The organism is Streptomyces sp. NPDC003016 (genome assembly GCF_053591455.1).
Genome location: NZ_JBSFTV010000029.1, coordinates 57,672 through 112,686, shown reverse-complemented (window position 1 = coordinate 112,686; position 55,015 = coordinate 57,672). Strand labels below are relative to the sequence as shown.

Below are 55,015 nucleotides of genomic sequence, written 5' to 3'. Positions count from 1 at the left end.
GTGAACGGGTTCTCGTACGAGCGCAGTACGGCCGCCTGGAACCTCATCGTCACGCCTCCTGCGGGCGGTGGACGACGAACGGCCGCACGGATCCACCCCGCCTGCCGAAACGTTTCGGCCTGCCCGGCGGTCGAGGACCGGGGTCCGGGCGGGGCCCCGTCACGCCCAGAGGTGGCCCCGGAGGGTTTCGATCGCCGCCTCGGTCGTCGGGGCCGTGTAGACGCCCGTGGACAGGTACTTCCAGCCGCCGTCCGCGACGACGAAGACGATGTCCGCCTGCTCGTCCGCCTTGACCGCCTTCTTGCCCATGCCGATCGCCGCGTGCAGCGCCGCCCCCGTGGAGACGCCCGCGAAGATTCCTTCCTGCTGGAGGAGTTCGCGGGTGCGCGTCACCGCGTCGGCCGAGCCGACGGAGAAGCGAGTGGTGAGGACGGAGGCGTCGTACAGCTCGGGGACGAAGCCCTCGTCGAGGTTGCGCAGGCCGTAGACCAGGTCGTCGTAGCGCGGCTCGGCAGCGACGATCTTGATGTCCGGCTTGTGTTCACGCAGGTAGCGGCCCACGCCCATGAGCGTGCCCGTGGTGCCCAGGCCCGCCACGAAGTGGGTGATGGACGGGAGGTCGGTGAGGATCTCCGGGCCGGTGGTGGCGTAGTGCGCGCCGGCGTTGTCCGGGTTGCCGTACTGGTAGAGCATCACCCAGGAGGGGTTCTCCGCGGAGAGCTCCTTGGCGACCCGTACGGCTGTGTTGGAGCCGCCCGCCGCCGGGGAAGAGATGATCTTCGCGCCCCACATGGCGAGCAGGTCGCGCCGCTCCTGGGAGGTGTTCTCCGGCATGACGCACACGATGTCGTAGCCCTTGAGGCGGGCCGCCATCGCGAGGGAGATGCCGGTGTTGCCGCTGGTGGGCTCCAGGATGGTGCAGCCGGGCGTCAACCGGCCGTCCTTCTCGGCCTGTTCGACCATGTGGAGCGCGGGGCGGTCCTTGACCGAGCCGGTGGGGTTGCGGTCCTCCAGCTTGGCCCAGATGCGGACGTCGTCGGAGGGGGACAGCCGCGGGAGGCGGACGAGCGGCGTGTTGCCGACCGCCGCCAGCGGGGAGTCGTACCGCATCAGACCATGCCGCCGGCGACGGCCGGGAGGATGGTGATGCTGTCGCCGTCCGCGAGCTTGGTGTCGATGCCGTCGAGGAAGCGGACGTCCTCGTCGTTGAGGTAGACGTTCACGAAGCGGCGCAGCTGGCCGTCCTCGACGACGCGCTCCTGGATGCCGGTGTGGCGGGACTCCAGGTCCGCGAAGAGGCCGGCGAGGGTGTCGCCGCTGCCTTCGACGGCCTTGGCGCCGTCGGTGTAGGTGCGGAGGATGGTCGGGATGCGGACCTCGATGGCCATGGCTTTCGACTCCTGTCAGGAGGGTGGCGTGAAAGGCGCGCGGCAGTCAGTCCCCCGCGCAGGGGCGTGCGTGTGCTCGATGGGGCCCGCGGCTCAGGCGGCGGCCGTACAGATCGCGCTGGCGAGCCGGCACAGGTCGACGTGCAGGCGCGCCACGAGCAGCACGGTGCTCGGCGTCGTCTCACTCACGTCGTGGGGAACCATGCGGTCATCGTATAGATTCCCGGCCCCTTTCCCGGCATGTGATCTCACATGGTGGTCGGAAAGTGTTCGACAGGTGGACGAAGCCTGGGCGGCGGGAGGTAGACGACGGTCGGGACGCCGGTCGTCGGATGGGTGCTGACCTCGGCCGATACGCCGTAGACGGTACGCAGGAGGCCGGCCGTGAGGACCTCTTCCGGGGGGCCGGAGGCGACGACGCGGCCGCCGTCCAGGACGTAGATGCGGTCGCAGTAGTGCGCGGCGAGGTTCAGGTCGTGCAGGGCGAGGAGGTTGGTGGTGCCCAAGTCGCGGACGAGGCTGAGGATTTCCAGCTGGTAGCGGATGTCCAGGTGGTTGGTCGGTTCGTCGAGGACGACGAGGGCGGGCTGCTGGACCAGGGCGCGGGCCATCAGGGTCCGCTGGCGTTCGCCGCCGGAGAGGGACGGGAAGCCGCGCTCGGCGAGGTCCGCGATGCCGACCCGGGCGAGGGCCGTGCGTACGAGGTCCGCGTCGGTCTCCGTGTCCTGTTCCCAGAAGCGTTTGTGCGGGGAGCGGCCCATGGCGACGACTTCGCGGACGGTCAGTTCGAAGTCGGCCCGGCCGTCCTGCGGGACGGTCGCGATGCGCCGGGCGCGGGCTCTGGCGCTCATGGTGTGCAGGTCGTCGCCGTCGAGGAGGACCCGGCCGTGGGTGGGGCGCAGCGTTCCGTACACGCAGCGCAGGAGGGTCGTCTTGCCGCTGCCGTTGGGGCCGACCAGGCCGACGGTCTCGCCGTCGGCGGCGGTGAGGGTGACGCCGTCGACGAGGTGGCGGCCTCCGGTGCCGTACGAGAGGTCTTCCGCGGTGAGGGTCGTCATGCGGGGGCTCCTTCGGGGCGGCGGCGCAGCATCCACAGGAAGAACGGGCCGCCGGTGAGCGCGGTGAGTACGCCGACGGGGACGTCCTGGGGCGCGGCGACGGTACGGGCGGCCAGGTCGGCCACGACCAGGAAGAGCGCCCCGCCGAGCGCGGCGACGGGCAGCAGCCTGCGGTGTCCGGCGCCGACGGCCAGCCGGGCGGCGTGCGGGACCATCAGGCCGATGAAGCCGATCGCGCCGCTGAAGGCGACGAGTACGCCGGTGAGCAGCGAGGCCAGGACGAAGACGACGGCGCGGAAGCGGCCGGTGTCGAGGCCGAGGGCGGTGGCCCCCTCCTCCCCCGCCAGGAGGAGGTCGAGGGGGCGGGCGAGGGTGAGGAGGACGGCCGTGCCGGCGGCCAGGACGCCGGCGGGGAGCGCGAGCATGTCCCAGCGGGCGCTGCCGAGGCCGCCGAGGGTCCAGTAGAGGATCTCCTTGAGGTGGTCGGCGCGGGCGGAGGTGACCAGGATCAGGCTGGTCAGGGCGGACAGGATGTAGGAGACGGCGACTCCGGCGAGGACGAGGCGTCCGGTGGTCAGGGCGCCGCCGCCGCGCGCGAGCCCGTACACGAGGACCAGCGAGCCGAGCGCGCCCGCGAAGGCGGCGAGCGGGACGGTGACGGTGGTGGCGAGGCCCGCGCCGATGCCGAGCACGATGACGCCGACCGCGCCGACCGAGGCGCCGGAGGAGACGCCGAGGAGGAAGGGGTCGGCGAGCGGGTTGCGCACGAGGGCCTGGAGGACGGTGCCGATGACGGCGAGGCCGGCGCCGACGACGGCGCCGAGCAGGACGCGCGGCAGCCGTACGTCGAGGACGATCGTGCGGTACGGGCCGGGCCCGGCGTTGCCGGTGACGATCTCCAGCACGTGCGGGGCGGGGATGCGTACCGACCCGAGGGCCAGGCCCGCGACGGCCGCCCCGGCGAGCAGGGCGGCGAGCGTGGCGAGGACCAGGGCGTGGCGCAGCCGCCCGCGGGCGGCGGGGGTCTGGCAGCTCACGGCGCGCTACTTCTTCGGTCCGGCGGGGTGCAGGGCGCGCGCGAGGGTGTCGACGGCGGCCGGCGCGCGTACGCCGAGGACCATGTCGGAGAGCGGCAGGACGGCGAAGCGCTTGTTCTTGATGGCGGGGACGTCGGCGAGGGCCGGGTCTTCGAGCAGGCGCTTCTTCTTCTGGGCCACGGTGGTGGCGCCGTAGTCGACGATGAGGATCGCCTCGGGCCGGCGGTCGACGACGTTCTCCCAGGAGGCGTCGCCGAATGCCTTGGGGAGGTCGGCGAAGACGTTCCTGCCGCCCGCGCGGGTGATCATCTCGTTGCCGATGCCGGCGCCGCCGACGGTGAACGCGGTCTTGTCGCCGCTGTCGTAGACGAAGACGGAGACGGGGCGGGTGTCCTTCAGCTTCTTCCCGGTGGCGGTGTTCTTCGCCTTCGCTTCGCTGATCCACCGCTCGGCGCGCGCTCCGACGCCGAAGGTGCGGCCGACTTCGCGGACCTCCCGGTAGAGGTCGTCCATGGTCGTCCGGCCGGCGCCGGGGCAGGACTCCACGTTCAGGCGGGAGTCGATGCCGGACTTCTTCAGCGCCTCGCGGCTGCGGCCGTCACCGGTGGCGAAGGCGGACGCGTAACCGCCGTACACGAAGTCGGGGTTGGTGGCGAGGAGCTTCTCGTACGAGGGGTACTCCTCGGCCAGGACGGGGGTGGCCTTGTAGTCCTTCTCGTACGCGGGGAGCACCTTGTCGTCGAGGTAGGCGGTCCCGGCGAGGGACTTGGCGAGGCCGAGTTCCAGCATCACCTCGGTGACGTGCTGGTTCATGGTGACGGCGCGGGTGGGGGGCGCCTTGTACGTCGTCTTCACACCGCAGTTGGTGACGGTGTAGGGGAAGCCGGGGGCCGCCTTGGGGGTGGGCCCGGTCTGGTCCGCGGCCGCGGTGCAGGCGGTGAGGGAGAGCAGGGCGGCGGCTGTGGTGACGAGCGCGCAGCGGGAACGCCGGGTACGGCTGGACACGGTGATGCCTCCTCCGGGGGATTTCCTCGTCCCCTGGTCGGTGGTGAAGAAGGCGGCAGGTCAGTTCCTGGCTTCCAGGCATGGTGATGGCCATGGCCTGGTCACAGTGGCGGGACCGTGCCGGATTCGCACCGGCTTCCTGGGCCCTGCCGCCCGGGTCGCGCACAGTCTCCCATCAGCGCCTTCGCCGGCCCTACTCGGGACCGGTCGGGGCTACTCGGGCCAGGCGGAGTTCTGGATCGTCTCGACGAAGTCGCCGCGCTCGTATCCGGGCACGAAGTGCTCCAGCACGTCGGCCTTGACGTTGCCGAAGGCGGTGTCCGGCTTGGGGGCGATGCCTTCGGTGAAGGCCGCGAGGATGCGCTTCTTGAAGTCGGGGCGCGGGTGCAGGACGGTGATCGCGGCGCGGTCGTCGGCGCTGATGTCGTCGTAGCCGATGCCGAGTACGTCGTACTCCACTCCGGCGGTGACGAGGGCGACTTCCGGCTCCATGTACTGCGGGATGCCGGGGGTGGTGTGCAGGGCGATGGCGGTCCAGACGCGCCGGACGCTGTCCTCGGGGACGCCGTGGCTCTGGAGGAAGCGGCGGGCCTCGTCGGCGCTGTCGACCTCGAAGCGGCGGCCGCTGGTGCGGTGCTGTTCGCCGAGGCCGAGGTCGTGGAACATCGCGCCGATGTAGAGGAGTTCGGGGTCGAAGCTCAGGCCGCGTCCGCGCCCCTGGAGGCTGCCGAACCAGAACACCCGGCGGGAGTGGTCGTAGATCAGCTCGGTCGCCGTGTCGCGGACGAGTTCGGTGGCGGCGGTGGCGAGCTTGGTGTCGGGGACGGTGATTCCGGCTGCTGTGTTCATGGGGTTCATGGGTTTCATGGGGTTCATGGAGTTCAGCTTGCGTCCGGGGTGTGGGCCCGTGCCATGTCCGTGGGGACACGCTTCCCACAGATCGGGACACCGGCGTGTTCCGGCCACCGCTGCGCGGGGCCTGTTCCCCTGCCCGCCCCTCCCCCGTGACTGGGGCTCCGTCCCCGTCCCCGGTCCTCAATTCGCCGGACAGGCCGAAAGGTGCCGCGCGGCACACCCGGCGCAGCACCTCAAGCCCGTCCGGGGGTCTGGGGCAGGCCCCGGTTCGGGAAGGGGCGGGGCGGGGAACAGCTCCGCAGGACACGCACCGCTTAACCTCGCGGGATGACTCACTCGGTGGTGGTGTTCGCGTTCGACGGTGTGCGGCTCATGGACGTCTCCGCGCCGCTGGAGGTCTTCACCACCGCCGGGAACAGCTACAGCGTGCGCGTCTGCACCCCCGACGGGCGTGACGTCACCACCTCCACCGGGCTGCGCATCGGTGCGGACCTCGCCGCCCATGAGGTGGAACGGGCGGGCACCCTCGTCGTGCCGGGGGCCGCCGATGTGGATGCCTTCCTGCGGGCGGCGCCGGGGCCGGTCGGGCACGTCGCCGCGCTGGCAGAGCGGTCGGGGCGGGTGGCCGCCGTGTGTACGGGGGCGTTCGCGCTTGCCGCCGCCGGGCTGCTCGCCGGGCGGCGGGCTACGACGCACTGGGAGCACGCGGCGGAACTGGCCCGGCGTTTCCCGGAGGTGACGGTGACCCCGGACGCCATCTACGTGCAGGACGGCCGGGTCCTGACCTCTGCCGGGGTGACCGCCGGCATCGACGTGTGTCTGGCCCTGGTCGAGCAGGACCGAGGGCCCGAGGAGGCCCGGCGCGTCGCGCGCGACCTGGTGGTGTTCCTCCAGCGGCCCGGCGGCCAGTCGCAGTTCTCCGCCGCGTCCCGCACGCCGCCGACCCGCGATCCGGTGGTGCGCCCGCTGCTCGACGCCGTCGTCGCCGATCCGGCGGCCGACCACAGCCCGCGGGCGATGGCCCGCAGGGCCGGCGTCAGCACGCGCCATCTGACGCGGCTGTTCCGGGACCGGACGGGCACCTCGCCCGCCGGGTTCGTGGAGGGCGTACGGCTGGAGGCGGCACGCATCCTGCTGGAGGGCGGGGCCGGGGTCACCGGGGCGGCCGCGCGCAGTGGCATCGGCAGCGACGAGAGCCTGCGCCGGGCCTTCGCCCGGCACTTCGGGGTGACCCCGTCCGCGTACGCCGCACGCTTTCGCAGTACGGCCGTGGCCGACGGCGGTTACGCCTCGACCTTGACGTCTTCCTCCGTGATCACGCCGTCCACGATGCGGAACGAGCGGAACTGGAAGGGGCCCGCGTCGTCCGTGTCGGCGGTGGAGACCAGGACGTAGTGGGCGCCGGGCTCGTTCGCGTAGCTGATGTCGGTGCGCGACGGGTACGCCTCGGTGGCGGTGTGCGAGTGGTAGATGATCACGGGCTCCTCGTCCCGGTCGTCCATCTCGCGGTAGAGCTTGAGCAGGTCCGAGGAGTCGAACTCGTAGAACGTGGGCGAGCGGGCGGCGTTCAGCATCGGGATGAAGCGCTCGGGGCGCCCGGAACCGGCCGGGCCCGCGACCACGCCGCAGGCCTCGTCGGGGTGGTCGGCACGGGCGTGCGCGACGATCTGGTCGTACAGGGCCTGGGAAAGGGTCAGCATGGGCCCCAGGATAAGCAAAGGGTCCCGCCCGTACCGAGGGATGGTACGGGCGGGACCGCATGCTGGACGGGAAGGGCTGGGATCAGGTCTTCGGCGAGGCGCTCTGCGCGGTGTCGCGCTTCTTGAGGACCAGCCACGAGACGCCGAGCAGCAGCGCCCACAGCGGCGCGCAGTACAGCGAGATCCGCGCGTTCTCGTCGATGCCCATCATGACGATGACCATGCCGATGAAGAGCAGCGCGAACCAGCTGGTGTACGGCGCTCCCGGGGCCCGGAAGGAGGACTTCGGCAGCTCGCCGCGGTCGGACTTGGCCCGGTAGCGGATCTGGCTGACCAGGATCATGATCCAGGCCCACATGCCGGAGATGGTCGCGAAGGAGACGACGTAGTTGAACGCCTCGCCCGGCCACTGGTAGTTGATCCACACGCCCACCAGCATCAGGACGGCGGAGAAGGACGTGCCCACGAGGGGCAGGCCGTTCTTGGTCAGCCTGGTGAAGAACTTCGGTCCCTGGCCGTTGAGCGCGAGGTCGCGCAGCATGCGGCCGGTGGAGTACATGCCCGAGTTGCAGGAGGACAGGGCGGCGGTGAGGACCACGAAGTTGACGATGGCCGCTCCGACGCCGAGGCCCATCTTCTCGAAGGCCGCCACGAACGGCGAGACGCCCGGCTGGAAGTGGGTCCACGGGACGACCGACAGGATCATGATCAGCGCGCCGACGTAGAAGACGGCGATGCGCCACGGAACGGTGTTGATGGCCTTGGGAAGGACCGTCTGCGGGTCCTTGGCCTCGCCCGCGGTGACGCCGACCAGCTCGACGGCGAGGAAGGCGAACATGACCAGCTGGAGGGTCATCAGGGTCTGGCCGATGCCGTGGGGGAAGAAGCCGCCCTGGTCCCAGAGCATGGTCACCGAGGCGGTGTCGCCGGCGTCGGAGAAGCCGAGGGTGAGGATGCCCGCGCAGATCAGGATCATGCCGACGATCGCGGTCACCTTGATCATCGAGAACCAGAACTCCAGCTCGCCGAAGAGCTTCACGGAGATCAGGTTCACGCAGAAGAGGAGGACCGTGAAGACCAGGGCGAAGACCCACTGCGGCTGGTCCATCCAGCCGTCCGTGCCCTTGGTCCAGTACTGCATGTACTCCGAGGCCGCGGTGACCTCGGTGATGCCGGTGACGACCCAGAAGAGCCAGTACGTCCAGCCGGTCACGAAGCCCGCGAAGGGGCCGACGAACTCGCGGGCGTACTCCGAGAAGGAACCGGAGACCGGGCGGTACATGAGGAGCTCGCCGAGCGCCCGCATGATGAAGAAGATGACCAGGCCCGCCATGGCGTAGGCCAGGATCAGGCTGGGGCCCGCGATCGAGATGCCCTTGCCGGCGCCGAGGAAGAGGCCGGTGCCGATGGCGCCGCCGATCGCGATCATCTGGATCTGGCGGGCGCCGAGTCCGCGCTGGTAGCCCTCGCCGGACGTCGCGCCTTCGGCCTCATTGCCGTCGTGCTGTGGGTCGACCTGCACTGAGGTCATGGTGTGTCGCGCCTTTCTCCACGCTGGTCCGCGCCTGCTGTGAGGCCGCGGATCAGGTCCTGATCCCCCCGGATATGGATGGAGTGCTACCGGCGGTCGGCCGGCCCGAGCGCCGCCGGGGACATGGGTGGCGTCCCTGGCGATCGAGAAGATTTATCACGATCGTCCACATGATCCAGTGGGCCCTGTGTGGCACACACCACGGAGAGAGGCGGTCAAATGGTTCTTAACCTGCCAGAACAGGCCACTTCGGTGACAGGATCGTTATCCGGATTTGAGTGTCCGCTGAGAGAACAGCCGGAGAAAAGCGGAACGGGCCCGTGCGCACCGGAAGCCGGTGCGCACGGGCCCGTGAGCCGCTGGGAGAACGTCAGCCGGCGCTCACCGGCGTCTTGTCCTCGTCCCCGTCGGCGTCCTGCGCGATGTCACCGCCGGCGTCCCTGGTCTTCACGTACGCCAGGAAGGAGGCGAGCTCCCGCTTGACGACCGGGGCGAGCAGGTAGAGGCCGATGATGTTGATGACGGCGAGCATGAAGAGCACGGCGTCGGCCATGGCGATCAGGGTCTCCAGCGCGAGCAGCGAACCGGCGATCGCGAACAGGGTGTAGACGACCTTGTACGTCAGCTCGCTCGTCCTGCTGCGGCCGAAGAGGTACGTCCACGCCTTCAAGCCGTAGTAGCCCCAGGTCAGCACCGTGGAGATGGCGAACAGCATCACCGCGACGGTGAGGATGTACGGGAACCAGGGCATCACCGTGGCGAAGGCGTCGGAGGTGATCGTGACGCCGCCGATGGACTCGCCCCCGCGGGCCTCGGCCCAGCTGGCGGGGTTGGCGATGACGATGGTCAGCGCGGTCATGGTGCAGATGACGACGGTGTCGATGAACGGCTCCAGCAGGGCGACCAGGCCCTCGCTGGCGGGGTGCTTGGTCTTGACCGCGGAGTGGGCGATCGGCGCGGAGCCGAGGCCGGCCTCGTTGGAGAACGCGGCTCGCTGGAAGCCGATGATCAGCGCGCCGATCACACCGCCCACGACGCCCTGGGGGTTGAACGCGCCCTCGATGATCGTGACGACCGCGGCCGGGACGGCGGTGACGTGGACCAGGATGACGGTCAAGCAGGCCAGGATGTAGATGCCGGCCATGGCGGGGACGAGCCTGCTCGTGACGTTGGCGATGGAGCGGATGCCGCCGAGCAGCACGATGCCGACGAGCGCGGCGACGAGGATGCCGAAGAACAGGGCGCCGGCCGACGAGCCCACCAGGCCGTCCTCGCCACCGGTGACGGACACCAGCTGGGCGTAGGACTGGTTGACCTGGAAGAGGTTGCCGCCGAAGAGGCCGAAGAACAGGACCATGAAGGAGGCGAGGACCGCGAGGACCTTCCCGAGGGTCTTGCCGCGGGCGCCGAAGCGGTCGGCGAGTCCCTTGGGCAGGTAGTGCATCGGGCCGCCGGAGACCGTGCCGTCGGCGTGCACCTCGCGGTACTTCACACCGAGCGTGACCTCGACGAACTTGGTGGCCATGCCGAGCAGGCCGCACAGGATCATCCAGAAGGTGGCACCGGGGCCACCGACAGAGACGGCGACGGCGACACCGGCGATGTTGCCGAGACCGACGGTGCCGGAGACGGCGGCGGTCAGGGCCTGGAAGTGGTTGACCTCACCGTCCGACCCCTCCTCGTCGTACTTCCCGCGCACCACGTCGAGGGCGAGGCGGAACTTGCGGACCTGCACGAGCCCGAACCAGCCGGTGAAGACCAGACCGGCGACGACGAGCCAGGCGACGATGAGGGGCAGGTTCGCACCGCCGACGGGCACGGAATAGAAGACGACTTCGCTGAGCCAGGTGGCTATGGGCTCGAAGAATCCGCTGACGGCTTCGTTGACGGATGTGGTGATGGAGTCGAGTGACACGGTGACTACCTCGATGGCGCATGGCTGCGACGCGTGGGAGGGCGCGGCGAGCGGCGAGCGGAAGTGCGGTTCTTTGAACGAACGCCGTTGTCCGGTGGGCGACTTGCGGCCCGCGGGTCTTCGGACGGGAACCTTTGGCGCCTTGGTGCCTTGGTCGTGCATGCGCCGGGGTGACCGGCTCTCCAGGGTCGGCGAGGGGTGGTGCCTTGGTGGAGTCGTGAAGTCTTACCACACCCACCGGGACTTGGCCGGTGACGCAGGTCACACGCAAAAAGGAAAAACCGCCACTGTGGGGCATAACCGCAGCGGCGGTGACAGGATCGTTATTCGGACACGCGCGGCCGGAAAGCGAACGCCTTGATCCATGTGTCCGGACGAATCAGGGCATCAGGGTATCGACGAGGCTTTCCTGGAGCGCGCCGAGCCACAGGTAGGCCATCACCATCGGCTTGCGCGGGTCGGAGTCCGGCAGCCGGTAGAGCCGGCCGTCCTCGTCCTCGTCGGTGACCTCCAGGCGGGTGCCGATGGTCAGCCGCAGGTCGTTGAGCGTCCCGAGCCAGCGCCGGCATTCGCCCTCGGTCAGCTTCAGCACGGCGCCGTCCTCACCGGTGGCGGCCGGCGCGTCGAGGCTGCGTACGACCGCGAGGGCGTCCTCGCGCTTGCGCGTCCGCAGGTCGTTCTCCGTGAAGCGCCTGAATTCGGCTGAGTTGGCCCGTACTTGCCGCTCGTCCTCTTCACCGGGTGCGGCCTGCGGATCGCCGTACGCGTCGGGGAAGAGCCGCGCCAGCGCGGGGTCGGCCGGCGCCTCGCTCGGCCCCTCGGCGAACAGCGCGGCCAGCGGGTCCTCGCCCGCCGCGGGCTGCTCGCCGGGTCCGACCAGCTCCAGCAGTTGTACGGCCAGGCTGCGCAGGATCGAGATCTCGACCTCGTCGAGCGCGACGGCCGCGCCGCCGCCCGGAATCCCCTCGAAGAGCCCGGCCATCAGCCGCGGTCCTGCGTGAGCGTCGCCCAGAGCCCGTAGCCGTGCATCGCCTGCACGTCGCGCTCCATCTCCTCGCGGCTGCCGCTGGAGACGACCGCGCGGCCCTTGTGGTGGACGTCGAGCATCAGCTTGTGCGCCTTGTCCTTGGAATAGCCGAAATAGGTCTGGAAGACATACGCGACATAGCTCATGAGATTGACGGGGTCGTTGTGGACCAGCGTCACCCAGGGGACGTCGGGGTCGGGGACGGCGGAGGTTTCCTCGGCCGACTCTGGGCGTTCGATCTCTGCGGGAGCCGTACTCACTCGTCCCATGGTGCCACCCGCCGACGGGCCCCGCACAAACGGCCACCCAGAAATCGTCACTCTGACGAGATGAGGAGGTAGCATCCCCCTCATGAACACTGCGGACCTTGGGCTGCCGGTGGATGTGCCATCGACAGCGCTCTTCACCGACCAGTACGAGTTCACCATGGTGCAGGCCGCCCTCAGGGCCGGTACCGCCGACCGCCGTTCCGTCTTCGAGGTCTTCACCCGCAGACTGCCCGAGGGGCGGCGCTACGGCGTCGTGGCGGGCACCGGGCGCGTCCTGGACGCCGTGGAGAACTTCCGCTTCGACGCGGGCGTGCTGGGCTTCCTGCGGGAGCGCGCGATCGTCGACGAACCGACGCTGGAGTGGCTCGCCTCGTACCGCTTCACGGGCGACATCTGGGGCTACCCGGAGGGTGAGGTCTACTTCCCGGGCTCCCCGGTCCTGCGGGTCGAGGGCGGCTTCGCCGAGTGCGTACTGCTGGAAACCGTGATCCTCTCGATCCTCAACCACGACTCGGCCATCGCGGCCGCCGCCTCCCGGATGGCCGCCGCCGCGGGGAGCCGCCCGCTGATCGAGATGGGCGCCCGGCGTACGCACGAGCTGTCCGCCGTCGCGTCGGCGCGCGCCGCGTACGTCGGCGGTTTCTCCTCCACCTCGGACCTGGCGGCCGGCTTCCGGTACAACATCCCCACCGTCGGGACCAGCGCGCACGCCTTCACCCTGCTGCACGACAGCGAGCGCGACGCCTTCCGGGCACAGGTCGCCTCGCTCGGCAGCGGGACGACGCTGCTGGTCGACACGTACGACGTCGCCGAGGCGGTCCGCAGCGCCGTCGAGGTGGCGGGAACGGGGCTCGGCGCGGTCCGCATCGACTCGGGCGACCTGCTGCTGGTCGCGCACCGGGTGCGCCAGCAGCTGGACGAGCTGGGCGCCACCGGGACGAGGATCGTGGTGACGAGCGACCTCGACGAGTACGCCATCGCCTCGCTGGCGGCGGCTCCGGTGGATGCGTACGGCGTGGGCACGCAGCTGGTCACCGGCAGCGGGCACCCCACCGCCTCCATGGTCTACAAGCTGGTCGCCCGCGCCGACTCGGCGGACCCGAAGGCCCCGCTGCGGCCGGTGGCGAAGAAGTCGCTGGGCGGGAAGAGCTCGGTCGGCGGCCGCAAGTGGGCCGCGCGCCGGCCGGACGCGTACGGCGTCGCGGAGGCGGAGGTCGTCGGCACCGGACCCCTGCCCGCCGAGCTGGCCGGCCGGGAGCTCCAGGTCGAGCTGGTCAAGGGCGGCCGGGTCGTGGCGCGCGAGCCGCTCGACGACGTACGGGAGCGGCACATCGCCGCGCGCGGGGGCCTGCCGATGTCGGCGGTGCAGCTGTCGAGGGGCGAGCCGGTGATCCCCACCGAGTACGCATGAACACCGGGTGAGCGGGAAGCGGAAGGCCGGAGGGCGGGCCGCCGACGGCGTCACCGGCTCTCCGGCAGCGAAAGGCCCTCTGCCACAAGACCGTTGAAATCCCTACTCTCGAACCATCGCTTCACAGCGGACACCCGCCGCCGACCCCCACCGAAGGGCCCCGCCATGCACCGCGCCTTGATCGTCGTGGACGTTCAGAACGACTTCTGCGAGGGCGGCAGCCTCCCGGTGGCGGGCGGTGCCGAGGTCGCCGCCGCCATCACCGACCTGATCGGCCAGGCCCCGGCCGGCTACCGCCACGTCGTGGCCACCCGCGATCACCATGTCGACCCCGGGGACCACTTCTCCTCCAGCCCGGACTACGTCCACTCCTGGCCGGTGCACTGCGTCGCCGGTACGGAGGGTGTGGGCTTCCACCCGAACTTCGCGCCGGCCGTCGCTTCGGGCGCCATCGCCGCCGTGTTCGACAAGGGCGCCCACGCGGCGGCGTACAGCGGCTTCGAAGGCGTCGACGAGAACGGGGTCGCGCCGGCCGACTGGCTCCGGGAGCGCGGTGTCACCGAGGTCGACGTCGTCGGCATCGCCACGGACCACTGCGTGCGGGCCACGGCCCTGGACGCGGTCCGCGAGGGCTTCACCACGCATGTCCTGCTCGACCTGACGGCGGGTGTCTCGGAGGCGACGACGGAGCGGGCGCTGGAGGAGATGCGCGAGGCGGGCGTGGAGCTGTCGGGCAAGCCGGTGGTCTAGGCGGCCGCCTTCCGCGCTTTCCCCGCTCCCCGCTCCCTCGCTTCCCCGCGGCGTCGGCCGCGCGGGCTCAGGAGGCCGGGCTCAGGCCGGGCGTACGGGTCTGAGCAGGGCCCGTATGGGGTGCCAGAGCTCCACGGTCTCCTGCGGCGCCGTGCGCCACAGCAGGCCGTCGGGGTGGTGCAGGACCGCCGTGATCTCGTCCGGCGTCGGCGGGTGGGCGTTGCCCCGCAGGTAGACCGCCCGCAGGCCGAGGTTGCGCAGCCGCGTCAGGGCGCGGGCCCGGTTCACGGAATGGACCAGGACGCGGACCTTGTGGCCGTCGGTCACCGGGCTGGGCAGGGTGAGAGCGACCACCACGCTGCCGCCGGGCAGCCGTACGAAACCTCCACCGGACATGCCGATCAATCCCCCATAAGACGTCGTGTCAATAAGAGCTGGTCAAGAGGCATCTAAACGTGAACGGCCGCCGCCCGCTAGAGGGCGACGGCCGATCATGCTCTGACCTGCGGTTATACGAATTACTTGGTCGAGGGGCCGACCTTCACGGTGATCATCGAGCCGTTCTTGGGCTCGCCGGCGATCGAGATCCTGGTGTTGGTGTCAGTGACCTTCACACCACCGGTCGGGTTCTCCTCGTACCAGTACGTCCCCTTGCGGTCGTCGAAGACCGGGACGCCCTTCTGCGACGCCAGCTTCAGCGGCACGTCCGCGCTGTGCAGCGTGAAGCCGTCCGTGCGGTAGCGGCTGAAGGTGGAGTCGAAGGACTGGATCTTGTTCCTCAGGAGCTTGCCGTCCGCCCACTTCAGCGGCTCGGCGTGCGCGTCGACCGGAAGGATCAGGCCCTTGCCCGGGTGGGCGCTGGTGTTGTTGTCCTTCTGCGAGGTGTCCCACTGCCAGATCAGCAGGCCGTTCTGGTACGGGTAGTGCTCGACCCAGCTGGGACGGGTTCCGGCGAAGCCGAAGTTGTACGGGCCGACCGCGAGCGTCCTGTCGTACGACACGTACTGGCGGTTCTCGGCCAGGTAGTACTGGGCGTAGTTCTCGGTGAAGGACGCGCCGACGCGCGAGAAGCCCTTGGCGGTCCAGCCGTTGTCGTCGCCCTCGGCGTTGTCCGTGAAGAGGACGGCGCCGTCGGCGCTGACCGTGATCGCGTCGGCCGCGAAGCCCTTGCCGCCCGCGCCGCCGTCCGTCTGGTAGCGGAAGCGCAGGTCGATCTTCTTGCCCGCGTAGGCGTCCAGCGGGAAGGCGAGCTTCTTGTGCGCGCCGCCCTCGCCGGTCAGCCCCGGCTTGTCGGCGGCGTCGCGCGGGAGCGCCTTGCCGTCGGCCGTGCCGTCGACGACGGTCCACGTCCGGCCGGCGTCGGTGGAGACCTCGGTGTACAGCCAGTCGTAGTTCGCCTCGATGTCCCACCAGCCCTGGAGCGACAGCTCGGCCCCGGCCTTGCCGGTGAGGTCGACGGAGCGGGTCAGGGTGTTCTTGAGGTCGTCGCCCATGCCGCTCCACCACTGCTTGGAGCCCTCGGCGGGCTTCACGACAGGCGTGGTGACGGACTTCTCGGGCAGCTCGACGACGAGCGCCTGCGGGTTCTTGGTGTGGTACGCCGAGACGCCCAGCTTGTGGGTCGACTCCGTCGCGGCCTTCGCCTTGTCGTAGTCGAGCCAGCCCAGCTGGAACTTGTCCCAGGCGGTCATGTCACCGGGCAGGTCGCCGATCTCGTTCCTGCCCTTGCCGAGCCAGGAGCCGGCCGACATCAACGACCAGAAACCGACGCCGTTCTCGCCCCTGCCCGAAGTGTCGTACAGGTCGGGCAGGCCCAGGTCGTGGCCGTACTCGTGGGCGAAGACGCCGAGGCCGCCGTTCTCCGGCTGCATGGTGTAGTCGCCGACCCAGATGCCGGTCCTGCCGATCTGGGTGCCGCCGGACGGGTTGCCGGCCGGGCCGGTCTTGCCCGCGTCGGTGCCGTACGCGTACCAGCGGTGCGCCCACAGGGCGTTCTCGCCCTGCTCGCCGCCGCCCGCCGACTCGTCCTCGCCCGCGTGGACGATCTGGAAGTGGTCGATGTAGCCGTCGGACTCGTTGAAGTCGCCGTCGGAGTCGAAGTCGTAGCGGTCCCACTGGTCGTAACCGGCGAGCTGCGCCTTGATCTCGGCGTCCGTCTTCCCCTTGGCCTTCTGGTCGGCGGCCCAGGCGGTCACACCGTCGCGGACGGTGTCCCACACGTTGGCGCAGTTGGAGTCGCCGCAGTAGTTGGAGCCGTAACGGGCCTCGTTGTAGTCGACCTTGACCCAGTCGGAGACCTCGCCCTCGACCGAGTAACGGCCGGAGGAGGTCTTCTCGTAGTACGTCTTGAGGGAGTCCTTGCCCTTGCCCTCGCCGAAGTACAGCTCCTGGAAGTGCTTCCGGTCGTAGTCCTTCTGCCAGGCCGTGGAGTTGTCCTCGGTGCGGTCCGGCTCGGCTATCTCGTTGTGCGCGGGGCCGGCCTCGCCGCCGTACTTCTTGACGGGCGGCTTCGGTCCGTCGCCGTCCGGGTCGAACAGGGTGGTGTCGTCGACCTTGTCGCCGAACTCCACCAGGATCGTGAAGATCTTGTCGGTCTTCTCCCGGCCCAGCTCGACGTACTTGCCCTTGTCGAGCTTCACGACCTTGGAGCCGCCGCGTTTCTGCACCGTGGCGTCGCCCGATATGACCTGTTCGAGCGCCGCTTTGCGCTCCTGCGCCTGCTGCTCGCTGAACGGACCTTCGAGGTCGTGCTCCACATGCCCCTTGGCGGGCGCCGGGTCGCGGCGCTCGATGCCGGCCGCGGTCGGCCACTCGTCGTCGGCCTGAGCGGTGGCGGACGCGGATGCCGTCGCGGCGGTCGCGGCCATGGCCACGACGATTGCGGCGGTTCTGATCCGCCTTCTGCTGGTGGTCACTTGATGATGTCCTCCCCTGCGGCCGCGTCAGCACGGAAGAGGGTGAGGGGTTCCGAGCGCGGCACGCGTCACAAGTGACGTCATTCGACCGGAGTTGCTGAAGAAAAGACAGATCTTGACTTGAACAGCTCAAGTGCACTATGCAGACGCTCGGTTCCGGATACCGGACACTTCCGATCGGTCATGAAGCCTCTTCGAGGGCGCGCCGATCCCCACCGATGGGGCGCGGAGTGACTCCGTGCGCCCCCGATGCACCGGCACCGTGGGTTAGGTCACGCTTACTGCCGGTTCCGTGCGGGCACTCACCGTCGTAGAGTCGCTCGAAGCGCGACCCGGTCGAGGAACCCCCATCTGCTGCTCCGAGGACGGATACCGCCATGCCGCGTCCGACTGCCGCACAGTTCGCCTACGGCTCAGCCACCGTCGTCTTCTCGACCCTCGCCATGCTGCTGCTGTCCCGCACGGCGTCGGGCATCGGCGCCGCGGTCATCGCCCTCGCGGCACTCGCGCTGGGCGTGCTGGTCGCACTGACCGTTCCGGCCCCCAAGGCGGGGCGCACGGCACCCCGCGCGGGCGACGCGACCGCGACGGAAGCGGCCCCCGGCGCCGTGGACCACGCGGCCCGGGCACACTCGGCGGTCGGCGGGCACTCGCTACGCGGTTGAGACCACCACGGTCTTGGCCGCCTTGTCGTGGAGCCCCTGCTTGTAGGGCTTGTCGACCATGATCATCACCAGGTTGACGAGCCACCACAGGCAGAAGCAGCAGATCAGAGCCGGCGCCCACAGGACCACCGCGCGCAGCAGTGACGCGTTGGTCTCCGGGACCATGCCGCTGTTGAGCATCGCGACGCGCAGGTTCATCAGCCGCTTGCCGACGGTCCGGCCGTCCTTGGCCGTCAGGTAGGTGTCGTAGCCGATGTACACGACCATCGAGACGAGCTGCCAGACGAGCGACTTGCCGCCGGACATCTGGGTGGAGACCTCGTCCCAGTCGTCGCTGTTGTAGCTGTCGAACATGCCGAGCAGCCAGCCGACGAGAGCCAGCGGAACGCCGACGACGAGTGCGTCGACGATGCGGGCCGCGACGCGCTTGCCGAGGGGGGCGAGCGGCGGCATCCCGGCGAGCGGGTCCGCGGCGCCGCCGCTGTAGGGCGGGGGCGGGGTGCCGTAGGGGGTGCCGCCGTAGGGCGAGTCCCCGTAGGGGGAGCCGCCGCCGGGCGGGGGCGGCGGCGTCGACGGCGGCGGCTCCTGGGGCGGCTTCTTGCGGAACGGGTCGTCATCGGGCGGCTGGCCGGGCGGCGGCTGATCGTTGCTCATGACCGCAGTCGACCGCGCCCGCCCGCCGGCCGCATCCGGTCGGGTGCCGTTCGGGGGACCCGGCCGCCCCTCAGTCCCCCGCTACGAACGTACGCGCCGCCTTGTCGTGCCAGCACTGCCGCCACGGGCGGTCGAACAGGCACCACGCGACATTGACGACCCCGACCGCGAGAACGCCGAGCACGCCGTACACGAGCCAGCGGCGCAACGCGGCGCCGAACGTCGGGGGCTCGTGCGCCTCGATGTCCCGCACGTGGATCCGGCACAGCCTCTTGCCGAGCGTACGGCCCCACTTGGCGGTCGGCAGCGCCTCGTACACCACTCCGAGGACGAGGTACGCGCCGAGCACGATGCCGAGGTATCCGGCGGTCGTTCCGTCGAGCAGCCATACGGTCACGGTCTCGCCGGAGAGCTTCGCCGCCTCGATCTTCTCGTCGATGTGCGTGAGCGCGGCGGACACGAGGGGTACGGCGACGGCGCCGACCGCGGCGCCGAGGAGGACCGTGTCGACCAGCCGCGCCGCCAGCCGTTTGGCGAGGCCGGCGGGCCTGACCGCGGCCTGGGCCTGGGCGGCCCGCAGGAACGGGTCGCTGACCGGCGGCTTCCAGGGCACGACGGGCGGCGCGCCCGCCTCGTCCTGGTCCGGCTGCGCGAGCTGGTGCACCTGCTGCGCCCACGAGGCGGCCCCGCCGCCGGCCCCGGAAGCGACGGGAGTCCCGACGGGAGCACCCACCCCCGCACCGGCCTGCGGCCCCTGCACCTGACCGGGCTGCCCCGGCCCGGGGGCCTGGACCGGCACGCCGGCCTGCACCGGAGCCTGCGCCTGACCCAGGGCCTGCCCTTGCTCAGGGACCTGAGACTGACCAGGGACCTGAGGCTGACCAGGGACCTGGGGCCGCCCCGGCTGCTGCGGCTGCTGCGGCTGCTGGCCCGGAACCTGGCGCTGTCCCGCGCCCGGGGTCATGGTCCTGATGGCCATCGTGCCGTCGGTCCGGGCCGTCCGGGGGGACCGGGCCTCGTCCCGGCGCACGGCACGGAGGGTGACCGTGCCGTCGGTGGGAGGCGGAGTCCGGCTGGGCGTACGGACGCCGGGGAGCGCGCCCCCGCTGGGGTCGGCGCCGGTGGCCGGCCTCCCGGCCTCCCCGCCGCCGGCCCGGGCCGGGTCGCCCGCGTCGGCGGGGCGCTCCGGCGCGGAACCGCCCGTACGACGGAGGTCGACCCCGCCGCCCCCGCGGCGCGGGTCCGCCGAGGGCCCGGAAGCGGCCGCGTCACCGGGACCGGAGGCACCGCCGGAGCCGCCGGGAGCGGGCGCGCCGCCCTCAACCGACGGGCCGCCGTCGGGGGCGGCCGGCGAGTCGGCGGGCGCCGGGGCGGAGCCCCAGGAGACCCGGCGGTCGCGGTCGCCGCCGAAGCCGGTCTGGCGGGACGTGTCCGCCTGCCAGGCCGACGCCGGTTCCGGGGCGCCGCCGCGCAGGTGCGCGCCCTCCGGCTCCTCGTCGAAGAAGAGCGGGCCGGTCTCCTCGACGGAAGGGGTCGGGGGCGTGGCGGCGGGCGCGGGCGGCAGGGACTCGCTGTCCGGCGGGGCGGGTCGGCTGGTCCCGGGCACCCAGGCGGCCCCGTTCCAGAACCGGACGTAACCGGGGATGGACGGGTCGGGATAGTAGCCAGGGGCGGGGCTGCTGTCGCCGCTGGCCGGGGTGGGGGCGCTCATCACCGTGTCCCGTATCTAGTCGATGGCCTCGTTGACGAGGTCCACATCTATCAGACCGCCGCGACGCGCCGGGCCCGTCCCGCTGGAAGCACTACTTTCCGGTCGTCTCCAGTGCCTCCCCGGACGCTTTCGCGTACGGGTGCGTGAGGAACCCGGCGGAGTGGCCGTCGGGCACCGGGAACGCCGGGTGCCGCGGGAGACCCGCGCACGCGCGGATTCCGAGCACCGCTCCTTCGCCGTAAGTCTGAGGCCCGGAGCCTCAGAAGAGCTTGCCCGGATTGAGGAGGCCGAGCGGGTCGAAGGCCGCCTTGACGGCGCGCTGCAACTCCACTCCCACCGGACCCAGTTCGCGTGCCAGCCACTCCTTCTTGAGTACGCCGACTCCGTGCTCGCCGGTGATGGTGCCGCCGAGTTCCAGGCCGAGCGCCATGATCTCGTCGAAGGACTCGCGGGCACGCCGCGACTCGTCCGCGTCCAGGTGGTCGAAGCACACCACCGGATGCGTGTTGCCGTCGCCCGCGTGCGCGCAGACCCCGATGGTGAGGTCGTACTTCTCGGCGATGGCGGCGGTCCCCTCCAGCATCGCGCCGAGCTTCGAGCGCGGTACGCACACGTCGTCGATCATCGTCGCGGGCTTGACCGCCTCCAGCGCGGTGAGGGACATCCGCCGCGCCTGCAGCAGCAGTTCGGACTCGGCGGCGTCCTCGGCGGGGACGACTTCCGTGGCGCCGGCCGCGGTGCACAGCGCGCCGACGGCGGCGAGGTCGGGGGCGGGGTCGGGGGTGTCGAAGGCGGCGAGCAGGAGCGCCTCGGTGGACTCGGGGAGGCCCATGGCGGCCATCTTGTTGACGGCGCGCAGGGTCGTACGGTCCATGAGTTCGAGCAGCGAGGGGGCATGGCCCCGCGCCATGATCGCGCAGACCGCGTCGCAGGCGGCGGCGGCCGACGGGAACTCGGCGGCGAGGACGAGCTGCCGCGGCGGGGCGGGCTTGAGCGCCAGGACCGCCTTGACGACGACACCGAGGGTGCCCTCGGAGCCGACGAAGAGCCGGGTCAGGTCGTAGCCCGCGACGCCCTTGGCCGTGCGCCGCCCGGTGGTCAGGAGGCGGCCGTCGGCGAGTACGACGTCCAGGCCCAGGACGTACTCGGCCGTCACGCCGTACTTCACACAGCACAGCCCGCCCGACGCCGTGCCGATGTTGCCGCCGATGGTGCACATCTCCCAACTCGACGGGTCCGGCGGGTAGGAGAGCCCCTTCTCGGCCACGGCGCGTGACAGCACCGCGTTGATCACACCCGGTTCGACGACGGCGATCCGGTCCACGGCGCTGATCTCCAGGATCCGGTCCATCTTCACCAGGGACAGCACGATGCAGCCGTCACTCGCGTTGGCGGCGCCGGACAGCCCGGTCCGCGCGCCCTGCGGCACGACGGGGACGCGCAGCGCGGTCGCCGTGCGCATGACGTGCTGGACCTGCTCGACGGTGCGTGGCAGGACGACGACGGCCGGGGTCCCGGCGGCGCAGAAACCAGCCATGTCGTGGGCGTACGAAGCCGTGATGTCCGTGTCGGTGACCACGGCATCGGCCGGGAGACCCGCACGCAGCTGCTGGAGAAGATCGTCCATGGTCCCAGCGTGGCACTCGGGGCCATCGGTGTGAACCCGTCTGCGAGCCACTTGGCGGGTCCGGATGTGCTCTTCATACCGGCGCACAGTGATCGCCATGAAGACGGAACAGCGGGTGAAGCGGTGGCGGCCGCCGGCCGCCGTGCTGGTGAGTACGGCGGCGCTGGTCGCGGGCGTCGCGGGGGTGTTCGCGTCGGGGGCGCTGGACGAGGCCCCGCCGGTGCCGGGTCCCGTCGGGCGGGCGGCGGCCGCCGTCGGGGCCGTGGGCGCCGGGGTGCCGGCCGCGCCGGCCGACCTGACCGCGCTCATCGGGGACCGCAGGTCGTGGCTGCGCGGGCACCCCGAGGACGGCCGCTCCTGGGCGGTGCTCGGCTCCGCGTACCTGGAGCGGGGCCGCTGGACGGCCGACCCGGCGGACTTTCCGCGCGCGGAGATGGCGCTGCGTCACTCGCTGTCCGTACGGCCGAAAGCGAATCCGGACGCCGTGGCCGGTCTCGCGGCGCTGGCCCACGCACGCGGCGACCACCGCGCCGCGAAGAAGTGGGGCGAGGAGGTCCGCGGGCGCTCGCCGAAACGATGGACGGCGTACCCGGCCCTGATCGGCGCGTACCGGCACCTGGGTGACCAGAAGGCGGCCGCCGATGCAGTGAAAAAGCTCCAGGCGCTGCACCCGGGCCCGCAGGCACAACGGCTCGCCGCGGAGGTGTACCGCGACCGGGGCTGGCGGGAGGACGCGGCGGTGGCGCTGTCCGACGCGACGGCGCTCGCGGACTCCACGGCCCAGAAGGTGACCGGGCTGTACGGCATGGGCGAGCTGGCGTGGGAGCGCGGCGAGCCGGACGAGGCTCTGCGCCACTACGAGGCGGCCCTGCGCACGGACTCCGGTTACGCGCGGGCCAGGGCGGGCCGCGCCCGGGTCATGGCGGCGCTGGCGCGCCCGGCCGACGCGGAGGGCGACTACCTGGTGGCACTGGCGCAGACGCCGCTCCCGGGCATCGCTCTGGAGTACGGCGAGCTGCTGGAGTCCCTGGGCCGCGAGGACGAGGCGAAGGAGCAGTACGCGCTGGTACGGGCCCGGGTGGCGCTGACGGAGCAGCGTGGGGGCGGCGGCGACGAGCTGCTGCTCGGGCAGCTCGACGCGGACCACGGCGCCCCGTCGGCAGCGGTCCGCCGGCTGCGGGCGGAGTGGAGGCGGCACCCGAACGCGTACGTCGCGGACGCCCTGGCGTGGTCCCTGTTCCGCGCGGGCGGCAAGAAGAACACCGGGCAGGCCCTGACGTACGCCCTCACGGCCACGGACCGGGGCCCCCGCAACGCGCAGTTCTTCTACCACCTGGGGATGATCGAGCGGAAGCTGGGCAAGTCCGGTGCGGCCAGGCGCCACCTGGAGGAGGCGCTGCGCATCAACCCGTCGTTCTCGCCGCTGCCGGCCGCGCGGGCGCGCGAGGCGCTGAACGCCCTGGGCGAGCCCCCGCGAGGCGCCCCCCGCCGGACGCATGGCGAGCCGGCCCCTGCCCGGGCACGCTGAGCACCGCCTCACACGCCACGGTGCCGGGAGGGGACGCGCCGGGGCGCTCTCCGCCAGGGCGCCGCACGCGAGCACCCCGGACAGACCCAGGTACCCGAGCGTCCGGCGCCCGAGGAGACGCCCCGGCACGGCACCGGCCCTCCGCCCCGGGAACATCACGGCGCCCCCGCCGGACGCATGGCCCCCGACGGCAGCTCAGGCGTGCTGCTTGTAGTAGATGGAGTACCTGCGCGCCCCCGGCTCCCCCGAGGCGAACCCCATGCACAGCCGCGGCCTGCCGGTGCGCCGTACCGCGAGGCCTTCCGGTTCGCGGTGGTCGAGGGAGTAGCCGGCCTCGGTGCGGGTCCGCTGGACCGGCTCGCCGGTGCGGATGTCGATGCAGGAGACGTACGTGTTGCCGTGCCCGGAGGGCGGATTGGCCGGCCCGTACGGTTCGCCGGCCAGCTGGTACAGGTAGTTGCCGTACAGCGCGAAGCCCTGGAAGTCGACGTCGGGTTCGGGGTGCGCGGCGGCCTGCGCGAAGTCGTGCAGAGGCTTCGAGAAGTCACCGGCGACGGCGTGGGCCAGCGAGAAGACGCGGTAGCGCACCTTGCCTCCGATGCGATGGCGGACGGCGATCCGCTTGCGGCTCATGTCCACGGACGGCTGGTTCGCGGTGGACCCCTCGACCGGGTAGCGGGTCGATTCCGTCGAGCCCCGCCGTACCTGCCGGTCCACGAACCGGAACCGCGTGATGCCGCGCCCGAACGCCATGGAGTCCGCGACCCGCGCGTCCGTCTCCGTCCAGATCCAGGTCGCCCCGGCCGCGTCCCGCTCGACGCCCATGCCGACGCCGTGCCCGTGCCCCAGCAGGTACATGCGGCCGAGCCGCGCGCCCTTGAGGTCGAGCTGGTTGAGGCACATGTCGCCGCGCTGCCGTCTCTCCGTGCCGGTGTAGGTCCTCGGCTCGCCGGAGAGTCTGATGCCGCCCTGCATCATCTGGAGGACGTACAGCCGCTGCCGGGAGTCGTCGAAGGCGAAGGACTGGAGGACCGTGGTGTGCCCGAGGGGCTTCTTCCAGTGCCACCGCTTCGACGGGACAGCCAGGTCGATGCGCTCGTCACTCGTGCTCGCACTCACACTAGTCATGGCCATGACTCACGATAGCGGCCCACGGCCCCACGGGTCAGGGGCGCGTGGGGCCGCGAGGGGCGCGAAGGGCGCGAGGGCTCAGAGGTTTCCGCGCTTCTCCTGCTCCCGCTCGATCGCTTCGAAGAGGGCCTTGAAGTTGCCCTTGCCGAAGCCCATCGAGCCGTGCCGCTCGATCATCTCGAAGAAGACGGTCGGCCGGTCCTGGACCGGCTTGGTGAAGATCTGGAGCAGGTAGCCGTCCTCGTCGCGGTCGACGAGGATCTTCAGCTCGCGCAGCGTCTCGACGGGGACGCGCGTCTCGCCCGCCCACTCGCCGAGCGTGTCGTAGTACGAGTCGGGGGTGTCCAGGAACTGGACGCCGTTCGCCCGCATCGAGCGCACGGTGGCGACGATGTCGTTCGTGGCGAGCGCGATGTGCTGGACGCCGGCGCCGCCGTAGAACTCCAGGTACTCGTCGATCTGCGACTTCTTCTTCGCGATCGCGGGCTCGTTGATCGGGAACTTCACCTTCAGGGTGCCGTCCGCGACCACCTTCGACATCAGCGCCGAGTACTCGGTCGCGATGTCGTCGCCCACGAACTCCTTCATGTTGGTGAAGCCCATGACCTTGTTGTAGAAGGCCACCCACTCGTTCATCCTGCCGAGCTCGACGTTGCCGACGCAGTGGTCGATGGCCTGGAAGGTGCGCTTGGCCGGCGGCTCGACGACCGGGTCGGCGGTGACGAAGCCGGGCAGGTACGGGCCGTCGTAGCCCGATCGCTCGACGAGGGTGTGCCGGGTCTTGCCGTACGTCGCGATCGCGGCCAGTACGACGACGCCGTGCTCGTCCTTGACCTCGTGCGGCTCCTCGATGCCGCGCGCCCCGTGCTCCACGGCGTAGGCGTACGCGGCGCGGGCGTCCGGGACCTCGATGGCGAGGTCGACGACGCCGTCGCCGTGCTCGGCGACGTGGTCGGCGAGGAAGCGGCCCCGGTCGGTGGAGGGCTTGATGACGGAGGTGAGGACGAAGCGGGCGGCGCCGTTCGTCAGGACGTAACTCGCGGTCTCGCGGCTGCCGTTCTCCGGTCCGGAGTAGGCGACGAGCTTCATGCCGAAGGCGGTCGAGTAGTAGTGCGCGGCCTGCTTGGCGTTGCCGACGGCGAAGACGACCGCGTCCATTCCCCTGACCGGGAAGGGGTCGGCCTCGCGCGCGGTGCCGGGAGTGGTGTGCTGCGTGGTCTCAGTCATGGCGGCAGGCTCTCTCCGTATCGCAAGCTGCGCAATAGTTCGCTGAAACGCTGGGCAATGTGCCCACCGGATCGCCAGAATGGCCGGGCGATCTGTACAGGATGACCAGGCTCAGCACGAGGTGTCGGGAAGCAGGGCGGCCCATGTCCACAGACGGTATCGACGAACTCGACGGCCGGCTCATCGTGCTGCTGGCGCGCGAGCCGCGGATCGGGGTGCTGGAGGCGTCGCGCCGCCTGGGGGTGGCGCGCGGGACCGTACAGGCGCGGATGGACCGCCTTCAGTCCAATGGAGTCATCCGCGGATTCGGTCCGGACGTCGATCCGGCCGCGCTCGGCTATCCGGTGACGGCGTTCGCGACGCTGGAGATCAAACAGGGCCAGGGCGCCGACGTACGGGCGCACCTGGCGTCCGTACCGGAGGTGCTGGAGCTGCACACGACGACGGGGCACGGCGACATGCTCTGCCGCCTCGTCGCCCGTTCGAACGCCGATCTCCAACGTGTGATCGACCGGGTTGTGGGCTTTGATGGCATCGTGCGGGCCTCCACGGCGATTGTCATGGAAAATCCCGTGCCCCTGCGGATCATCCCGCTGGTGGAGCAGGCCGCGGCCGACGGGCCCGGCTGACGAGGACCGATCGACGAGAGCCGGCTGAAGAGGGCCGACAAGGGCGGACGAGGGAGCGCGCGTGAGCTTCTGGGAGTACCTGGGCACCCGGCACCAGCAGTTGCTCACCGACGCCCTGCAGCACGTCAGCGCGGTCTTCCAGTGCATGGTGATCGCCACCCTGCTGGGGATCACCGTCGGCGTGCTCACCTACCGCAGCCCCTGGGCCGGGAACCTGGCCGTCACCTCCACGGCCACCGTCCTCACGATCCCCTCCCTCGCACTGATCGGCCTGCTGGTCCCGGTGGTGGGGCTCGGCGTGCCGCCCACCGTGATCGCGCTGGTGCTGTACGGGCTGCTGCCGATCGTCCGCAACGCGATCGTGGGCCTGCGCGGGGTGGACCCCACCGTCGTCGACGCGGCCAAGGGCATCGGGATGTCCCGGGCCGCCCGGATGCTGAGGGTGGAACTGCCGCTCGCCTGGCCCCCCATCCTGACCGGCATCCGGGTCTCCACGCAGATGCTGATGGGCATCGCCGCCATCGCCGCGTACGCCTCGGGCCCCGGCCTGGGCAACGAGATCTTCCGCGGCATCGCCTCGCTGGGCAGCGCCAACGCGATCAACCAGGTGCTCGCGGGAACGCTCGGCATCGTCGTCCTCGCCCTGCTCTTCGACGCGGCGTACGTCCTGCTCGGCCGACTGACCATCCCGAGGGGGATCCGTGCCTGAGGCGGCGAAGGGGGCAGCGGCTTCCGGTGCCAGCATCGAGCTGGAGAACCTCTCCAAGCGCTACCCGGGCAACCCGGGCCCGGCGGTGGACAACGTCTCGATGGAGATCAGGGCCGGCGAGACGGTGATCCTCGTGGGCCCCTCCGGCTGCGGCAAGTCGACCACGCTGAGGATGATCAACCGGCTGATCGAGCCGAGCTCCGGGCGGATCAGGATCAACGACGAGGACGTCACCGACATGGACCCGGTGAAGCTGCGCCGCAGGATCGGGTACGCGATCCAGTCCTCCGGGCTCTTCCCGCACATGACGGCCGCCGAGAACATCGCACTCGTACCGAGGATGACCGGCTGGTCGAAGGCGAAGGTGAAGGACCGGGTCGAGGAGATGCTCGACCTGGTGGGGCTCGACCCGCGCGAGTTCCACGGGCGCTACCCGCGGCAGCTGTCGGGCGGCCAGCAGCAGCGCGTGGGGGTGGCGCGGGCGCTCGCCGCCGATCCGCCGGTGCTGCTGATGGACGAGCCGTTCGGCGCCGTCGACCCGATCACCCGCGACCACCTCCAGGACGAACTGATCCGCCTCCAGCGCGACCTGCACAAGACGATCGTCTTCGTGACGCACGACTTCGACGAGGCGATCAAGCTCGGGGACCGGATCGCGGTCCTGCGGGAGCGTTCGCACATCGCGCAGTTCGACACCCCGGAGGCGATCCTCACCCATCCGGCGGACGACTTCGTGTCGGGCTTCGTCGGGGCGGGGGCGGCCCTGAAGCGGCTCAACCTCACCCGTGTACGGGAGGTGGAGATCGCCGACTTCCCGACGGTGAGCGTGGACGACCCGCTCCAGACGATCTTCAACCGGCTGCGCAGCGGCCTGCACAACGAGCTGCTGATGCTCGACCGGCGGGGCCGCCCCTACAAGTGGCTGCGGCGCGGCGACCTGATGCGCGCCAAGGGGTCGCTGGCGCGGGCCGGGCACCTCGTGCACGACACCGTGACGCGGGACGCCACGCTGCACGACGCGCTGGAGGCGGTGCTCATCGACTCGGCCGGGCGGGTGGCGGTGACGGGGCGGCGCGGCGAGTACATCGGGGTCGTCGACATGGAGACGCTGCTGAACTCGGTGCACGAGATGCTGGAGGCCGACCGGCTGGCGGCCGTCGAGCACCGGCACGACCTGGAGGAGCTGCGCCACCACCGGACCGAGGCGGAGCTGGAGGGCGGTGCGGGCGGATGAGCGACGCCTCCAGCGGTCCCTCCCAGGAGGGCGTGGACCAGGACCTGTTCACGGAGGAGGGGCAGGGGAAAGAGGACGGGCGGGCGCCGGCGCCCGGTGTCCCGAAGCGGCGGTTCGTCCGGCGGAAGCTGGTGGTCATGCCGGTCGTGCTGGCCCTCGTGCTGCTGGCGACGTACCTGTGGATCTCCCACGCACGCCTCGACACGATCGCCGAGAACTCCCTCGCGGGCGGCAATGTGAAGCTGCGGCTGTGGCAGCACGTCAAGCTCACCGCGGTCTCCACGTTCTGGGTGCTGGTCATCGCGGTCCCCCTGGGCATCGCCCTGACCCGGCGCCGCCTCAGCCGGGGCGCCCCGCTGGTGACGGCGGTCGCCAACGTCGGGCAGGCGACGCCCGTCATCGGCCTGCTGGCGCTGCTGGTGATCTGGCTGGGCATCGGCCCCACCACCGCGATCGTCGGCATGGTGGTCTACGCCGTGCTGCCGGTGCTCTCCAACACGGTGGCCGGCCTGCGGGCGATCGACCCCCAGCTGGTGGAGGCCTCGCGGGGCATCGGCATGTCGGCGGCGGGCACCCTCGCCAGGGTCGAACTGCCGCTCGCCGTACCGCTGATCCTGGCGGGCGTGCGCACCGCGCTCGTCATCAACGTCGGTACGGCCACGCTGGCCACCTTCGGCGGGGGCGGCGGCCTCGGCGACCTGATCACCTCGGGCATCCAGACCCAGCGGACGGCGGTGCTGGTCCTCGGCTCGGTACTGACGGTGGTGCTGGCCCTGCTGGTGGACTGGCTGGCGTCCCTGGTGGAGCTGGCGATGACCCCGCGCGGGCTGGAGGAGGGGTGACAGGGGTGACGCGGTCCTCGTCCGTCGTACGCACGGCACTGGGCGCGGCGCTGGCGATGCTGCTGGCGGCGGCCGGGCTGTCCGGCTGCGGCCTCAAGAGCGGCTCTCCGATGGCCGACGACGTGGCGCCGGGTTCGGTCGGCCGGGGACAGCCGCTCAAGGGCGCTTCGCTGACGGTCACCTCGAAGAACTTCAGCGAGAACATCGTCCTGGGCCACATGATCGGCCTGGTCTTCAAGGCGGCGGGCGCCGAGGTCCTGGACCGGACGAACCTGCCGGGGTCGGTCAGCGGCCGCGAGGCGATCGTCAAGGGCGACGCGGACGCCATCTACGAGTACACCGGCACCGCCTGGATCACCTACCTGGGCAACCAGGAGCCGGTCGTCGACCCGCTGGAGCAGTGGCGGGCGGTGCGGGACGCGGACGTGGGGAACGGGGTCACCTGGCTGCCGCCGTCCGCGCTCAACAACACGTACACGCTGGTGATCAGCAAACGGAACAACGCGAAGTACAGGCTCAGGACCATGTCGGACGTCGCGGAGCTGTCGCGGCGCGATCCCTCGGCGGTGACGCTCTGCGTGGAGAACGAGTTCGCGTCGCGCGAGGACGGGCTGCCGGGGCTGAGGAGGGCGTACGGCATGGACATCCCGGCCGGGAACGTCAGGAAGATGGACGCCGGGATCATCTACACCCAGGTCTCCGAGTCGGGGTCGTGCCTGCTCGGCGAGGCGTTCACGACCGACGGCCGGATCGAGGCCATGGACCTGGACACCGTCACGGACGACAAGCACTTCTTCCCCAACTACAACGCCGCTCCCGCGCTGCACTCGGCGACGTACGAGAAGTATCCGGCGATCGCGGGGCTGCTGAACCCGCTGAGCGCGCGGCTGAACACCGAGGTGGCGCGGGAGCTGAACGCGAAGGTGGACGTGGACGGGGAGGACCCGCACGAGGTGGCGAAGGACTGGCTGGTGAAGGAGGGCTTCATCAGGGAGGGATAGGCGCGGGGAGGGCAGGCGCAAAGGAATCAATGCAAAGAGGATATTGCAACGGAGTGCTTGCAAAGGCTTCTTTGCAAGCCTAGGGTGAAGGCATGCCCCAAGAGCCCGAGCAGCCCGGCACCCCCGCACCCCCGGAGCCCGACACCCGTGTGCTGGACGCCCGTTCGCTGCGCGGGCTCGCCCACCCCCTGCGCATCCAGCTGTTGAAGTCCCTGCGCCACGACGGGCCCGCCACCGCCTCCCAACTCGCCCAGCGGCTGGGCGAGTCCAGCGGCGCCACCAGCTACCACCTGCGCCAGCTCGCCGCCCACGGCTTCGTCGAGGACGACCCGGAGCGCGGCAAGGGACGCGAGCGGTGGTGGAGGGCGGCGCAGGAAGGGACCACCTTCAGCAGGGAGTTGCACGACAGCCCCGACCCCGCCGTGCGCGGGGCCGCCGACCTCTTCATGCACGAGATCGCCAACATCCACACCCAGGAGGTCAGCACCTGGCTCGGCACCGCGCGCGAATGGCCCGAGGAGTGGGCCGGCACCTCGGACCTGAGCGACTTCACGCTCCAGCTCACCCCTGAGCAGCTGAAGGAGCTGAACGAGAAGATCCACGCGCTCATCAACAGCTACTACGGACTGTCCGACGAAGGCTCCGCCCAGGTCCGCCTGCACACGCACTCCTTCCCCCGCCGCCCCACGGACTGACCCCACGGACCGACCCCGCAGACCGGCCCCACGGACCGAAGGGAACCGCCCGCCATGCACCCCGACATACACCTCCGGCTCCACCACCAGCGCGCCGCCGAACTGCGCACCCGGGCCGCCGAGTACACCCGCGCCCCCCGCCCCGCGCCGCGTCGCCCCCTGCGCGCCCGCCTCGGCTGGACCATGGTCGAGCTGGGCCTGCGCCTCGCCCAGCAGCCCGCCGCCCGGCCCGCCCGTACCGCGTGAAGGCGCAGGGGCGGAAGAGACCGTTCGCGGCCGTCCTGGCCGCCAACACCGTCTCCACGGCGGGCACTTCGCTCACCATGATCGGCGTCCCGTGGTTCGTGCTCGACACCACGGGCAGCGCCGCCCGGGCCGGCGTCGTCGCCTTCTGCGCGACGCTGCCGGTCGTCGTCGCCGCGCTCGTCGGCGGCCCCTTCATCGACCGGATCGGCCGCCGCCGGGTCTCCGTCGCCTCCGACCTGGTGTGCGGCCTCGCCGTCGGCGCGATTCCGCTGCTGCACTACGCCGGCGCGCTGGAGTTCTGGATGCTGTGCGCGCTGATGGCGGTCGGCGGCCTCGCCCACACGCCCGGCACGACGGCCCGTTACGTCCTCCTCCCCGACCTCGCCGCCCACGCCGGCACCACCCTCACTCGCGCCGCCGGCCTCTTCGAGGGCGTCTCGCGCGGGGCCCGCATGATCGGGGCCGCGCTCGCGGGCGTACTGATCGCGCTGCTCGGCGCCGAGGCGGTGCTGCTGCTCGACGCGGCGACGTTCGCGGTGTCGGCGCTGCTGGTCGCGGCGGGGGTGCGGGGCCTACGGGCGGCCGAGCCGCAGAAGGCGGCGCCGGTGTCGTTCACGACGTACCGCACGGAACTGCGCGAGGGGTACGTCTTCCTCCTGCGCCACCGCCTCCTGCTGGCCGTGGTCCTGATGGTGATGCTCACCAACGGCCTGGACCAGGGCTGGAGTTCGGTCCTCCTGCCCGTCCACGTCAAGGGCGATCCGGGCGGCGCGGCCGTCCTGGGCATGCTCGCCGCGACCTTCGGCGGGGCGGCGCTGCTCGGCGCGCTGCTCTACGGGGCGGTCGGCGAGCGCTTCCCGCGCCGGGTGGTCTTCACCGTCGCGTTCCTGCTCTGCGGGCTGCCGCGCTTCGCCGTCGCCGCGCTGGTGGACGGGACGGCGGCGCTGGCCGTGACGATGGCGGCGGGCGGTCTGGCCGCCGGGATGCTCAACCCGATCCTGACGACGGTGACGTACGAACGCGTCCCCCAGGAGCTGCGCAGCCGCGTCGGGGGCGTGACCACGGCCGGCTGCGAGCTGACCATGCCGCTGGGCGGCCTCGCGGCGGGGCTGCTGGTCGAGGAGGCGGGGCTCGTGACGGCGCTGCTGGTGTTCGGCGGGGCGTACTTCCTGGCGACACTGAGCCCGGCGGTCTTCCCGTCCTGGCGGACGATGGACGACGTACAGCCCACAGGGCCCGTACAGCCCGTACGGCCGCCCGCTAGCAGCTCGGAACCTTCCCGCTCCTCTTCTCCAGCGCCACCAGCGCCCGCACCGCGTCCTTCAGCGTCGTGACGGGCACCAGGCGCAGCCCCTCGGGCTTCTCGGCCCGGGCCTGCGCGCACTCCTCCTCCGGTACGAGGAAGACCGTCGCCCCGTCGCGCCGGGCCGCCTGCGTCTTGAGCGGTACGCCGCCGACCGGGCCCACGTCGCCGTCGGAGGTGATCGTGCCCGTACCGGCGATGGTGCGGCCGCCGGTGAGGCCGCCGCCCGAGCCGTCGCCGTCCAGCTTGTCGACGATGCCGAGGGAGAAGAGCAGCCCGGCGCTGGGGCCGCCGATGTCGGCGAGGTTGAGGTCCACCTTCACCTGGTCGGGGCTCTTGCCGAGGTAGCCGAGCGCCGCGTCGACGGCGGTCTCCTGCGACTGCTCCATCTCCGCGGCGTTGTGCTTCTCGATCTCGGCGTCGGTGTCGCCGGTCGGGTAGACCGCCTCCTTGGGCATGACGGCCCGGTCGGTCCTGAACCACGCGTCGACGACCTGCCCCAGGTCGATGTCGACGGACGGCCCCGTCGCCACGATCGTCGTCATCAGCAGCTCTCCGGTGGTCTCGCGCACCGGCGCGCCGGTGATGGTGATCACCGGTTCGCCCTTGTCCTCACCGAGCACGTTCGCGGTGCTGCCGGGCTGCGCGAGGACGTAGGGCAGCGGCGCGAAGGCGGCCACGGCGAAGAGCGCGAGCGCGGGGGCCCCGCAAAGGGCGAGGACACGGGGGCGGGAGAGACGTGAGAGCACGTCCCCAATCTAATGGGCGCGCGCCCCTCTCCCCCGTGCACCCCTCGCACCCTGTCCACCCCTCACACCCCGCGCCCCCTCACCTCAGCGCGTCGGCGACCTCACGGGCGGCGTCGACCACGCGCGGTCCCACCCGCTCGGGAACGGAGTCGGCGAGCATGACGACGCCGACACTGCCCTCCAGTCCGGTGATGCCGACCAGGGGCGCCGCCGCGCCACTGGCACCGGCCTCCAGTTCGCCGTGGGTGAGGGTGAAGCCGCCGTCCTCCAGGGCGCCCTGGCGGGCGGCGAGGATGGCCCGGCCGGCCGCCCCCCGGTCGAGGGGGTGACGGAACCCCGTGCGGTACGCCACGTGGTAGTCGGTCCACGTCGGCTCGACGACCGCGACCGCGAGGGCCTCGGCGCCGTCGACCAGCGTCAGGTGCGCCGTGGCCCCTATGTCCTCGGCGAGGGAACGCAGCGCGGGCAGCGCGGCTTCCCGTACGAGCGGATGGACCTGCCGGCCCAGGCGGAGCACGCCGAGGCCGACGCGGGCGCGGCCGCCCAGGTCGCGGCGTATCAGCGCGTGCTGCTCGAGGGTGGCGAGCAGGCGGTAGACGACCGTGCGGTTCACACCGAGTTTGTTGGAGAGCTCGGTGACGGTCAGACCGTGATCGGTGTCGGCAAGCAGTTTGAGGACACGTAGTCCCCGGTCGAGCGTCTGGGAAGTTTCCGCGGTCACGACGCCCACTCCTCTGTGGTGAGTGCGACGGCTCTTCGACGGGTGCGCCGCCGGTCCCGTCGGCGTCGCGCGCAGAGGCCGCCGGCAGGCCATGGCACCGGCTGCGCTCCGCGGCGGCTCTGCCACGGGGCGTATGCGTTGCGGGAAAGGTAGCGATCGACTCCGCTCAGCGGAAGACCTCGTCCAGAATCCGGGCGCGGAAGATGAGTTGATCCGCATTCGACCCGAATCTGCGTTCTCCCCGGGCCGAAGAGTCCCGCCCCTCGGAACGGACGGGGCCCGGAGAAGCGTCTCCGGGCCCCGCGCGTCACTTCCCGGCAGACGCCCCACGAGGCGTCCCGGCAGGCGTCACCGCATGCGGGTGGCCCACTCCTGGACCTTCTTGATCCGGTCCTGGAGCTGCCCGGCCGTGGCCTCGGCGCTCGGCGGACCACCGCAGACCCTGCGCAGCTCGGTGTGGATGACGCCGTGCGGCTTGCCGCTCTGGTGGACGTACGCGCCGACCATCGTGTTGAGCGACTTGCGCAGCTCCAGCAGCTGTTTGTGCGTTACCACGGGACGCGCCTCGGCCGGCTTCTCCAGCAGGTCGGCCTCCGCGGCCGGCTTCTGGCGGCTGTGCGCGATCTGCCGGGTCTGGCGCTTCTGGAGGAGGAGCTGCACCTGGTCGGGCTCCAGCAGCCCGGGGATGCCGAGGTAGTCCTGCTCCTCCTCGCTCCCGGGGTGGGCCTGCATGCCGAACTCCGCGCCGTCGTACAGCACCCGGTCGAAGACGGCGTCGGACTCCAGGGCCTCGAAGGGCAGCTGCTCCTCGGTCTCCTCGTCCTCCGGCTTCTCGGCGTCGGCGAGGAGCTTGTCCTCCTCGGCGAACGGGTTCTCGTCCTCGCCGCCCTTCTTGGGCTTGTCGAGGACGTGGTCCCGCTCGACCTCCATCTCGTTGGCGAACTCGAGGAGCATCGGAATCGTGGGAACGAACACGGACGCGGTCTCGCCGCGCCTGCGCGATCGTACGAAGCGCCCGACGGCCTGGGCGAAGAAGAGCGGCGTGGAGATCGTCGTCGCGTACACGCCGACCGCCAGGCGCGGTACGTCGACGCCTTCCGACACCATGCGGACCGCGACCATCCAGCGGGAGTCGTCCGCGCTGAACTGGTCGATCTTCTTCGAGGCGGCCTTCTCGTCGGACAGGACGACGGTCGGCCGGTCGCCGGTGATCCTCTTCAGGATCTTGGCGTACTCGCGGGCACTGTCCTGGTCGGTGGCGATGACGAGCCCGCCGGCGTCCGGGATGCCCTTGCGTACTTCGGTCAGCCGCTTGTCGGCGGCCGCGAGGACGTTCGGGATCCACTCCCCCGTCGGCGCGAGCGCCGTGCGCCATGCCTGCCCGATGGCGTCCCTGGTCATCGGCTCGCCGAGCCGGGCGGCGATCTCGTCACCGGCCTTGGTGCGCCAGCGCATGTTGCCGCTGTAGGAGAGGAAGATGACGGGCCGCACGACACCGTCGGCCAGGGCGTTGCCGTAGCCGTAGGTGTAGTCGGCGGAGGAGCGCCGGATGCCGTCGTTTCCCTCTTCGTACGCGACGAAGGGGATGGGGTTGGTGTCGGAGCGGAAGGGCGTGCCGGTCAGGGCGAGACGCCGGGTCGCCGGGTCGAACGCCTCCTGGCACGCCTCGCCCCAGGACTTCGAGTCACCGGCGTGGTGGATCTCGTCGAGGATCACCAGTGTCTTGCGCTGCTCGCAGCGGTTGCGGTGGAGCATGGGGCGCACGCCGACACCGGCATAGGTGACGGCGACCCCGTGGTACTCCTTGCTGAGCGGACCGGCGCTGTAGTCGGGGTCGAGCTTGATGCCTATCCGGGCGGCGGCCTCCGCCCACTGCTTCTTGAGGTGCTCGGTCGGCGCGACGACGGTGATCTGCTGTACGACGTGGTGGTGCAGCAGCCACGAGGCGAGCGTCAGCGCGAAGGTCGTCTTGCCCGCGCCGGGGGTGGCGACCGCGAGGAAGTCGCGCGGCTGGTCCTGGATGTACTTCTCCAGCGCCCCCTGCTGCCAGGCGCGCAGCTTGTTGGCGGTGCCCCAGGGGGCGCGGCCGGGGAAGGCGGGTGAGAGGTGGTGGGAGGCGGTAGTAGTCACGGTCTCCGGCGGAATCCTAGGGGCCGCGCCCAGCGCGTCGGGCAGGGTGGCGGCGGGCGACGGGTGGGCTCTCGGGGTCACATGGGGCACGTACGACAACCGGGCCACCTTACCGGCGGCGCGGTTGCGATCCGGCTGAACGCCCCGGGCCGCTCCCTGTTGGGACCCACCTCACACCAGGGCGCGCACCCCGTCCGCGACGGCGGCGGTGCTTCACTCCGCGAAGCGCGGAAGTTCCTTGGCGATCTGCGGCATGTCCAGCTCTCCCTGGCACACGTCCAGGACGAACTGCTCCGCCGCATCCACATCGAACCCCGCGCGCAGCTTGTGCCCGTTCATCTGCAGGAAGACCCAGGCGGCGTACCAGGCAATCCGCTTGTTGCCGTCAATGAGGGCGTGGTTGCGCGCCGACGACTCCATGAGCGCTGCGGCCTTCTGCCATACGTCGGGGTACGCGTCCTGGCCGAACACGCTCGCCTGCGGGCGGGCCAGGGCCGAATCGAGCAGCCCGTAGTCGCGCACTTCGCTGGCTCCCAGACGCCCCGCGAGGTTCAGGAGCTCGGGCAACGTCAGGTACTGCATCAGGCGAGCCGTCGGTTCAGCTCCGCGCTGACGTTCAGCACATGGTCGGCTGCCTCGTTGAAGAGCCGAGAGTGTTCGTTTATGGCAGTGATCACCGCATCGTGGGCGAACGACTGCATACTCCGGCCTTCCGCCTCGGCACGCTCGCGCAGGGCGTCCAGCTCTTCCTCGGTGAACCGCAGATTCAGACCAGCCATGAGGCATATGGTACCGCGTAGTACCACGCGGTGCTACGGCTGCTGGGTGCGCAGCCTGGTCGCCACCCACGCCCCCACCAGCGCCACCCCCGCCATCGGCAGGAACACCGCCGCGAAGGCCGCCGGGTGGGAGGCGGAGGCGGCGGAATCCACCGTGTGGCCGACCGCGCCGCCGCCCAGGGCCGCGAAGACCGCGCCGCCGACCGCGAGGAGCATGACGTTGGAGAGGCCGTCCGATATCTGGAGGGCGGCGGAGTTGGCGCCCGCATCCTTGGGGGCCGAGAGCTTGAGCAGGAGCACGCTGGTCGAGGCGATGACCGTGCCCATGCCGAAGCAGCCGACGCCCCAGGCGACCGCGACCACCCACACCGGGACGGCGGTGATCAGCACGCTGGGCGCGGTCGCGATCGCCGCGGCGACCAGGACCATGCCCCCGGACACCATCCGCTCCCGGTACGGCTCCACGCGCGGCCGCGACTGTACGTACGAACCGAGCGCCCACGTCGCACCGCCGACCGCGAGCGAGAGCCCGGCCGCCGTCGGGGACAGCCCGCGCTGGGTGACCAGCATCAGCGGTACGAAGGACTCCGCCGCGATGAACGACCCGGCCGCGACCCCGCGCAGCAGCACCACCGAGGGCAGCCCGCGCGCCGCCCGGTAGGTGCCGCGCGGCAGCAGCCCCAGGACGGCCGGCACGAGCAGCGCGCCGCCCACCGCCGCCGGGAGCAGCGAGAGCCACCGCGCGCCTTGAACAGACGCAGCCTGTCCGGCGTACTGGAGCAGCCCCGCGCCCAGCGAGATGCCGAGCGCGAGCCGGATCCGGCGGCGGTCGAAGGCCGGAACGGGGGCCCCCGCGTCGGCGGGGCCGGCCGCCGTGCGGCGGATCGCGGGCAGGGCGATGGCGAGCGGGAAGACGACCAGGACGGGGATGCCGACGAAGACCCAGCGCCAGCCGAGGTGTTCGGTGACCGTCCCGGACACGAGCGGGCCCACGACGGAGGGCACGACCCAGCTCGCGGCGAACGCGGCCAGGATCGCGGGCTGGAGGCGCGCCGGGTAGGCGCGGCCGACGACGACGTACAGGGCGACGATCACGAGTCCGCCGCCGAGGCCCTGGACGGCCCGGCCGAGGATGAACAGCCACATCGCGTCGGCCGTGCCGGACAGCAGCAGGCCGGCCCCGAAGGCGCTGATGCCGGTGGCGAGCGGAGCGAGGGGGCCGTTCCGGTCGGCCCACTGGCCGGACAGGACCATGGCGAAGAGGCTGGTCGTGAAGTAGGAGGAGAAGGCGAAGGCGTAGAGGGAGACGCCGTTCAGCTCGCGGGCCGCGACGGGCATGGCCGTGCCGACGGCGGTCGCCTCGAAGGCGATGAGCAGGACGACGGCGATGACGCCGAGGCTGAGCGCGCGGTGCGCGGTGGCGAGTATGCCGCTTTCGTCTGCCGGTACACCAGGCATGCCGGACATGCTGGGGGTGCCGGGTATACCGGGTGTCGCGTCGGCTTCGGGCGCGACCTCGGCGTCGCGCGGCTCCAGGGCGGTCATCCGCCCAGAGTAAGAGGCTCAGTGCTGAATGAACCCTGTCGCTGGACGGGCGGGCGCTCGGCCTTCGGTCGTACGACCGGCGGCGGTTCGTGAACGGAGCATGGCAGTCGCGTTGCGTCCCGGGCCGATCCCTTGAAGGCTCCTCCTCCGCCGCCCTACGGTCATGACGTCAGCACACGGCCGTGTACCCGAGTGGCTCAGGGACTTGCCTGCAAAGCAAGTAACGTCGGTTCGATTCCGATCACGGCCTCCACGTCCGGGCCCCGCACTACACCGGCAGTACGCACACCGGAACCGGCGCCGCCAGCGCCGCGCCCGCCGGCGCGAGCCGCCCCGTCGCCCGGTCCACGCGGAAGGCGGCGACCGTGCCGGACTTCTGGTTGGCGGCGAACAGCAGCGTGCCGGACGGGTCGAGCGCGATGTGCCGGGGGTACGCGCCTCCGGACGGCGTGAGGGACAGCGGCCGCAGCGCCGCGCCGCCGCACTCGACGGCGAAGGCGGCGATGCTGTCGTGCCCCCGGTTGGAGACGTAGACGAACCGCCCGTCGGGGGAGACCAGCACCCCCGCCGGGTAGTTGCGCCCGGTGAGCTCGGTGCCGGGCGGGAGCGTCGGCTGCGGGGTGCCGGGGGTCAGGGTTCCGCCGAGCGGGTCGTAGCCGCACACGACGAGCGTGCTGTCCAGCTCGTTGACGACGTACGCGTGCCGGCCTCGGGGGTGGAAGGCGAGGTGCCGCGGCCCGGCGCCCGGCCTCGTCGCGGCGCGTCCGCGCTCCTCCAGCCGGCCGGTGCGCGGGTCGAGCCGGTAGGTGTGGACGGAGTCCGTGCCCAGGTCGACCGCGACGACGTACCGCCCGGCGGGATCGGTGACCACCATGTGCGCGTGCGGGCCCTCCTGCCGCTCGGGATCGGGTCCGGACCCGGTGTGCTGTACGACGTCGGTGGCTTCCCCGAGCACGCCGTCGCGCCCGACGGGGTGTACGGACACGCTCCCGCCGGTGTAGTTCGCGGTCAGCAGGAACCGCCCGCCGGGATGCACGGAGAGGTGGCAGGGGTCGGCGCCGCCGGTGGCGCGGGCGCGCCCCAGCACCTCGGGCGCCCCGGCCCCGACGCGCACGGCGGTGACGGCGCCCTCGGCGCGCTCGTCGACGGCGTAGAGGGTGCGGCGGTCGGGCGAGAGCGTGAGGAAGGAGGGATTCTGCACGCCTGCGAGCACCCCGGTGGAGGTCAGTTGCCCACCGCGCGGCCGGTAGGAGACGAGCCCGATGCCGGTGCCGCCGCCGGGCTGGGTGGTGTACGTACCGAGATAGGCGCGGCGCGTCGCCTGGGCGGCCTGCGCGCTCCCGGGCACCGCCAGCGCGGCGACACCGGCACCGGCCAGCACGCCGAACCGCCGCCGGGTCATACCCGTGCCGGTGCCCGCGCCGCTGCCCGCACCCGTCGCCGTACGCACGTCGCTCATGGAAGCCCTCACGCTCTCGGGTCGCCGGTGTCGTTCGTCAGCCGCCGGCCGTGCGGCGGTCGCGGTCGATGGTGGCCCGGACCACTGCCCGCGGGCAAGGGCCGCGCGCACCCGTTCGCGCGCCGCCCCCGGGCGCGACGGCGCTCACGGCGCCACCTCGCTCTCGTGCAGTCGCGCGAGGATCTCCCCGACCGTCGCCTCCGGGGTCTGCCGGGCGGTGTCCAGCCACAGTCCGATCCGCTCCGTCTCCTCGCGCAGCACCCGGTCCAGGCCCTCCACGGTCCAGCCCGCCCTGTAACCGGTCTTCGCCCGCCCCGCCTCACGGGCGGCCACCGCTTCCCGGCCGGGGGACGAGCACCACGACGTGCAGGGGGCGGGTGCGTACGAGCCGGACGTACGCCGCCAGCTGCTCGCCCACCACGTCCTGCACGACCGCGGTCCAGCCGCTGCGCGCGTACGCGTCGGCGACGGAGGCCGACCGGCGGTAGCGCAGCCGGAGCTGGGCCAGGGCCTCTTCGCCCGCCTCGGGCAGCGTCTCCTCGCGCCCGGAGACGATCATCCGGCGGAAGGCGTCGCCGCGCACGTGGGCGGCGCGCGGCAGGCGCTCGGCGAGCGCCTGCGCGACGGTCGACCTGCCCGCGGCCATGGCACCGGTGACCAGGATGCCGGCGGGACCGCGTGCTTCGTCCATGGACCGACCCTAGTGGCAGGGCGTTCGGGCGCCACCGGGAATCGCGTGGCTCACCCGGTCCGCCCGGCTACGGACCGGGTACGACGACCGCCGCCTGGGGGCGGATCGGCAGGCGGTTGACCGGGCGGCCGGTGGCCGCCCGGACCGCCGAGGCGACCGCCGCCGGGGACGTGACCACCGGGACCGCGCTGACCGGCTTCGCGCCGAAGGGGGCGACCACGTCGCGCTCCTCCACCAGCTTCACGATGCGGATGTCCGGGGTGTCCAGGGACGTCGGGAGCGCGTAGTGGGTGAGGTCGGGGTGACGGATCAGGCCCCGCGGGGTGCGGAGGTTCTCCGTCAGGGCCGCGCCCACGCCCTGCGTGACGCCCGCCTCGATGCGGGTGGCCAGCTGGGCCGGGTTGAGGACGCGGCCCACGTCCTGGGCCACCGCCATCTCCACCACCCGGATCGAGCCCAGCTCGATGTCCACGTCCACGATCGCGCGGATCGCGCAGAAGGCCAGCCCCACGAAGGCGTCACCCTGGCCCGTGTCGTCGAGCGGTTCGGTGGGGTGGGGGCGGCACTGGGCCGTGGCCCAGAGCTCCTTGCCCTCCATCGCCTCCATCACCGTGGTGGAGAGGACCCCGTCGTACGAGGTGATCTTGCCGTCGGCGATCTGCAGGAGCTCCGTCGACATGCCGAATTTGTGGGCCAGCGGCTGGAGGAGTTGGGTGCGGACCATCTTCGCCGCGCGTTCCACCGCCCCGCCCGACACCCACGTGTGGCGGCCGTGCGTCGCGGGGCCCGCCGGGGGCTGGTCCGTGTCGACCGACGCCACGTGGACCTCTTCGACGCCCAGGACCTCCTGGACGATCTGGCGCGCGAGCGTGGTGAAGCCCTGGCCGGTCTCGACCGCCGCGCAGATGACCGTGGCCACGCCGTCGTGGACCTTCACCGTGGCGGTGGAGACCTCGTCGGTGCCCTCCGCGCCCAGCATGTGCACCATGCCGACCGCGTAGCCGACCCCGCGGCGCACGGCGGCGGGATCGCCTGCGCCCTCCGGGCCGCCCGGCAGCAGCCACTCGTCCCGGGGGGTGTCCTTGGGGAGGGCGGGGAGGGGGTAGTCGCGTACGGATCTGAGGAGTTCGGCCACGGGGGCCGGGCAGGTCACCGTCTGGCCGGTGGGCAGCAGGTCGCCGGTGGCCAGGACGTTGCGCAGGCGCAGTTCCGCCGGGTCGATGCCCAGCTTCGCCGCGAGCTTGTCCATCTGGCCCTCGTACGCCGCGCACACCTGGAGGGCGCCTTCGCCGCGGACGTGGCCGGACGGGGGGTTGTTCGTACGGACCGCCCAGCCCTCGATGAAGGCGTGCGGCACGACGTACGGGCCGCAGGCGAAGGACACCGCCGCCGCGAGGGATTCGGAGGAGGCGTCGGCGTACGCGCCCGCGTCCAGGAGGATCTGCGCCTCGACCTTCACCAGGCGGCCCTCGGCGTCCGCGTGGTGGCGGTAGCGCAGGAGCGTCGGGTGGCGGTGGGCGTGGCCGAGGAAGGACTCCTCACGGGTGGCGGCCAGCTTGACCGGGCAGCCGGTCCTGAGCGCGAGGAGGCCCAGCGGGATCTGGAAGCTGCCGTCCTCGCGGTCGCCGGTGGCGCCCGGGACGCCCGTGACGACGACCTTCACGCGCTCCTGCTCCAGGCCGAAGCAGGCGGCGGCGCGGTCGCGGTCGGTGTGCGGGTCGGTGGACGCCGTGTAGATCTCCACGCCGCCGTCGGGGCGCGGGACGGCCAGGCCGGCCTCGGCCCCGATGGGCGCCGGGTCCTGGCGGCCGATGCGGTACAGGCCCTCCACGATCACCTCGCCCGTGACCTCCGGGTCGCCGAAGCTGAGGGGGATGTGGCGGATGAGGTTGCCGTCGGGGTGGAGGGGGTCGGCCGCGAAGGCCTGTTCCGGGTCGGTGACCGGTTCGAGGATCTCGTACTCGACCGCGATGGCGGCGGCGGCCAGGCGGGCCGTGTCGGGGTGGTCGGCGGCCACCGCGGCGATCGCCTCGCCGTGGTGGCGGACCAGGTCGGAGGCGAAGACGGGGCGGTCGGCGACGCTGCGGCCGTGCGCGGAGTCGCCCGGCACGTCCGCGTGGGTGACCACCGCCCGTACACCGGGCATTTCGGATGCGGCGGAGGTGTCGACCGAGACGATCCGGGCGTGGGCGTGCGGGGAGCGCAGGACCGCCGCCCAGAGCAGTCCCTCGGCCCACAGGTCGGCCGCGTACGGGAACGTGCCCTCCGTCTTCGCGCGCGCGTCGGCCGGGGGAAGGGAAGCGCCGATGCCGTGGGTGGGCGGCTCGGTCCGGGTGCCGTCGACCGCCGGTGCGCCGGTCGCGGTGGCCGCGTCGTTGCTCACGCCATGCCTCCGTCGTGCGGGTGCTCGTGCGGGTGGGGCTGCTGGACGCCGCCCGCGCCGGGGGGCGCCTGGTGCGGGATGCGGGCTTCCTCGGCCGCGGCGGTCGCCTCGCGCTCGGCGACGACCTCGCGCACGGCTTCGAGCACGCCCCGGTAGCCGGAGCAGCGGCAGAGGTTGCCGCAGAGCGCCTGGCGGGTCTCCAGCTCCGTGGGGGCGTGGTTGCCTTCGAGCAGGTCGTGGACGGTCATGGCCATGCCGGGTACGCAGAAACCGCACTGGACCGCGCCGCAGTTGGCGAGGGCCCGCTGGACGTCGGACGGCCGGCCGTCGGCGGCCAGGCCCTCGACCGTACGGACCTCGCTGCCGGCGGTGGTGGCGGCGGGGACGAGGCAGGAGGCGACGAGGCGGCCGTCGACCTGGACGGCGCAGGCGCCGCACTCGCCCTGGGAGCAGCCGTCCTTGGCACCGGCGAGGCCGAGGCGCTCGCGCAGGACGTACAGGAGGGACTCGCCGATCCAGGCGTCGGTGACGGGGCGGTCGGCGCCGTTCACGTGCAGGACGTAGGAGGCGTGGGGGTGCTCGCTGTGGGCGGGCTCGCTGTGGGCGTCTTCCGGGGGGGCCGCGGGTTCGGGTGCGGTGCCGGGGGTCTCGGGGTCGGTGCCGCGCCGGGACGTCTCCTCGGGCGCCGGACGTTCGGGTACGCCGGTGTGTTCGGGGTGGTTGTGTTCGACGCCCTGCGGGGAGCGCCCCGGCGCGTCCCCTCCCGGCACCGCGGCATGCGACGCGGGGGCGGGCGCGTCCTCCTGCGGCGGGTGGGGCTCGAAGTCGCGCGTCGGCTCGGGGGCCGTCCACGGACCGGCGTCGGCCGTGGTCGCCCAGGGGGCCGGCGCCCCGCCCGGCAGGGTGGCCGAAGGGTGCGCGCCGTCCCACTGGGACGCCAGTGCCGACATCGTGAACTCGCCCGACTCGCCCGACTCGTCCGGGAGGTCGCCGTCGGCCACCGGGACCGTCCACTGGCCCGTGAGTTCGGACGCGACCGGGGGCGTGGGCGCCGGGGCCGTGTCGAAGTTCCACTGGCCCGTGGCCCCCGGGTCGTGCGCGGGCGCGCCCGTGCCCTCGGGCTCCGGCCACCGCATCTCGCCCGGTGCTGACGGTACGGCCCATGTGCCGTTCTCCCCCGGGGCCTGCGGGGTGATGTGAGGCGGCACGTAGTCGTGTCCGGGCGCCGCCAGCGGGTCGCCGAAGTCCGCCATGCCCTCGGGCAGCTGCACGAACGCCGTGGCGTCGGCGTCGTACTCGCCGCCCTGCGGGGTCGGCTGCCAGGTGCCGGGGTGCGGAGCCCCCCCGGGGTTCTCGTTCTCGCTCACGACAGTGCCCTCCCCAGCGCTCGTCGGGCCAGCGCGGCGACGGTGCGCCGCAGGTGCAGTACGGCGGGTGGCAGTACTGCCTCGCTCCCGTCCGCCGGGTCCGGGATGCAGGCGGCGGCCACGTACTCGCCGAACGCGGCGCACGCCTCCGGCGCCAGCTTGCGGTCCGCGTCCCACTCGATCAGCGAGGCGATCCATGCCTCCGCCTCCAGGGGCCGCAGCGGCATCGGCGCGATGGCTCCCACCGCGCACCGCACCTCGCGCCGCGCCGGGTCGAGGACCAGGGCGACGGACGCGGTCGCGCGGCCGGGGCCGGTCCGGCCGGTGGCCTTGACGAAGACCTGCGGGGCGTGCAGCAGCGGTACGCGCACGAACCCGATCAACTCGCCCGCGCCCAGCATGTCGCGGCCGGCGAGGAGGTGGGAGACGGGGGTCTCGCGGCGTGCGCCGCCCGGCCCCGCGATCACCAGCGTCGCTTCCACCGCGGCCAGTACGGGCAGGGTGTCGCCGGTGGGCGCGGCGGTGACGATGTTGCCGCCGAGCGTTCCCGCGTTGCGGATCTGGGGCGGTCCCGCGGCGCGCGCGGCCGCGGCGAGCGCCGGGATGAGGGCCGCGAAGTCGGGCCGTCCCATCCGGGCGTGCGTGAGACCGGCGCCGAGCAGCGCGTTCCCGTCCTGGTACTGCCAGCCCTTGATCTCGCTGATCCGGCCGAGCCCGACCAGGGCCGCGGGCCGCAGCTGCCCGGAGTTCACGGATGCCATCAGGTCCGTACCGCCCGCGACGGGCACGGCGGCAGGCATGGCGGTGAGTGCCGCCACGGCCTCGTCGAGCGAGGCCGGGAGCGTCACGGACTGCGCCGTCCGCGGTGCGTGCGTGGTCAACCCAGCTGCCCCTTCCCGGTGTCCCGGCTGTCCCGCCTGTTGCGCCGTACCGTACGTGCTCACAGCCCGGACGAGGCAACTCTGGCACATCCTGCGAACCGTCCGACGCGAGGGTCCACTAGGAACCCCTCGTCCCCGACCAGGGCATTCGCCCGCTTTCGTACTCCATTGGCGGTGAGTGCGAATTGCCACTCTTCAGCGACTCTCGTGCGACTTACGACGTATGCCGAGCCGGGCCCCCAACGGTCCCAGGCCCGGCACGGCGCGGCACTCTTCTTGCCTCGGGGCTCACACGTTTGGGGGCGCCCCCTCGATCGGGCGTCCGAGAGAGGCGTGGTCGCCGTCGGGGGCCGGGCGCTTCTGCCAGGGCAACGGGCCGCCCGGTGGCCGGTAATCGACCCCCAGTGCGTCAAGCCGCCGGTAGTGCGCGGTCATTCGCACCTCGAAACCGGCGAAGTCGCGCTCGGCGGGCGCCGGCAGGTCCGCCCAGGCGACCTCGGCGAACGCGGCCAGGCGAGGGAACGCCTGGTAGTCGACGCGGCTCTGGTTCTCCATCACCTCGGTCCAGAGGTTGGCCTGGGTGCCCAGGATGTGCCGTTCCTCTTCGGGGGTGAGGCCGGGGGGAACGGGCTCGAAGCGGTAGACGTCCTCCAGGGTGCGTACGTAGCCGATGGGCATCGGCTCGTCCGGGCCGTCGTGCTGGCGGTGGTCCAGGTACACCTGCTGCTCGGGGCACATGACGACGTCGTGGCCGGCCTTCGCGGCTGCGATGCCGCCCGCGCAGCCGCGCCAGGAGGAGACGGCGGCTCCCGGCGCGAGGCCGCCTTCGAGGATCTCGTCCCAGCCGATGAGGCGGCGGCCGCGAGCGGAGAGCCAGGTGTCGAAGTGGCGGACGAACCAGGACTGGAGTTCGTCCTCGTCGGCCAGGCCGAGTTCCTCGATGCGGGCCCGGGCGGCCGGGGACTGCCTCCACTGGTCCTTCATCACCTCGTCGCCGCCGATGTGGATGAAGGTGGAGGGGAAGAGTCCGAGGACTTCCTCGAACACGCCCTCGTAGAAGCGGAGGGTGTTGTCGGTGGGGGCGAGTACGTTCGGGTTGATGCCCCAGGTGTCCCAGACGGTGAGGGGTGCAGTGGTGACGTCTGTATTGCCCAGTTCCGGGTATGCGGCGATGGCCGCCTGCGAATGGCCCGGAATGTCGATCTCGGGGACGACGGTGATGTGCCGCTGCGCCGCGTACGCGACGATCTCGCGGATGTCGTCCTGCGTGTAGTAACCGCCGTGTGGTGTCTGCGTCCACAGGCCGGAAGCCCGGTGGCCGTATGCGGTGCGCGGCCGCCACGCGCCGGTCTCCGTCAGTTTCGGGTGGCGCTCGATCTCGATGCGCCAGCCCTGGTCGTCGGTGAGGTGGAAGTGGAAGACGTTGAGCTTGTGCGCGGCGAGCAGGTCCAGGTAGCGCAGTACGCCGTCCCTGGGCATGAAGTGGCGTGACACGTCGAGCATCAGGCCGCGCCAGGTGAAGCGCGGCCTGTCCTCGATGGCCACCATCGGTACGGACCACTGACGCGCCGGGTCGACGGGCGCGCGCCGGAAGGCGTCCGGGCCGAGCAGCTGGCGCAGCGTCTGGGCGCCCCAGAAGACGCCTGCCGGGCCGCCGCCCTCGATGAGGACGAGGTAGCCGTCGACGACCAGGCGGTAGCCCTCGGGGCCGAGTTCCCGTTCGGTGTCGGGGTCGATCCGCAGCTCGACGCGGTTGCCGTCGCGGCCGGCGTCGGTGCCGTCCGCCAGCGGCAGCCCGGTGGCGGCGCCGACCGTGGCGCGCAGCCAGTGGGCGACGCCCTCGGTGCCGGGGTGGGCGAACAGCGCGGTGTCGTGGCCGAGGGGGTAGTGGCCCTGGGCGGGGGGCGCCCAGGCGGCGGCTCCGGGAGCCGGTACCAGATCGAGCATGGCGTCAGTCCTTAACCGCTCCGCCCAGTCCCGAGACCAGGCGTCGCTGTACGAGTACGAAGAAGACGAGCACCGGGACGGTCATCACCGTCGAGGCTGCCATGATCCCTCCCCAGTCGTTCTCCTCCGGTTTGAAGAAAACCAGCAGTGCCATCGGAAGTGTCGACTGCGAGGTGTCGCTGATGATGAAGGACTTGGCGAAGAGGAAGTCGTTCCAGGTCGAGATGAAGGAGAAGACGCTGGTCGCGACGAGCCCGGGGAAAACCAGCGGGAAAAGGATCTGCCACAGGAAACGGGAACGGCTCGCGCCGTCGATGTACGCCGCCTCTTCCAGCGCCTCGGGAACGGCCTTCACGAATCCGCGGAGCATCCACACCGCGAAGGGCAGCGAGAAGGCGATGTGCGGCAGGATCAGCGAGCCGAGCGTATTGAGCTGTCCGAAGTCCCTCATCAGGAAGAAGAGAGGGATCGTCAGTGCCTCGACCGGCACCATCTGGGCGACCAGGAACATGATCAGGAGGGTGGTGCGGAAGGTGAAGCGGAAGCGGGTGACCGCTGTCGCCGCGAGAAAGGCGATCAGGGCGGAGGCGATCACGACCACCGATGCGACCAGCAGGCTGTTGAGGAAATAGCGGCCGAATTCCTGCTGTTCGAAGACGCGCCGGAAGGAGTCGAGTGAGGGAGAGAGCGTCCAGGGTCTGGCCTCCGTCGACTGGATCTCGCCCGCCGGTTTGAAGGCGGAAAGCACCATCCAGTAGAGGGGGAAGGCGACGGCCAGTGCGATCAGCAGCGCGGACGCCTCGGCGGCGAGGCGCCAGGGGCGGCGTACAGGACTCATAGTTCCTCTCCCTGGCGTCGCAGCAGGCGCAGGTACACGAGGGTGACCGCGAGCAGGATCAGCAGCATCACGACGCCGATCGCCGCGCCCAGGCTGTACTGCGAGGACGCGAAGGCCTTCTGGTAGGCGTAGACGTTGAGGACGAGGTTCTGGCCGGCGATGCCGCCGCCGTTCGTCATGACGTAGATCTGGGTGAAGACCTTGAAGTCCCAGATGACCGACTGGATGGTGACGACCACCAGGATCGGCCGCAGCATCGGCGCCGTGACCGACCGCCAGGTCCGCCACTGCGAGGCCCCGTCGAGGGACGCCGCCTCCAGCACCTCTGCCGGGACCGCCCGGATGCCCGCGTAGACGGTCACCATCACGAACGGGAACGAGCACCAGACCACTTCGAGGAGGACGAGCGCGAAGGCGCTGTAGCGCCCGTACGTCCACGAGTGGTCGCCGAGCCCCAGCACCTTGTTGACGGGGCCGAAGTCCGGGTCGAAGAGGAACACCCAGACGGTGGACCCGGTGATCGCCGGGGTCGCCCACGCGCCGAGCGCGGCCATCATCAGCGCGAGGCGCGGTACGGCCCGTACGCGCGTCAGCAGCACGGCCAGCGCGCAGCCGAGGGAGAGCGTGGCGAGGACGCAGGCGGCCGCGAAGACGACGGTCGCCAGGAGCACCTGCCAGAACTGCGGGTCGCCGAAGAGCGCGGTGTAGTTCCCCAGGCCCTTGAAGGTGGTCGGCTCACCGCCGCTGACCTGCGCCTGGGTGTACTCCAGGAAGGAGATCAGGCCGAGCTGGTAGACCGGGTAGACGAGCAGGCCGCCGAGGACGACGAGGGCCGGGGCGAGGTAGAGCCACGGCGTCCAGCCGCTGCCGCGTCGTGCGATCGCGTTCATACCGCTCAACGCGCCGCGCCGAACGCGTCGTTCATCTTCCTCGCCGCGTCGCCGGAGGCCGCCGCCACGTCCTTGCGGCCGCTGACGACCTCCTGGAACATCGTCGGCAGGACGAGCGAGGAGTCGATCTGCGCCCAGCCCGGCGAGGCCGGGGCCGCTTTGGCACCCGCCGCGAGCGTCTCGATGAAGGGCTCGACGAACGGCTCCTTCTCGGCCGCCGTCTCGCGTACGTCGGTGTACGTCGGCAGGAAGCCCATCGCGTCGAAGAGCTCGCCCTGCGTCTTCTTCCCGGCCAGCTGCTTCATCAGGTCGACGGCGAGCGTGCGGTGCGAACTGCTCTTCAGTACGCCGAGGTTGTTTCCGCCCGCGAACGCCGGAGCGATCTCGCCCGCCTTCACACCGGGCAGCGGCACCACCGCGTACTTGCCCTTCACCGTGCCCGCCTCGACGGCGGCGTGGCTGAAGTCGCCGCCGATCGCCATGCCGGCCTTGCCGGACGCGAAGGCGGTGACGGTGTCGTTGCCGCCCATCTCGGCGCACTTGGCGGCCGGGCAGTTGTCGGGGCCGAAGAGGGAGGTGTACGCCTTGATGCCCTTGCGGGCCGCGGGGCTGTCGATGGCGGAGGTGTACGTTCCGCCGCTCTCCTCGGCGAGTTCGCCGCCGTTGGCCCAGATGAAGGGCATCGCGCCGTACGTGTACGCGCCGCCGACCGCGAGCCCGTACATGGCCGGTTTCGCTCTGCGGATCTCCTGTGCGGCGGTGACGAGTTCGGCCTGCGACTCCGGCGGCTCCAGTCCCAGCTCCTCGAAGACGTCGGTGCGGTAGTACAGGGCGCGTACGCCGACGAAGAGCGGGGCGCCGTAGACCTTTCCGTCGACCGTCACCGACTGCCTGGCGGCCGGGTCGGCGTCCTTGGCCTCGGCCCAGGCGCCGAACTCCTCGGTGATGTCGGCGAGTCCGCCGTCCTTGACGTAGCCGGCGGTGTCGGTGTTGCCGTACTCGATGAGGTCGGGGGCGCTCTCAGGGTCGTTGAAGGCGGCCTTGATCTTCTGGGCACGGGTCTCGACCGGTATGTACTCGACCTCGACCTCGGCCTCCTCGTGCCGTGCGCGGAAGGCGTCGACGGCGCGGTCGACGACCTTCTGCTTGGGCGCGTTGCCGACCTCCTGGAAGAGCCAGACACGCAGGGTGCCGCTCTTCTCGTCCTTCTCCGCGCTGTTGTCGGAGGTCTGCGGGGCGCAGGCGGTGGCGGTCAGACCGGCCAGCACGAGTGCGGCTGCCGGCACGGCGATTCGGGCAGAGAGCTTCATCCGGGACTCCTGTGAGTCGGCATTGCAACATGCGCAACGTCGGTTTCGCACTGCACAACAGGCAGGAGGCTAAAGGGAGCCCCACAGGGCCGACAAGAGGTCTGAACCACCTGGGCGCCGTCTCCACCACCTTGTGACCGGCGCGAGCACTCCGTGCAACGCGGACGGCCCCCGCGGCGCGCCGATGCGCACCGCGGGGGCCGTCCCCCTGTTCCTGCTTACCGCTGCCGCGTCCTACTTCTTTCCGCTGTTGTCCTTGCCGCCCTTGTCCTTGCCGCCGCCCGCGCCGAGATCCTCGAAGATCTCCTTGCACATGGGGCAGACCGGATACTTCTTCGGGTCACGGCCCGGGACCCAGACCTTGCCGCAGAGCGCCACGACGGGCGTACCGTCGAGTGCGCTCGCCATGATCTTGTCCTTCTGGACGTAGTGGGCGTACCGCTCGTGGTCTCCGTCGCCGCGCGAGGTCTGCGGCGTCGGCTCGACGAGGGTCCCCGTACCTGCCCCGCGCTCGGGCTCGGGCTCAAGAGTGCTCATGGCGTCCAAGGGTACCCACGCGCGCGGATTCCCGGGAGCTTCGGCCGTCCACCGGATGCGGCGCGCGTCCCGGCGCCGCCACCCCGGCGCCGGGTCAGTTGAGCGAGGGGTCGTCCGGGTACGTCGCCATCATCGCGAGCCTGCTGCGCTGTCTGCGCAGCACGGCCCGCCACAGGCCCTCCGGCTCCGGCGACGACACGTCGCCGGGCTCCGACTCCACGACGTACCAGGCCCCGGTCTTCAGCTCCTCCTCCAGCTGCCCGGGGCCCCACCCCGAGTACCCGGCGAAGATGCGCAGCGAGCCGAGCGCCGCCGCGAGGAGTTCCGGCGGGGCCTCCAGGTCGACCAGGCCGATCGCGCCGTGCACCCGCCGCCAGCCGACGGGGTCTCCCCCGCTCGAGCGCAGCCGGGAGCCGGGGGAAAGACCCTCGTCGCCGGGGACCACCGCGACGCCGAGCGCGGAGTCGAGGGAGACCGGGCCGCCCTGGAAGACGACGCCCGGATCGCCCGCCAGGGGCGCCCAGGGCAGCAGGATGTCGCCGACGCCCACCGGCGTCGGGCGGTTGAGGACCACACCGAGCGAGCCCTCCTCGTCGTGGTCGAGCAGGAGCACCACCGCGCGGTCGAAATTCGGGTCCGCCAGGGCCGGACTGGCCACCAGCAGCCGCCCTGTGAGAGAGGACACCTCTGTCATGGCAGACATGATCCCGCACATCGGCCCTCCGGGGGAGCGGACGGCACTGCGCACGCGTGCGCAGCTCAGGGCGTACTGCGGCAGTGGGGGCGCGCACCGGCGGAACGTCACCCTCCGGAGAGACCGCTGTGCGGAGCGTGTTGTGTCTGATTCATGACACCCGCGAAGCCCGCTTGGCCTTATGGGACAGGGGTAGTCGCCCCTTACTCTTTTCTCTGGCCACCTGTCCGACAACTCCGGAACGCGAGATCCATGACCGGCACTGAAGATGTACTGCTCGTCCACGGCGGCACCCCGCTCGAGGGCGAGATCCGCGTCCGCGGCGCGAAGAACCTGGTGCCGAAGGCGATGGTCGCCGCGCTCCTCGGCAGCGGTCCGAGCCGACTGCGCAACGTGCCCGACATCCGTGACGTGCGCGTTGTACGCGGACTGCTCCAACTGCACGGCGTGACGGTCCGCCCCGGCGAGGAACCGGGCGAGCTGATCCTCGACCCGTCCCACGTCGAGTCCGCCAACGTCGCCGACATCGACGCGCACGCGGGATCCTCGCGCATCCCGATCCTGTTCTGCGGCCCGCTGCTGCACCGGCTCGGCCACGCCTTCATCCCGGGCCTGGGCGGCTGCGACATCGGCGGCCGGCCGATCGACTTCCACTTCGAGGTGCTCCGCCAGTTCGGCGCGACGATCGAGAAGCGCGCCGACGGCCAGTACCTGGAGGCCCCGCAGCGGCTGCGCGGCTGCAAGATCCGGCTGCCGTACCCGTCGGTCGGCTCGACGGAGCAGGTGCTGCTGACGGCCGTGCTGGCCGAGGGCGTCACCGAGCTGTCGAACGCCGCCGTGGAGCCGGAGATCGAGGACCTCATCTGCGTCCTGCAGAAAATGGGCGCGATCATCTCCATGGACACCGACCGGACCATCCGGATCACCGGTGTCGACTCGCTCGGCGGCTACAACCACCGCGCGCTCCCGGACCGCCTGGAGGCGGCCTCCTGGGCGTCGGCGGCGCTCGCCACCGAGGGCAACATCTACGTGCGCGGCGCCCAGCAGCGCTCGATGATGACCTTCCTCAACACCTACCGCCGGGTCGGCGGGGCCTTCGAGATCGACGACGAGGGCATCCGCTTCTGGCACCCGGGCGGCCCGCTCAACGCGATCGCCCTGGAGACCGACGTACACCCCGGTTTCCAGACCGACTGGCAGCAGCCGCTGGTCGTCGCCCTGACGCAGGCGTCCGGCCTGTCCATCGTCCACGAGACGGTGTACGAGTCGCGCCTGGGCTTCACCTCCGCGCTGAACCAGATGGGCGCGCACATCCAGCTCTACCGCGAGTGCCTGGGCGGCTCGGACTGCCGCTTCGGCCAGCGCAACTTCCTGCACTCGGCGGTCGTCAGCGGCCCGACGAAGCTCCAGGGAGCGGATCTGGTCATCCCCGACCTGCGCGGCGGCTTCTCGTACCTGATCGCGGCCCTCGCGGCCCAGGGCACGTCCCGGGTCCACGGCATCGACCTGATCAACCGCGGCTACGAGAACTTCATGGACAAGCTGGTCGAGCTCGGCGCGAAGGTCGAGCTGCCGGGCGGCGCGCTCGTCTGAGGTTCCGCCTCAGGTTTTGCCGAGAGTTTGCGCCATGCCGAAGGGGCGGCCACCCGGATGATCCGGGTGGCCGCCCCTTCGGCCGTGCTCAGTCCTGTCCGGCGGAGACCGAGGCGCCCTTCGACGCCCGGCCGTCCGCGCCGGCCGGGCCCGGGGCCGACCCGATGCTGGCGGCGAGCGTCGCCGTCAGCAGCGCGGCGCCCACCAGAAGGAGGGAACGGCTCGGCCGGGCCGGGTTCGATGCGCGCACGGTCTGCTCCTGGGTCACGGGGTCACGGTGTCGGCGAAGCCGTTCCTCACCACTTTCCCGGGGCGTAAACCCCCGGACCGGGAACGCGTCCGGAATGTGTCGGAAATACCTCGTCTCCGGGTACCCCGGCCCCGTTCCGCACCCCGGGCGGCGCCCCGGCCGACGCCGGCGCCGGCGGCCGAGGACCACGGCCGGGCTTCTGCGGGGACACGGCGCCCCGCCGGGCCCCGGAGGGCCCTCCCCTCCGCCGGGGCCGCCGGAAGGGCCTCAGCGGCGCTCCTGTGCACAAGCACACCTGCGCGGGTACGCCGAAGGGGGCGGCCGCCCGGCATGTTCCGGACGACCGCCCCCTTCGGGTCTGCCTTGGGTCTTACTTGCCCTTGGCGGCTTCCTTGAGCTTGGAGCCCGCGGAGACCTTCACGCTGTAGCCGGCCGGGATCTGGATCGGGTCGCCGGTCTGCGGGTTACGAGCGGTGCGAGCGGCACGGTGGGTGCGCTCGAAGGTCAGGAAGCCGGGGATGGTGACCTTCTCGTCGCCCTTGGCGACGATCTCACCGACGGTCTCGGCAAGAGCGGCCAGCACGGCGTCGGCGTCCTTGCGGGTCACGTCGGCGCGGTCGGCCAGGGCGGCCACCAGCTCACTGCGGTTCATGTTGTTACTCCCGTGTTCTTCTTGCCTGTAAGGCGTGAGATCGAAGCCGATGCTGCCAGGGCCCTCGGACAGTCCCCGGACCCGGGTCTGTCGTCAGACCCTCGCGCCCAAATACGCATCCTGCCCCCACCAGCGGCGGGAAAGCCAATCCGGCACCCTCCGGAGTCACACGAAAAGCGCCACGGCCTCGTCTTGGTGACGCTCCGTCCGCTGCCGGAAGCGGACCGCAGGCTCCGCGGGACCCTGCGGGCTCATTGCCCGCCACCCTAGAGGGGTCCCTCGGAGCCCGCGACCCGCGACGCGCCGGGCGGATCCCACCGGGAAGGGCCCGGGGGCCCGGAGGGGTCAGACGGACGTGGAACCCGTCACAGCGGATCCCGCGGCCTTCGCGGCCGTACGGACGGCGCCCGCGACCGCGCCCGCGACCTTGTCGTTGAAGACGGACGGGATGATGTAGTTCGCGTTGAGCTCGTCCTCGGTGACGACGTCCGCGAGGGCGGCGGCCGCGGCCAGCATCATCTCCGTGTTGACGGTCCGCGAGTGGGCGTCCAGGAGGCCGCGGAAGACGCCGGGGAAGACCAGCACGTTGTTGATCTGGTTCGGGAAGTCCGAGCGTCCCGTGGCCACGACGGCGGCCGTCTGACGGGCGATCGCCGGCTCGACCTCCGGGTCGGGATTCGCGAGCGCGAACACGATCGCGCCGTCCGCCATCGCCGCGACGTCGTCGCCGTTCAGGACGTTGGGGGCCGAGACGCCGATGAAGACGTCCGCGCCGGTCACGGCCTCCTTGAGGGTGCCGGTGACGCCCTCCGGGTTGGTGTTGTCGGCGATCCAGCGCAGCGCCGACTCCGGGGCGGCGTCGACGAGGTCCTCGCGGGCCGCGTGCACCACGCCGTGGATGTCCGCGACGACCGCGTGCTTGACGCCCGCGGCGATCAGGAGCTTGAGGATCGCCGTACCGGCCGCGCCCGCGCCGGACATGACGACCCGTACGTCGCCGATCGACTTGCCGACCACGCGCAGCGCGTTGGTCAGCGAGGCGAGCACCACGATGGCCGTGCCGTGCTGGTCGTCGTGGAACACGGGGATGTCGAGGGCCTCGCGCAGCCGCGCCTCGATCTCGAAGCAGCGGGGCGCGGAGATGTCCTCGAGGTTGATGCCCGCGAAGCCGGGGGCGATGGCCTTGACGATCGCGACGATCTCGTCGGTGTCCTGGGTGTCCAGGCAGATCGGCCAGGCGTCGATGCCCGCGAAGCGCTTGAAGAGGGCGGCCTTGCCCTCCATGACCGGCAGCGCGGCCATCGGGCCGATGTTGCCGAGGCCGAGCACCGCGGAGCCGTCCGTCACCACGGCGACGGAGTTGCGCTTGATGGTGAGGCGGCGGGCGTCCTCGGGGTTCTCGGCGATCGCCATGCAGACGCGCGCGACGCCCGGGGTGTAGATCATCGAGAGGTCGTCACGGTTGCGGATGGGGTGCTTGGACGCCATCTCGATCTTGCCGCCGAGGTGCATCAGGAACGTACGGTCGGAGACCTT

Annotated in this window: 52 protein-coding genes, 1 tRNA gene, 1 pseudogene and 1 riboswitch (1 of these 55 running past the window's edge); of the genes and pseudogenes, 15 read left to right on the top strand and 39 right to left on the bottom strand. The window is 71.6% G+C overall.

Annotation, left to right across the window (positions count from 1 at the left end):
• Window positions 1-159: 159 nt before the first annotated feature.
• From ACWDZ4_RS24300 to ACWDZ4_RS24270, 7 genes are all read right to left on the bottom strand, one after another.
• Window positions 160-1,110 (bottom strand): PLP-dependent cysteine synthase family protein, encoded by a 951-nt coding sequence (locus tag ACWDZ4_RS24300; RefSeq protein WP_451510495.1) that lies wholly within the window; start codon window positions 1,108-1,110, stop codon window positions 160-162.
• Complete coding sequence (locus tag ACWDZ4_RS24295) at window positions 1,110-1,388, bottom strand: MoaD/ThiS family protein (protein WP_451510494.1); 279 nt, start codon at window positions 1,386-1,388, stop codon at window positions 1,110-1,112. The genes ACWDZ4_RS24300 and ACWDZ4_RS24295 overlap by 1 nt, the downstream gene beginning before the upstream one ends.
• 93 nt (window positions 1,389-1,481) lie before the next feature.
• Window positions 1,482-1,592, bottom strand: coding sequence for a putative leader peptide (locus ACWDZ4_RS24290; RefSeq protein WP_344497705.1), 111 nt, complete (start codon window positions 1,590-1,592; stop codon window positions 1,482-1,484).
• Window positions 1,593-1,636: 44 nt separating this feature from the next.
• Window positions 1,637-2,446, bottom strand: coding sequence for an ABC transporter ATP-binding protein (locus ACWDZ4_RS24285; RefSeq protein ID WP_451510493.1), 810 nt, complete (start codon window positions 2,444-2,446; stop codon window positions 1,637-1,639).
• The gene (locus ACWDZ4_RS24280; RefSeq protein WP_451510492.1) at window positions 2,443-3,483 is read right to left on the bottom strand and encodes a FecCD family ABC transporter permease; all 1,041 of its coding nucleotides are present in this window, start codon (window positions 3,481-3,483) and stop codon (window positions 2,443-2,445) included. The genes ACWDZ4_RS24285 and ACWDZ4_RS24280 overlap by 4 nt, the downstream gene beginning before the upstream one ends.
• Window positions 3,484-3,489: 6 nt before the next feature.
• The gene (locus ACWDZ4_RS24275) at window positions 3,490-4,488 is read right to left on the bottom strand and encodes an ABC transporter substrate-binding protein (RefSeq protein WP_451510491.1); all 999 of its coding nucleotides are present in this window, start codon (window positions 4,486-4,488) and stop codon (window positions 3,490-3,492) included.
• A 41-nt stretch (window positions 4,489-4,529) separates the two neighbouring features.
• A riboswitch (cobalamin riboswitch) is annotated at window positions 4,530-4,653 on the bottom strand.
• A gap of 48 nt (window positions 4,654-4,701) precedes the next feature.
• Window positions 4,702-5,346: an HD domain-containing protein gene (locus tag ACWDZ4_RS24270; protein WP_451510500.1), complete on the bottom strand. Its 645-nt coding sequence runs from the start codon at window positions 5,344-5,346 to the stop codon at window positions 4,702-4,704.
• Between the two features lie 324 nt (window positions 5,347-5,670).
• On the opposite strand from ACWDZ4_RS24270, the gene ACWDZ4_RS24265 reads away from it, so the two are divergent.
• Window positions 5,671-6,738 (top strand): GlxA family transcriptional regulator, encoded by a 1,068-nt coding sequence (locus ACWDZ4_RS24265; protein ID WP_451510490.1) that lies wholly within the window; start codon window positions 5,671-5,673, stop codon window positions 6,736-6,738.
• Here ACWDZ4_RS24265 and ACWDZ4_RS24260 read toward each other — a convergent pair.
• The 5 genes from ACWDZ4_RS24260 to clpS form a co-directional block, all read right to left on the bottom strand.
• Complete coding sequence (locus tag ACWDZ4_RS24260; RefSeq protein ID WP_451510489.1) at window positions 6,627-7,043, bottom strand: Mov34/MPN/PAD-1 family protein; 417 nt, start codon at window positions 7,041-7,043, stop codon at window positions 6,627-6,629. The genes ACWDZ4_RS24265 and ACWDZ4_RS24260 overlap by 112 nt on opposite strands.
• A gap of 82 nt (window positions 7,044-7,125) precedes the next feature.
• Window positions 7,126-8,574 carry an amino acid permease gene (locus tag ACWDZ4_RS24255; RefSeq protein ID WP_451510488.1) on the bottom strand — a complete coding sequence of 483 codons (1,449 nt, stop codon included), beginning with the start codon at window positions 8,572-8,574 and terminating at the stop codon, window positions 7,126-7,128.
• 370 nt (window positions 8,575-8,944) lie between these two features.
• Window positions 8,945-10,489, bottom strand: a complete 1,545-nt coding sequence (locus tag ACWDZ4_RS24250) for an alanine/glycine:cation symporter family protein (RefSeq protein ID WP_451510487.1) — start codon at window positions 10,487-10,489, stop codon at window positions 8,945-8,947.
• Between the two features lie 379 nt (window positions 10,490-10,868).
• Window positions 10,869-11,471, bottom strand: a complete 603-nt coding sequence (locus tag ACWDZ4_RS24245; RefSeq protein ID WP_451510486.1) for a DUF2017 domain-containing protein — start codon at window positions 11,469-11,471, stop codon at window positions 10,869-10,871.
• Complete coding sequence (clpS, locus tag ACWDZ4_RS24240; protein WP_451510485.1) at window positions 11,471-11,785, bottom strand: ATP-dependent Clp protease adapter ClpS; 315 nt, start codon at window positions 11,783-11,785, stop codon at window positions 11,471-11,473. Before clpS ends, ACWDZ4_RS24245 begins: the two co-directional genes overlap by 1 nt.
• An 82-nt stretch (window positions 11,786-11,867) precedes the next feature.
• On the opposite strand from clpS, the gene ACWDZ4_RS24235 reads away from it, so the two are divergent.
• Both ACWDZ4_RS24235 and ACWDZ4_RS24230 read left to right on the top strand, forming a co-directional pair.
• Window positions 11,868-13,196 carry a nicotinate phosphoribosyltransferase gene (locus ACWDZ4_RS24235; protein WP_451510484.1) on the top strand — a complete coding sequence of 443 codons (1,329 nt, stop codon included), beginning with the start codon at window positions 11,868-11,870 and terminating at the stop codon, window positions 13,194-13,196.
• A gap of 165 nt (window positions 13,197-13,361) precedes the next feature.
• Complete coding sequence (locus ACWDZ4_RS24230; RefSeq protein ID WP_451510483.1) at window positions 13,362-13,946, top strand: isochorismatase family protein; 585 nt, start codon at window positions 13,362-13,364, stop codon at window positions 13,944-13,946.
• Between the two features lie 81 nt (window positions 13,947-14,027).
• Here ACWDZ4_RS24230 and ACWDZ4_RS24225 read toward each other — a convergent pair whose 3' ends face one another.
• Together ACWDZ4_RS24225 and ACWDZ4_RS24220 are read right to left on the bottom strand one after the other, a co-directional pair.
• Window positions 14,028-14,342, bottom strand: a complete 315-nt coding sequence (locus ACWDZ4_RS24225) for a hypothetical protein (RefSeq protein WP_093800654.1) — start codon at window positions 14,340-14,342, stop codon at window positions 14,028-14,030.
• 122 nt (window positions 14,343-14,464) lie between these two features.
• Complete coding sequence (locus ACWDZ4_RS24220; RefSeq protein WP_451510482.1) at window positions 14,465-16,861, bottom strand: immune inhibitor A domain-containing protein; 2,397 nt, start codon at window positions 16,859-16,861, stop codon at window positions 14,465-14,467.
• Between the two features lie 377 nt (window positions 16,862-17,238).
• Here ACWDZ4_RS24220 and ACWDZ4_RS24215 point away from each other — a divergent pair, with 377 nt between their 5' ends.
• Window positions 17,239-17,526, top strand: a complete 288-nt coding sequence (locus ACWDZ4_RS24215) for a hypothetical protein (RefSeq protein ID WP_451510481.1) — start codon at window positions 17,239-17,241, stop codon at window positions 17,524-17,526.
• Here ACWDZ4_RS24215 and ACWDZ4_RS24210 read toward each other — a convergent pair.
• The 3 genes from ACWDZ4_RS24210 to ACWDZ4_RS24200 all read right to left on the bottom strand — a co-directional run bounded on the left by ACWDZ4_RS24210 (window position 17,515) and on the right by ACWDZ4_RS24200 (window position 21,518).
• Window positions 17,515-18,180, bottom strand: coding sequence for an RDD family protein (locus ACWDZ4_RS24210; RefSeq protein WP_451510480.1), 666 nt, complete (start codon window positions 18,178-18,180; stop codon window positions 17,515-17,517). The two genes, ACWDZ4_RS24215 and ACWDZ4_RS24210, sit on opposite strands and share 12 nt — an antisense overlap.
• A gap of 70 nt (window positions 18,181-18,250) precedes the next feature.
• Entirely contained in the window at window positions 18,251-19,891 is a 1,641-nt protein-coding gene (locus ACWDZ4_RS24205) for an RDD family protein (RefSeq protein ID WP_451510479.1), read from the bottom strand.
• 259 nt (window positions 19,892-20,150) lie between these two features.
• Window positions 20,151-21,518 carry an FAD-binding oxidoreductase gene (locus tag ACWDZ4_RS24200; RefSeq protein ID WP_451510478.1) on the bottom strand — a complete coding sequence of 456 codons (1,368 nt, stop codon included), beginning with the start codon at window positions 21,516-21,518 and terminating at the stop codon, window positions 20,151-20,153.
• Window positions 21,519-21,615: 97 nt separating this feature from the next.
• Between ACWDZ4_RS24200 and ACWDZ4_RS24195 the strand changes: the two genes are divergently transcribed.
• Window positions 21,616-23,046: a tetratricopeptide repeat protein gene (locus ACWDZ4_RS24195; RefSeq protein WP_451510477.1), complete on the top strand. Its 1,431-nt coding sequence runs from the start codon at window positions 21,616-21,618 to the stop codon at window positions 23,044-23,046.
• Window positions 23,047-23,241: 195 nt separating this feature from the next.
• On the opposite strand, the gene ACWDZ4_RS24190 is transcribed toward ACWDZ4_RS24195, so the two are convergent.
• Window positions 23,242-24,174: a phage baseplate protein gene (locus ACWDZ4_RS24190; RefSeq protein WP_451510476.1), complete on the bottom strand. Its 933-nt coding sequence runs from the start codon at window positions 24,172-24,174 to the stop codon at window positions 23,242-23,244.
• Between the two features lie 81 nt (window positions 24,175-24,255).
• Window positions 24,256-25,404, bottom strand: coding sequence for a 4-hydroxyphenylpyruvate dioxygenase (gene hppD, locus ACWDZ4_RS24185; protein ID WP_451510475.1), 1,149 nt, complete (start codon window positions 25,402-25,404; stop codon window positions 24,256-24,258).
• A 143-nt stretch (window positions 25,405-25,547) separates the two neighbouring features.
• Between hppD and ACWDZ4_RS24180 the strand changes: the two genes are divergently transcribed.
• The 8 genes from ACWDZ4_RS24180 to ACWDZ4_RS24145 all read left to right on the top strand — a co-directional run bounded on the left by ACWDZ4_RS24180 (window position 25,548) and on the right by ACWDZ4_RS24145 (window position 32,094).
• Entirely contained in the window at window positions 25,548-26,033 is a 486-nt protein-coding gene (locus ACWDZ4_RS24180; protein ID WP_344497724.1) for an Lrp/AsnC family transcriptional regulator, read from the top strand.
• A 61-nt stretch (window positions 26,034-26,094) separates the two neighbouring features.
• On the top strand, window positions 26,095-26,742 hold the full coding sequence (locus tag ACWDZ4_RS24175; RefSeq protein ID WP_451510474.1) for an ABC transporter permease: 648 nt from the start codon (window positions 26,095-26,097) through the stop codon (window positions 26,740-26,742).
• The gene (locus tag ACWDZ4_RS24170) at window positions 26,735-27,976 is read left to right on the top strand and encodes a betaine/proline/choline family ABC transporter ATP-binding protein (RefSeq protein WP_451510473.1); all 1,242 of its coding nucleotides are present in this window, start codon (window positions 26,735-26,737) and stop codon (window positions 27,974-27,976) included. The genes ACWDZ4_RS24175 and ACWDZ4_RS24170 overlap by 8 nt, the downstream gene beginning before the upstream one ends.
• The gene (locus tag ACWDZ4_RS24165) at window positions 27,973-28,818 is read left to right on the top strand and encodes an ABC transporter permease (RefSeq protein WP_451510472.1); all 846 of its coding nucleotides are present in this window, start codon (window positions 27,973-27,975) and stop codon (window positions 28,816-28,818) included. The genes ACWDZ4_RS24170 and ACWDZ4_RS24165 overlap by 4 nt, the downstream gene beginning before the upstream one ends.
• Before the next feature lie 56 nt (window positions 28,819-28,874).
• Complete coding sequence (locus ACWDZ4_RS24160) at window positions 28,875-29,819, top strand: glycine betaine ABC transporter substrate-binding protein (RefSeq protein ID WP_451510499.1); 945 nt, start codon at window positions 28,875-28,877, stop codon at window positions 29,817-29,819.
• Between the two features lie 92 nt (window positions 29,820-29,911).
• A complete protein-coding gene (locus tag ACWDZ4_RS24155) occupies window positions 29,912-30,514 on the top strand; it encodes an ArsR/SmtB family transcription factor (RefSeq protein ID WP_451510471.1) in 603 nt (200 codons plus the stop codon).
• A gap of 54 nt (window positions 30,515-30,568) precedes the next feature.
• Window positions 30,569-30,760 (top strand): hypothetical protein, encoded by a 192-nt coding sequence (locus tag ACWDZ4_RS24150; protein ID WP_451510470.1) that lies wholly within the window; start codon window positions 30,569-30,571, stop codon window positions 30,758-30,760.
• Entirely contained in the window at window positions 30,757-32,094 is a 1,338-nt protein-coding gene (locus tag ACWDZ4_RS24145; RefSeq protein WP_451510469.1) for an MFS transporter, read from the top strand. Before ACWDZ4_RS24150 ends, ACWDZ4_RS24145 begins: the two co-directional genes overlap by 4 nt.
• Here the strand turns inward: ACWDZ4_RS24145 and ACWDZ4_RS24140 are convergent.
• The 6 genes from ACWDZ4_RS24140 to ACWDZ4_RS24115 all read right to left on the bottom strand — a co-directional run bounded on the left by ACWDZ4_RS24140 (window position 32,021) and on the right by ACWDZ4_RS24115 (window position 37,987).
• Window positions 32,021-32,812: a S16 family serine protease gene (locus tag ACWDZ4_RS24140; RefSeq protein WP_451510468.1), complete on the bottom strand. Its 792-nt coding sequence runs from the start codon at window positions 32,810-32,812 to the stop codon at window positions 32,021-32,023. The genes ACWDZ4_RS24145 and ACWDZ4_RS24140 overlap by 74 nt on opposite strands.
• 79 nt (window positions 32,813-32,891) lie before the next feature.
• A complete protein-coding gene (locus ACWDZ4_RS24135) occupies window positions 32,892-33,533 on the bottom strand; it encodes an IclR family transcriptional regulator (RefSeq protein ID WP_344497732.1) in 642 nt (213 codons plus the stop codon).
• 348 nt (window positions 33,534-33,881) lie between these two features.
• Complete coding sequence (locus tag ACWDZ4_RS24130; protein ID WP_451510467.1) at window positions 33,882-35,663, bottom strand: DEAD/DEAH box helicase; 1,782 nt, start codon at window positions 35,661-35,663, stop codon at window positions 33,882-33,884.
• Window positions 35,664-35,876: 213 nt separating this feature from the next.
• Complete coding sequence (locus ACWDZ4_RS24125) at window positions 35,877-36,245, bottom strand: type II toxin-antitoxin system death-on-curing family toxin (protein WP_451510466.1); 369 nt, start codon at window positions 36,243-36,245, stop codon at window positions 35,877-35,879.
• Window positions 36,245-36,442 (bottom strand): Arc family DNA-binding protein, encoded by a 198-nt coding sequence (locus tag ACWDZ4_RS24120; protein ID WP_451510465.1) that lies wholly within the window; start codon window positions 36,440-36,442, stop codon window positions 36,245-36,247. The genes ACWDZ4_RS24125 and ACWDZ4_RS24120 overlap by 1 nt, the downstream gene beginning before the upstream one ends.
• Before the next feature lie 33 nt (window positions 36,443-36,475).
• Window positions 36,476-37,987: an MFS transporter gene (locus ACWDZ4_RS24115; protein WP_451510464.1), complete on the bottom strand. Its 1,512-nt coding sequence runs from the start codon at window positions 37,985-37,987 to the stop codon at window positions 36,476-36,478.
• A gap of 178 nt (window positions 37,988-38,165) precedes the next feature.
• On the opposite strand from ACWDZ4_RS24115, the gene ACWDZ4_RS24110 reads away from it, so the two are divergent.
• Window positions 38,166-38,240 (top strand) — tRNA-Cys (locus tag ACWDZ4_RS24110).
• Between the two features lie 15 nt (window positions 38,241-38,255).
• Here ACWDZ4_RS24110 and ACWDZ4_RS24105 read toward each other — a convergent pair.
• The 11 genes and pseudogenes from ACWDZ4_RS24105 to ACWDZ4_RS24055 form a co-directional block, all read right to left on the bottom strand.
• Entirely contained in the window at window positions 38,256-39,446 is a 1,191-nt protein-coding gene (locus ACWDZ4_RS24105; protein WP_451510463.1) for a lactonase family protein, read from the bottom strand.
• A 144-nt stretch (window positions 39,447-39,590) separates the two neighbouring features.
• A pseudogene (locus ACWDZ4_RS24100) lies at window positions 39,591-40,137 on the bottom strand (AAA family ATPase).
• Between the two features lie 67 nt (window positions 40,138-40,204).
• The gene (locus ACWDZ4_RS24095; protein ID WP_451510462.1) at window positions 40,205-42,520 is read right to left on the bottom strand and encodes a xanthine dehydrogenase family protein molybdopterin-binding subunit; all 2,316 of its coding nucleotides are present in this window, start codon (window positions 42,518-42,520) and stop codon (window positions 40,205-40,207) included.
• Entirely contained in the window at window positions 42,517-43,887 is a 1,371-nt protein-coding gene (locus ACWDZ4_RS24090) for a 2Fe-2S iron-sulfur cluster-binding protein (RefSeq protein ID WP_451510461.1), read from the bottom strand. The genes ACWDZ4_RS24095 and ACWDZ4_RS24090 overlap by 4 nt, the downstream gene beginning before the upstream one ends.
• Entirely contained in the window at window positions 43,884-44,768 is an 885-nt protein-coding gene (locus ACWDZ4_RS24085; protein ID WP_451510460.1) for an FAD binding domain-containing protein, read from the bottom strand. The genes ACWDZ4_RS24090 and ACWDZ4_RS24085 overlap by 4 nt, the downstream gene beginning before the upstream one ends.
• A gap of 288 nt (window positions 44,769-45,056) precedes the next feature.
• Entirely contained in the window at window positions 45,057-46,715 is a 1,659-nt protein-coding gene (locus tag ACWDZ4_RS24080) for a beta-N-acetylhexosaminidase (protein ID WP_451510459.1), read from the bottom strand.
• A gap of 4 nt (window positions 46,716-46,719) precedes the next feature.
• A complete protein-coding gene (locus ACWDZ4_RS24075; RefSeq protein ID WP_451510458.1) occupies window positions 46,720-47,553 on the bottom strand; it encodes a carbohydrate ABC transporter permease in 834 nt (277 codons plus the stop codon).
• A complete protein-coding gene (locus tag ACWDZ4_RS24070) occupies window positions 47,550-48,443 on the bottom strand; it encodes a carbohydrate ABC transporter permease (RefSeq protein ID WP_451510457.1) in 894 nt (297 codons plus the stop codon). Before ACWDZ4_RS24070 ends, ACWDZ4_RS24075 begins: the two co-directional genes overlap by 4 nt.
• A gap of 5 nt (window positions 48,444-48,448) precedes the next feature.
• Window positions 48,449-49,753, bottom strand: a complete 1,305-nt coding sequence (locus tag ACWDZ4_RS24065) for an extracellular solute-binding protein (RefSeq protein WP_451510456.1) — start codon at window positions 49,751-49,753, stop codon at window positions 48,449-48,451.
• A gap of 234 nt (window positions 49,754-49,987) precedes the next feature.
• Window positions 49,988-50,290, bottom strand: coding sequence for a DUF3039 domain-containing protein (locus ACWDZ4_RS24060; protein ID WP_093800630.1), 303 nt, complete (start codon window positions 50,288-50,290; stop codon window positions 49,988-49,990).
• Window positions 50,291-50,384: 94 nt separating this feature from the next.
• Window positions 50,385-50,984, bottom strand: a complete 600-nt coding sequence (locus tag ACWDZ4_RS24055; RefSeq protein WP_451510455.1) for a YqgE/AlgH family protein — start codon at window positions 50,982-50,984, stop codon at window positions 50,385-50,387.
• 252 nt (window positions 50,985-51,236) lie between these two features.
• Between ACWDZ4_RS24055 and murA the strand changes: the two genes are divergently transcribed.
• A complete protein-coding gene (murA, locus tag ACWDZ4_RS24050; protein ID WP_451510454.1) occupies window positions 51,237-52,577 on the top strand; it encodes a UDP-N-acetylglucosamine 1-carboxyvinyltransferase in 1,341 nt (446 codons plus the stop codon).
• Between the two features lie 88 nt (window positions 52,578-52,665).
• Here murA and ACWDZ4_RS24045 read toward each other — a convergent pair whose 3' ends face one another.
• The 3 genes from ACWDZ4_RS24045 to ACWDZ4_RS24035 all read right to left on the bottom strand — a co-directional run.
• Window positions 52,666-52,845 (bottom strand): hypothetical protein, encoded by a 180-nt coding sequence (locus ACWDZ4_RS24045; protein ID WP_451510453.1) that lies wholly within the window; start codon window positions 52,843-52,845, stop codon window positions 52,666-52,668.
• Between the two features lie 352 nt (window positions 52,846-53,197).
• Entirely contained in the window at window positions 53,198-53,479 is a 282-nt protein-coding gene (locus ACWDZ4_RS24040) for an HU family DNA-binding protein (RefSeq protein WP_028815325.1), read from the bottom strand.
• Window positions 53,480-53,824: 345 nt separating this feature from the next.
• Window positions 53,825-55,015, bottom strand: the 3' portion of a protein-coding gene (locus tag ACWDZ4_RS24035; RefSeq protein WP_451510452.1) for a malic enzyme-like NAD(P)-binding protein. Its footprint extends 243 nt past the window's final position; only the last 1,191 of its 1,434 coding nucleotides appear in the window; its start codon lies off the right edge, out of view — the gene reads right to left on this strand; it ends in the stop codon at window positions 53,825-53,827.

Excerpts from the sequence above, each read along its gene's own strand:
- ACWDZ4_RS24300 (WP_451510495.1), bottom strand. The coding sequence starts at position 1,110 with ATGCGGTACGACTCCCCGCTGGCGGCGGTCGGCAACACGCCGCTCGTC.
- ACWDZ4_RS24295 (WP_451510494.1), bottom strand. The coding sequence starts at position 1,388 with ATGGCCATCGAGGTCCGCATCCCGACCATCCTCCGCACCTACACCGAC.
- ACWDZ4_RS24290 (WP_344497705.1), bottom strand. The coding sequence starts at position 1,592 with ATGGTTCCCCACGACGTGAGTGAGACGACGCCGAGCACCGTGCTGCTC.
- ACWDZ4_RS24285 (WP_451510493.1), bottom strand. The coding sequence starts at position 2,446 with ATGACGACCCTCACCGCGGAAGACCTCTCGTACGGCACCGGAGGCCGC.
- ACWDZ4_RS24270 (WP_451510500.1), bottom strand. The coding sequence starts at position 5,346 with ATGAACCCCATGAACACAGCAGCCGGAATCACCGTCCCCGACACCAAG.
- ACWDZ4_RS24265 (WP_451510490.1), top strand. The coding sequence starts at position 5,671 with ATGACTCACTCGGTGGTGGTGTTCGCGTTCGACGGTGTGCGGCTCATG.
- ACWDZ4_RS24260 (WP_451510489.1), bottom strand. The coding sequence starts at position 7,043 with ATGCTGACCCTTTCCCAGGCCCTGTACGACCAGATCGTCGCGCACGCC.
- ACWDZ4_RS24255 (WP_451510488.1), bottom strand. The coding sequence starts at position 8,574 with ATGACCTCAGTGCAGGTCGACCCACAGCACGACGGCAATGAGGCCGAA.
- ACWDZ4_RS24245 (WP_451510486.1), bottom strand. The coding sequence starts at position 11,471 with ATGGCCGGGCTCTTCGAGGGGATTCCGGGCGGCGGCGCGGCCGTCGCG.
- clpS (WP_451510485.1), bottom strand. The coding sequence starts at position 11,785 with ATGGGACGAGTGAGTACGGCTCCCGCAGAGATCGAACGCCCAGAGTCG.
- ACWDZ4_RS24235 (WP_451510484.1), top strand. The coding sequence starts at position 11,868 with ATGAACACTGCGGACCTTGGGCTGCCGGTGGATGTGCCATCGACAGCG.
- ACWDZ4_RS24230 (WP_451510483.1), top strand. The coding sequence starts at position 13,362 with ATGCACCGCGCCTTGATCGTCGTGGACGTTCAGAACGACTTCTGCGAG.
- ACWDZ4_RS24225 (WP_093800654.1), bottom strand. The coding sequence starts at position 14,342 with ATGTCCGGTGGAGGTTTCGTACGGCTGCCCGGCGGCAGCGTGGTGGTC.
- ACWDZ4_RS24215 (WP_451510481.1), top strand. The coding sequence starts at position 17,239 with ATGCCGCGTCCGACTGCCGCACAGTTCGCCTACGGCTCAGCCACCGTC.
- ACWDZ4_RS24210 (WP_451510480.1), bottom strand. The coding sequence starts at position 18,180 with ATGAGCAACGATCAGCCGCCGCCCGGCCAGCCGCCCGATGACGACCCG.
- ACWDZ4_RS24205 (WP_451510479.1), bottom strand. The coding sequence starts at position 19,891 with ATGAGCGCCCCCACCCCGGCCAGCGGCGACAGCAGCCCCGCCCCTGGC.
- ACWDZ4_RS24200 (WP_451510478.1), bottom strand. The coding sequence starts at position 21,518 with ATGGACGATCTTCTCCAGCAGCTGCGTGCGGGTCTCCCGGCCGATGCC.
- ACWDZ4_RS24195 (WP_451510477.1), top strand. The coding sequence starts at position 21,616 with ATGAAGACGGAACAGCGGGTGAAGCGGTGGCGGCCGCCGGCCGCCGTG.
- ACWDZ4_RS24190 (WP_451510476.1), bottom strand. The coding sequence starts at position 24,174 with ATGACTAGTGTGAGTGCGAGCACGAGTGACGAGCGCATCGACCTGGCT.
- hppD (WP_451510475.1), bottom strand. The coding sequence starts at position 25,404 with ATGACTGAGACCACGCAGCACACCACTCCCGGCACCGCGCGCGAGGCC.
- ACWDZ4_RS24180 (WP_344497724.1), top strand. The coding sequence starts at position 25,548 with ATGTCCACAGACGGTATCGACGAACTCGACGGCCGGCTCATCGTGCTG.
- ACWDZ4_RS24165 (WP_451510472.1), top strand. The coding sequence starts at position 27,973 with ATGAGCGACGCCTCCAGCGGTCCCTCCCAGGAGGGCGTGGACCAGGAC.
- ACWDZ4_RS24160 (WP_451510499.1), top strand. The coding sequence starts at position 28,875 with ATGCTGCTGGCGGCGGCCGGGCTGTCCGGCTGCGGCCTCAAGAGCGGC.
- ACWDZ4_RS24155 (WP_451510471.1), top strand. The coding sequence starts at position 29,912 with ATGCCCCAAGAGCCCGAGCAGCCCGGCACCCCCGCACCCCCGGAGCCC.
- ACWDZ4_RS24150 (WP_451510470.1), top strand. The coding sequence starts at position 30,569 with ATGCACCCCGACATACACCTCCGGCTCCACCACCAGCGCGCCGCCGAA.
- ACWDZ4_RS24125 (WP_451510466.1), bottom strand. The coding sequence starts at position 36,245 with ATGCAGTACCTGACGTTGCCCGAGCTCCTGAACCTCGCGGGGCGTCTG.
- ACWDZ4_RS24120 (WP_451510465.1), bottom strand. The coding sequence starts at position 36,442 with ATGGCTGGTCTGAATCTGCGGTTCACCGAGGAAGAGCTGGACGCCCTG.
- ACWDZ4_RS24115 (WP_451510464.1), bottom strand. The coding sequence starts at position 37,987 with ATGACCGCCCTGGAGCCGCGCGACGCCGAGGTCGCGCCCGAAGCCGAC.
- ACWDZ4_RS24105 (WP_451510463.1), bottom strand. The coding sequence starts at position 39,446 with ATGAGCGACGTGCGTACGGCGACGGGTGCGGGCAGCGGCGCGGGCACC.
- ACWDZ4_RS24080 (WP_451510459.1), bottom strand. The coding sequence starts at position 46,715 with ATGCTCGATCTGGTACCGGCTCCCGGAGCCGCCGCCTGGGCGCCCCCC.
- ACWDZ4_RS24075 (WP_451510458.1), bottom strand. The coding sequence starts at position 47,553 with ATGAGTCCTGTACGCCGCCCCTGGCGCCTCGCCGCCGAGGCGTCCGCG.
- ACWDZ4_RS24070 (WP_451510457.1), bottom strand. The coding sequence starts at position 48,443 with ATGAACGCGATCGCACGACGCGGCAGCGGCTGGACGCCGTGGCTCTAC.
- ACWDZ4_RS24065 (WP_451510456.1), bottom strand. The coding sequence starts at position 49,753 with ATGAAGCTCTCTGCCCGAATCGCCGTGCCGGCAGCCGCACTCGTGCTG.
- ACWDZ4_RS24060 (WP_093800630.1), bottom strand. The coding sequence starts at position 50,290 with ATGAGCACTCTTGAGCCCGAGCCCGAGCGCGGGGCAGGTACGGGGACC.
- ACWDZ4_RS24055 (WP_451510455.1), bottom strand. The coding sequence starts at position 50,984 with ATGACAGAGGTGTCCTCTCTCACAGGGCGGCTGCTGGTGGCCAGTCCG.
- murA (WP_451510454.1), top strand. The coding sequence starts at position 51,237 with ATGACCGGCACTGAAGATGTACTGCTCGTCCACGGCGGCACCCCGCTC.
- ACWDZ4_RS24040 (WP_028815325.1), bottom strand. The coding sequence starts at position 53,479 with ATGAACCGCAGTGAGCTGGTGGCCGCCCTGGCCGACCGCGCCGACGTG.